Genomic DNA, 57,671 nt, shown 5'->3' on the forward strand with positions numbered 1-57,671 from the left:
GACTGCGTCTACGATGGCGTCGAGGCCGCCGGTGGTGCCGTCAGTTCCGGTGCCGGTGTTGCCGAGGTCGAGGTCGACCACTGCGTCTACGACGGCGCCGAGTCCGCCGGAGGTGAGGCCGTCAGTTCCGGTGCCGGTGTTGCCGAGGTCGAGGTCGACCACTGCGTCTACGACGGCGCCGAGTCCGCCGGTGGTGCCGTCGGTTCCGGTTCCGGTGCCGGTGTTGCCGAGGTTGAGGTCGACTACTGCGTTCACGACGGTGTCGAGTCCGCCGGAGGTGAGGCCGTCGGTGACGGTTCCGGTGTTGCCGAGGTTGAGGTCGACGACTGCGTCCACAGCGGTGTTGAGGCCGTCCGATGTGCCGGTGCCTCCCAGGTCCACGGCTACGTCGGCTGCGGCGGTCAGGTCGGCCGCTGCTGCGTCGGTGACGGTGTTGCCGAGGTTGAGGTCGACGACTGCGTCCACAGCGGTGTCGAGGCCGTCCGATGTGCCGGTGCCTCCCAGGTCCACGGCTACGTCTGCTGCGGCGGTCAGGTCGGCCGCTGCTGCGTCGGTGACGGTGTTGCCGAGGCCGAGGTCAACGACAGCTGCCGCGGCGAGGTCGGGGCTGGTGGTTTCGCCGGTCCCGGTGGTGGTGCCGAGGTTTACGGCTACGTCTGCTGCGGCGGTCAGGTCGGCCGCTGCTGCGTCGGTGACGGTGTTGCCGAGGCCAAGGTCGACGACGGCTGCCGCGGCGAGGTCGGGGCTGGTGGTTTCGCCGGTCCCGGTGGCAGTGCCGAGGTTAACCGCGGCATCCACTACGGCGGCGACGGCCGTTGAATCGGACGGCGTTGGGTCACCCAGCAGGCCCAACGACGCCGAGTCAGCGGACGCCGCCGCCGAGATGAGGGCAGATGCGGACAGGTCCGATCCGCTGGTGGTGTCCGCGGCGTTTGCCGCGGTGCAGCCGAGGGCTAGAAGGCCGCCGGCGAAGAGGGTGCCAAGCAGCCCCCTGCGAAGGTTGGAACTCATGGTGATGTCTCCTGAGAAAAGTTGAGTTAAGGGCTGCTTGTCAGCAACCCGAATGTCCGCGTGCTGCCGCAAAGGGGCAGGCGGGTCTCAACTAGTCAGGAGAAGAACCGGGGTCGAATGACACCGGCGCAGGGGCGTGCTCGGGGGTTTCACCGGCGCAGACAGCACCGGGAAGGGGAAGGTCAAAGTCGAAGGGGCTCAGGAATGCAGCCGAACCAGGGGAGCCGGCAGGCGCAGCTCCGCTGCCTGTACCGGAGCCTGGGGCAGCAGGTGCCTGGGCAGGGGCGGGCGAAGGGTCCGCCGTGCCCGACTGTTCATCGCTGGAGCCGGGTGCGCCAATAGCCGCCGAATGAGGCGAAGAAGTTCCCGCGAGCGCAGCGGCACCATGAGGGGAAGTGGCGGTGTCCGGTGCGTCAATAATGGATGATTCAGCAGGTACCATGGTCTCGGCCGGGGCCTGTTCCACGGCCGTGGAAGCTTCCGCGGGGATAACCGCCGCAGCCGCAGGAGGAACTTCCTCGTCAACCGTCAGGGTAGGGAGCTCAACTGGCAGTGGTTCTGTGCCAGTCACCAGCTCCGAAACGGGTTCCAGGACGGGTTCGAGCACCGGAAGGGTCTCGGTTACAGGTGGAACAACCACTTCCACAACTGCTGCGGTTGTCCCATCCGCGAGTTGAACGATTGGAGCGGCGACCGACGTGACGGTACCGCTGGGAACCACCTGGTTCACCACCGGGACCACCGAAACGATGTTATCCGCGAGGCCCGAAACCTGGCCGACCACCGGCTGCAGCAGGCCAGCATGCGGAGCAGCAGCAGGAGAAGATGGGGCAGGAGTAGTGGGTGCCGGGCCAGCCACCTTGTCGGTGACTGAGGACACCGAGCTGGTAACGCCGCCAAGCAGCGACGTTGTGTCCGAGAGTACGTCGGCCGAGGCGCCTGGAGATGAGAAAGTCAACCAAGTAAGGGTTGCAGCCCCGGCGAGGAGCACGGGGCGCAGGGCACGCCATGGAGAAACAGCGTTAGCCATGCGTACCACCCCCAGTACTGTTGCATTCGACGATGCCTACAGCCTAAGACTGGATGTTGCGGGAAGTCTAGGGTCTCCTAAAACAATTCGACAAAAGCGGAAACTTTTGTAGCAAGCCCAAGACAAGGCGTCCTGTGTAAGTCATCTGATTGACTGCGAGGGATTGAGGCCTCTAGTGGCTGTCGTTCGGGTAGGTGACGCCCAACTGGGCCCGCACGCCGTCGAAAAGTCGCATGGTGTTCAAGGAGTCCTCCAGCGGCATGACGGGGCTTTCCGTAAGGCCCTGGTGGATGCACCGTGTTACCTCGCGGAGCTCGTAGGTGTACCCGCGGCCCACGATGTCAAAGGATTCGACGCGCCGCTCTTCCCACCCTGACCCGATAATCAGTTCACGCGGGTTGTTGATCGAGCCGATGCTCTGAAGGAAGCCTTGGCTGCCGGCGACGCTGGCCGTACGCGGACCGTGGGCGAGCAATGACGATGTCAGCTGTGCCTGGGCACCATGGTTGTATCCAAGCGTTATGGCATTCTGGGCGTCGACGCCGTCGTCATTAAGGTAGCCCGTGGCGCTGACCGTTTGCGGGAATCCAAGGGTGCCCAGCGCCCACAGCAACGGGTACACCGAAAGGTCCAGCAATGCGCCGCCGCCGTCCTGCCTGGCCCAAAGCCTTGCGGTGGGCGAATATGGTGCAGGAAAACCCAGGTCGGCAGTGACCCAGTGGACGTCGCCGATCTCGCCGGACGCGGCAATCTCGAAGGCCCTTTGCATGCCGGGGAGGAAGCGGCTCCACACTGCTTCCATCAGGAACAGTTTCCGGCTCCGGGCGACGTCGATCAGTTCGGCCGCTTCCCGGGCATTGATCGTAAAGGCCTTTTCGCACAAGACATGCTTGCCCGCGTTGAGGGCGGCGAGCACGATCTCATAGTGCTGCGCGTGGGGGGTCGCCACGTACACAACATCCACCGCGTCATCGGCGAGCAGCCGCTGGTAGCCGGGCACACCGCCGTCGGCCCCGTAAGCTTTCGCGAAGTCATAAGCAACCGCAAAGGCGTCCGCGGTGTCCTGGCCCCGGGAACTGACGGCATAGAGCTCCGCGTCACTCAGCAGGGCAAGGTCCTGCGAGACTGAACGCGCTATCCCGCCGGTTGCGATGATGCCCCAACGGAGGGGCTTTCCTGTTGCGGACCGGGGGTCAGGGTCGGATTGGCTGGACAGCCAGGGCTTGGCGATAGGCGCGCTCATGGAGCAATCCTGTCACAGGCCCGCTGGAGCGTTGGGGGATGGGCGGCCACTTGTGAGCCCGGGTTGGGGGATGGGCGGCCATAAGTGAGCGGGCGTTGTAAAGGAGGTGCCGGCCGGGGCGGACGGAGCTCCCGGCCGGCGGTTTCGGGGCCTGCCGTCAGGCTGTGGCAGCTACAACCGGACTCCGCACGGGTTCCTCGGCCAGCTTGCCCTGCTGCAGGCGGAAGCGTCGGTCTGTTTTATTGGCCAGGGCGCGGTCGTGCGTGACCACGAGGATGGTGGTGTTGTGGTCCCGGCTGAGCGAGCTGAGGAGTTCGATGATGTGGTCGCCGGTCTGCTCGTCGAGGTTACCCGTTGGTTCGTCGGCCAGGATGAGTTTGGGCTCGTTCGCCAGTGCCCGGGCAATGGCCACCCGCTGCTGCTCACCGCCGGAGAGCCGGTTGATCCGCCGGTCGTGCTTCTCCGGATCCAGCTGGACCTGCACCAGCAGATCCTTGGCGCGCTGCAGCCGGGCGGCTTTACGCATGCCCGCGAACTCCATCGGCAGCATCACGTTGTCCACTGCCGAAAGGTTGGGGATCAGGTTGAACTGCTGGAACACAAATCCGATGTCCCGCCGGCGGTACTCGGTGAGTTTCGCGTCAGGCATGCTCGCGAGGCTGACGCCGTTGACGACGACGTCCCCGCTGGTGGGTTTGTCCAGGGCGCCGAGGAGGGACAACAGGGTGCTTTTGCCGCTGCCGCTCTTACCGACGATGGAGGCGAGAGTGCCTTGTTCCAGTTCGAAGCTGACGTCGTTGACCGGTTTGATGGTGCGGTCGCCGGAGTTGAAAGTGCGGACCAGGTTCTTGACTTCAATCATGGCTATTCTCCTCGCAGGACTTCGATGGGACGGATGCGTGCAGTGAGCAGCGCCGGGACCAGCGCGCCGATGATGGCGACGCCGAAGACGGCGCCAACGCCCGCCGCGATCACACCGGGCGACGCGCTGGCCGTGACGGACGTGACAAGCTGGGCTGCCCCGCCGAAGGGTCCTCCCTGGCCCCCGGGGAACCCGCCGCCCGGCATCCCGGCGCCTCCGGCAGCCCCGGCCATGGCGGCCCCGCGGCCCGTGGTGGGAGCCGCCGTCGTGCTGGTGCTGTTGGTGCTGATCAGGGCCGACGCGATCCCGCCGCTGGCGAAGGATGCGATGGCCGCGCCCACGGCGCTTCCCAGCGCGGCGAGGACCAAGGCTTCCAGGACGAACTGCAGGCCGATAGTGCGGTTGGGGGCGCCGATGGCTTTCAGGACGCCGATTTCCCGGCGGCGTTCGCGGACCAGCATCACCATGATCAGCAGGATGATCAGGCCGGCCGTGCCGAGGGCTGCGATAAAGGCGATAAATGAAATGTTTTTGACGCTGCCCAGCGAGCTCAGTGCGGTCTCGAGGTTTTGCCCCTGGGTGACGTCGGCCTTGTCTGTGCCGAGTGCCGTTTCGAGGGCAGCCTTGGCGGATGCAACGTTCTCCAGCGAGTCCACTGTCACTATCAGGCTGGCGAGCTCACCCGGAAGTCCGGCGAGGGTCTGGGCCGTGGGAAGCGTGAGGTAAACGGCGTTGTTGCCGAACGTGGTGCCGGCGTCGAACAGGCCGGACACCGTGTAGGCATGGTCGTTGATGGTGAACGTGGACCCCACCGTGAGGCTGTTCTTCGCTGCAAGCGTGGTTCCGACCAGGGCGCTGGCGGACTCCGCGGTGTAGTCACCGAGCCCGGTGCCCTCCGTGATGCTCAGTGCCTTGCCGGTGGTGTCCACCTCCGCGCCGATGCCGGTCGCGGTGATCGGCAGCGAGCGGACGGGTTGGGTCGCAGTGCCCGTTGCGCCGTTGGCGGCCTGGTTGCGCCCGCCGAGCGTTCCGGCGTCGACGGCGGCGGTGAGGCTGGTGGTGAGGGTCGCCGAGGCCTGTCCGCCGGGACCGCCCTGCCCGCCGCCCGCGCCGGGTCCGGTTCCTGAGGCGGCCTGTGCGGCAGCTTCGGTGGCGTTGCGGAGGCGGAGGGACTGGGTTCCGACGACGGCACTGACGTTGGGGACGGCGGCTGCAGTTGCGGCCTGCTCTGCCGTGAGGGGCTCGCCGCCGCCTTCAAAGCCCTGCCCTCCAGCAGGGTTGACGGTCAGTACGGTGCCGACGGAGGCATTGAGCTCCTGGACTTTGGCTGCGACGGCCTGGTTGGCCACCAGCATGGCCAAAGCCAGGCCGATCGCAACCGCCAGCACGGCAACAACCGCTGCCGTGCGGACTTTGTTTCTGAAGGCATTGCCTACACTGCGCGCAAGGACGCTCACGTTACTCCTATGGTCCGGTGCCGGCCCAGGAGGCCGGCTTCGGGTCCACTCTCGTGCGGCATCCTGTGCGGGCAACCGGCCAAAGCTGTGTTTGACCTGTGAAGAACTCTTGACAGCCTTGTCACGGGCGCAGTAAGAATAGATGACCATCGTAAGAAACCGCTTTCTCAGGGTTTTCCCGATTGGTAATCCTTTCCATCCCGACCCGCATTCACCAAGGCATGTGGTCTGTTTGGCATGCCGGAAATAAGGCCAATGACGTCCAAGACAAGAACTCGAACCTTCGTTTCCCGCTTCGGCAGTCTCCGCCGAGGGGCCGGAGTAGCTGCCTCCGCTTCCGCTCTGGCCCTCGCAGCAGGGCTGGCCGTGGCGGCGCCTGGGGCAGCCACTCCTGCTCCCACCGGCGGAGGTGTTATCAAAGCTGATGACGCGGCACCCACCGGCTGGGCCGCCGTCGGAAGCGGTACCAACGGCGGGGCGGGGGCACCGGCCGAGAGCCGCTATGAGGTGAGTACCCTGGCCGGCCTAAAGGCTGCGCTGGCTAATCATGGGGAGCCGAAAGCGCCGAAGATCATCTATATCAATGGCACCATTGACGGCAATCAGGCCGCTGACGGACGCATCCTGGGGGAGCAGGATTACGCTCCCGGGTACGACATCAACAAGTACATGTCCTGCTTCGGCCCCGAAGGGAAAGTCTGGAGCGACCAGACGTTCGACTACTGCAAGCAGCAGCGCCAGTTGCGGCAGGCCGGCAGCAACAATATGAAGCGGCAGATCGAGGTGAGCCTGCCCAGCAACACCACCTTGATCGGACTGGGTGCTGATTCGGGATTTGTGGGCACGAACATCGTGATCCTCAGCGCAACCAACGTGGTGATGCGGAACCTCAGCGTGGAGGCCCCGGTGGACTTCTTCAGCACCTGGTCACCGGACGACGGGGAGGGCGCCTGGAATGCCCGCTTTGACGCAGTTTCCTCAGTAACCTCCGACCACCTCTGGATCGACCACGTCCGTCTTACCGACGGCCGGTTCCCGGACAGTGAGGCTCCGATGGGCTTCCGCGGGAAGCGGGCCAACCGGCATGACGGCCTGCTGGACCTCAAGGACGGTACGGATTTCGTGACTATCTCCAACAGCAGGCTCTCCAACCATGACAAGACCATGCTGCTGGGTTCGGGCGACGAACACGTGGACAAGGACGGCGGCAAACTTCGGGTCAGCTATATAGGGAACTACTTCGAGAACATCCAGCAGCGGGGACCGAGGGTACGGTTCGGCCAGGTCCATGTCCTGAACAACTACTTCGTGGGCAGTACCGACCACCCGCAGTACCCGATGGTCAGTGAAGCCCAGGGCGGCAGCAGCTACTTCCTCGGCGCCGGCTTCGAGTCCCGCATCTTCTCCGAGCGCAATGCTTTCGAATACACCGGCCCCGGCGCTGACGGGTCCGTGATGGTCAGCAGCTACAACGGCCACCGGTTCAGTGACACCGGGTCCTGGTTCAACGGAGCCGAGGCCGACCTGAACCAGGTCGCCCGCTCGTCGTTTGAACAGAACCGGGCGGAAGCGCTCGCGGAGGCCGAGCTCAGTGGGGAACCCGCCCCGGACTGGACCGGCTGGGACTTCACCACCGACGTCGGCTGGGACCCCGCCGATGCCTACAGCTACAAGGCATTCACCACGGCGCAGGCGGTGAAGAACCACGCGCTCCAGTTCACCGGTCCCGGCGTACTGACTGTCAAGCAATAGGAGCGCAACCGGCAGGCAAGGAAAAGCCCGGTCCCCGTGAGGTGGGGGACCGGGCTTTTCCTGCTCAGGTTGCTTTACTTGGTGATCGGGCCGAGTACCGGATCGTCGGTGTAAGCGGTCTTCACGTTCGCGGCGGTAACGATGACCGGCTCCAGCAGGTAGGCCGGAACGGTCTTGACGCCGTTGTTGTAGGACTTGTCGTCGTTGACCTCAGGCGTCTTGCCGGCCTGGAGGTCCTTGACCATGGTGATGGCGTGCTCAACAAGCTTGCGGGTGTCCTTGTTGATGGTGGAGTACTGCTCGCCGGCCATGATGGACTTGACGGACTCAACCTCGGAGTCCTGCCCGGTGACCACGGGGAGCGGCTTGCCGGCGGCCTTGACGGAGGTCAGGACTGCGCGGGCCAGGGTGTCGTTCGGCGAGAGGACGCCGTCCAGGGACTCGCTGGTGTAGCTGCCGGTGAGCAGGGTGTCGGCGCGGCGCTGGGCGTTTTCAGCCTTCCAGCCCTGGGTAACGGCCTGTTCGAAGCTGGTCTGGCCGGACAGTACCTTCAGCGTGCCGTCGTCGATCTTCGGCTTCAGGACGCTCATCGCGCCGTCGAAGAAGACCTTGGCGTTGGCGTCATCCGGGGATCCGGCGAACAGTTCGACGTTGTACGGGCCGCTGGGCTTCTTGGCCTTGAGGCCTTCCAGCAGGGCCTGGCCCTGGAGTTCGCCCACCTTGAAGTTGTCGTAGGCCACGTAGTAGTCCACGTTATCGGTGTTCAGCAACAGTCGGTCGTAGGCGATGATGGTGGCGCCGGAATCCTTTGCCTGCTTGAGCTGGGTGCCAAGCTGCGAGCCGTCGATGGCGCCGACGATGATGACCTTGGCACCCTTAGTGACCATGGCGCTGATCTGGTTCTGCTGCTCGGACACGCCGCCGTTGGCGAACTGTACGTCAGCTTTGAAGCCGGCGCCGTTGAGTCCGTCGTTGAACAGCTTCTCTGCCAGGACCCAGTTTTCACTGGTCTTCTGCGGAAGTGCGACGCCGATGGAAGAGCTCTGTTCGAATCCTCCTGCGCCTCCGCTCGCTCCGCCCGATGGGGTTTCCGAGCGGCCACAGCCCGTCAGCGCCAGTGCTGCGATAGCAGCTACCGCTGCGGCCTTCCCTGCTTTACCAATCATTCGCATTGTTGGTTCTCTTTCTTTTTAGTGGTGTAACGCTATTCAGGCCGCAAAGCTCAGGCTTCCCTGGCGATCGCTTCCTTGGTGGAGGTGGTCTCGTCCGGCTGGAGCGGGTTGCTGGGGCCGCCTGCGGAGGGGCGGTTGAAGTTCTGGGTCAGCAGGCCGATGATGGATCTCTTGCCCTGGCTCTTGTTGTAGACGTCGAAAGCGACGGCGATCAGCAGCACGAGGCCCTTGATGATCTGGGTCAGGTCGGCGCCGACCCCAAGGAGCTGCAGGCCGTTGTTCAGTACTGCCATCACCAGGCCACCGATGATGGATCCGACAACCGTGCCCACACCGCCGGTAACCGCTGCGCCGCCGATGAAGACTGCCGCGATGGCGTCCAGTTCCCAGCCCACGCCGTCGAACGGGCCCGAGGCGGTGGAACGGCCCACGAAAATCATGCCGGCCAGGCCGGCAAGAATGGACATGTTCATCATGACCAGGAAGTTGACCTTCTTGGACTGGACACCGGAGAGTTCGGCTGCGTGGCGGTTGCCGCCGACGGCGTAGACGTGGCGGCCCAGGATGGTCCGGGAGGCGACGAAGCCGTAGATCAGGACCAGGACGGCCAGGATCAGGCCGGGGATGGGGAAGGAAGTGCCCGGACGGCCGGTGGCGAAAAGGTAGGTTGCGTAAAGAATGGCGCCGCAGACCAGGACCAGCTTCAGCGCTGTAACCCACATTTCAGGTACCTCGGCGCCGAGGGCCTTGGCGCGGGCACGGGAGCGCAGCTCACCCCACACCACGAACGCGGCGGCCGCGATGCCCAGCAGCAGGGTGAGGTTGTTGAAGCCGGTGTTGGGGCCTACCTCCGGGAGGTAGCCGGATCCGAGGTACTGGAAGTCGTTGGGGACCGGGATGGTGTTGGACTTGCCCACGAACTGGTTGAAGCCGCGGAACAGCAGCATGCCGGCCAGGGTGACGATGAAGGCGGGTATTCCTACGTACGCTGTCCACCAGCCCTGCCATGCCCCGATCACCGCGCCGAGCACCAGGCCCAGGAGCACGCCGGCGTACCAGGGGATACCCCAGTCGCGGATGGCCAGTGCCACGGTGACCCCGACGAACGCGGCCACGGAACCGACCGAGAGGTCGATGTGGCCGGCGATGATCACCAGCACCATGCCGATGGCCAGGATCAGGATGTAGGAGTTGCCGTTGAAGAGGTTGATGACGTTGCCGGGGGTGAGGGTCCGGCCGCTGGTGGCGATCTGGAAGAAGACGATCAGGGCCACCAGGGCGAAGATCATGCCGAATTGGCGGGTGTTGCCGCCAAATAGCTTCTTGAGGGCGTTCATTGTTTCAGTCCTTGTGTCCGGAAGGTTCTGGGTGATCCAGAGGGTCAGGCGGCTTTGCGGGCGGAGGTCATCAGTTTCATCAGGCTTTCCTGGCTGGCCTCGTCTTTGTTCAGGACACCGGTGATGGCGCCTTCGAAGATCGTGTAGATGCGGTCTGACAGGCCCAGGAGCTCGGGGAGCTCCGAGGAAATGACGATCACTCCCTTGCCCTGGTTGGCCAGCTGCTGGATGATGCCGTAGATCTCGTACTTGGCGCCGACGTCAATGCCTCGGGTGGGTTCGTCCAGGATCAGCAGATCCGGATCGGTGAACATCCACTTGGCGAGGACCACCTTCTGCTGGTTGCCGCCGGAGAGCTTGGCCACGCCTTCCTCCACGGACGGGGTCTTGGTGCGCAGCGACTTGCGGTACTGCTCCGCCACCGTGAATTCCTGGTTCGGGTCCACCACCGAGTTGCGGCTGATCTTGCGCAGGTTGGCCGCCACGGTGGTGGTTTTGATGTCGTCCAGCAGGTTCAGGCCCAGCGACTTGCGGTCCTCGGTGACGTAACCCAGCCCGGCGTCGATGGCCTGCCGGACGTTCTTGAGGACCAGTTCCTTGCCGTCCTTGTAGATGTGGCCGCTGATGAACCGCCCGTAGGACCGGCCGAACACGGACCTGGCAAGCTCGGTGCGGCCGGCGCCCATCAGCCCGGCGAAGCCAACGATCTCGCCGCGGCGGACGAAGAAGCTGGAGTTTTTGCACACGAGGCGGTCCTGGATCTGAGGGTGGCCCACGGTCCAGTTCTTGACCTCGAACAGGACTTCGCCGATTTTGGGCGTGTGGTCCGGGAACCGGGATTCCAGGGTCCGGCCCACCATGCCCTTGATGATGCGGTCCTCGTCCACGCCGTCGGCCTTGACGTCCAGGGTCTCAATGGATTTGCCGTCGCGGATGATGGTGATGGAGTCGGCGATCTGCTCGATCTCGTTGAGCTTGTGCGAAATGATGATGGACGTGATGCCTTTGGCTTTCAGGCCGAGCATCAGGTCCAGCAGGTGCTGGGAATCGGATTCGTTCAGTGCGGCGGTGGGTTCGTCCAGGATCAGGATCTTCACGGACTTGTTCAGTGCCTTCGCAATCTCCACCAGCTGCTGCTTGCCGACGCCGATTTCCTTGACGGGGGTGTCCGGGTCGTCGCGCAGGCCCACCCGGGCCAGGAGATCCAAGGAACGCAGCCGGGCTTCGGCCCAGTCGATGATGCCGCGCTTGGTGGGTTCGTTGCCCAGGAAGATGTTCTCCATGATGGAGAGCTCCGGGATCAATGCGAGTTCCTGGTGGATGATCACAATGCCGGCGTGTTCGCTGGCCCGGATATCCCTGAACTGCTGGACCTGGCTCTGGTAAACAATATCGCCGTCGTAGCTTCCGTACGGGTAAACGCCCGAGAGAACCTTCATCAGGGTGGACTTGCCGGCGCCGTTCTCGCCGCAGATGGCGTGGATCTCGCCGGCCTTGACCCGCAGGCTTACGTTATCCAACGCTTTAACGCCCGGGAATTCCTTGGTAATGGACCGCATCTCGAGGATGATCGGGTCCGTCTGCGTGGTCTGGGACGTCATATTGCCCTAACCCTCCAATGCAATGACTTCTTTGTCCGGCCGGCAAAGCGCAGGGCCGTCTGATGAAAAAGTAAACTGGATCACTCCGGTTGTCGTCAAGTCTTTAACGCATATCCCGGATAACGAAACGGTCTAGGTTTTGCGGATGCCGGCGTGCTGGAACACCAGGGCGGCCGCTCCCAGGGCTTCGGCCCGGTCTCCCAGGGAGGACATGGTGATGGTGGTGGTCTCCCCGATGACGGGGACTGCATGCCGCACCAGCCCCCTCTTGATGGGGTCCAGGAGCAGGTGGCCGAGGCCGGCGAGGGGCCCGCCCACCACGATGACTTCGGGATTGATGAGGTTGGCAACGTTGCCCAGCGCGCGGCCGACGGCGAGCCCGGCGTCGTCGAGGACCCGGAGCGTTGCCGAGTCCCTGGCCAGCGCCTTCCGGACGATGTCCGCAGGGGTCATGGGCCGGTCTTCGCCGCGGCTCAGGAGCTCGATCATGGTGGTGGTGGAAGCGATGGTTTCAAGGCAACCGCGGTTCCCGCAGCGGCACACCAGCCCTTGCTCGTGGATGGTGGCATGGCCGATCTCGCCGGTGATACCCACGTTGCCGTAGTAGGGTGCGCCGTTGAGGATGAGGCCTGCACCGATGCCGGATCCAATCTTCAAGAACAGCAGGTTGCTGACCCCGGTGTGCTGGCCCCAGGTCACCTCCGACCAGGCTCCGAGATTCGCGTCGTTGTCAATAAACACGGGGATTTTGAGCCGGTCCTCGAGGTGCTGGAGGATATTGATTCCCACCCACTCGGGCAGGATGGCGCCTTGTGCCACGGTGCCGCTGCGCCGGTCAATCGGACCGGGGATTCCGACGCCTGCACCCACCACTGCGCTGCGCGCGATACCGCTTTCCTGCAGGAGTTTCTCGAGCAGGACCACTGCGGCCTGGATGCCCTCCTCGGCCTGGTGGCCGAGCGGCAGCGCAACCGATTCCTCGGCGATGACGTGGTAACTGAGCGACGCCAGGACGACGCGCAGGTGCCTGCGGCCGAAGTCGATTCCTACCGCCACCGCCCCATTGCTGTTGAGCCTGACATTGAGCGCCCGCCGGCCCGAGCTGGTGATGGGCTCGGTGGACGCCAGGCCCGAATCCAGCATGATTTTGACGATGTTGGAGACCGTTGCGGTGGACAGCCCGGTCTGCCGGGCCAGCTCCGCCTGCGTGGACGGGCCGCCCATCAGCGTCTCGATAATCCGTTGCTGGTTAAGTTGCCTCAGGGCCGACTGGGAGCCGGGATTCTTAGGCTTGCTCCTCGTTGAGCGCGAAGTTGCGGGCATGCTTAGAAGATTGCCCCATCCGCACTCTTGTAGTCAAGAAGTTAACGCAAGGTGGCTCGGCGGCAAGAACAAATGGAACGGGATGATCTGCCCGCTGCGATGGGCGGAGAGGTGCAAATGGCCCTCGGTGCAGGCTGCGCGGCATGGCTACTCTGATGTCAGGCCTTCCTTATGCTGGCCGTTCCGACGACGGAAGGTGGCCGCGGTGTTGCTGGCGCTCCTGCAGGCAAATGCTGTTGTGATGGATCCCGATGCCAATTGCGCCGCCATCGACGAAGCGGCCGGTACCGCAGCTGCGGCCGGGGCGGCAGTCCTGGTGACGCCGGAACTTTTTCCCACCGGCTATGCGCCCCGCCGGGTCCGGGCGGAACTGGACCCCGCCGGCCTGCCGGAGCTTCGCAGCAGGCTGGCAGGGATAGCCCGGCGCCACAGGATCGGCCTCGTGTACAGCGTTCCCCGGCTCACCCCGGAGGGGGAGTGGCACATCAGCGCAACCTTGCTCGATGCAAAGGGAGCCAGCCTGCTCACCTATGACAAGGTGCACCTCTTCGGCCCCGAGGAGCGGGCGGCCTTCAGCCCGGCGGCCCAGCCTCCCGGCGTCGTACGTTTCAACGGGATCCCCACCTCCATGGTGATCTGCTACGACGTCGAATTCCCTGAGGCGGTCCGGGCTGCTGCCGTGGCCGGCGCCGAACTCCTCCTGGTTCCCACCGCGCTGGCCCACGGGTTCGACGACGTTCCCCAGGTCCTGCTGCGGGCCCGGGCGCTGGAAAGCCAGCTGACAGTGGCCTACGCCAACCACTCCGGCGCCGAAGAGGGGTGCCGGTTCCTCGGCGGCAGCGTGATTGCCGGCCCGGATGGTGCGTTGTTGGCGGCAGCGGGGGAAGAGTCCCAGCTCATCTACGCCGAGGTGGACGAAGGGTCTGCTGCCCGGGCCCGCAATGAAGTGCCTTACCTCGCCGAACGCCGGCCGGACCTCTACCGGTCCTGGGACTCCTGACCGTTCAGGCCGGGCAGGACGTCCTCGTACTGCAGGGCAATCCACAGCTCGGCACGGGACTGGGCCTGGCCAAGGTCCATGTCCAGCAGTTCGGCGATGGCATTGATCTGGCGGCGCACGCTGTTCCGGTGCATGCCCAGCTCCTTCGCCGTGGCGTCCCAGCTTCCGTTTGCGGCGAGCCACTGCCGGAGGATACGGAGCTGGGCGTCACGCCGTTCGGGCTCCAGCTCCAGCACCGGCGCCAGGAGCCGGGCTGCCAGCATGCCGCCGGCCTCCCTGCCGAGCAGGCCGGTCACGGACCATGTCACCTCTTCCACCCGGGCGCTTGTGCCGGTAGCGGCCACCCGGGGCCGCAGTGATGACGCGCGCCGGTAGGCCGCTTCCAAGCCTGGCAGTTCGGCGGGATCACCCACTACCAGGCGCCACCCCAGCTGCTCCACCTCGGCCAGCAGCTGCTCATCCACCTTCAACCGGGTCACGGCAGTGAAGCCGTAGTCGGTCAGCTCCACCATCTTGCTGTCGAACAGGCGCCGCCACTGCAGCAGTTCCCGGACCGGCCCGTCGTCGGCAGCCGGAGCATCTGCCGCCCGGATCCCCTGCACCACACGGACCTGGCCCGAACGGGTTCCGGCCACGCTTTGCGCCAACAGGTCCTTGAGTCCGTTCAGCTGGCGGGTGTTGCCCCCGGCCAACGTCTCGGGATGGAGCAGCAGGGCGGTGGCGAGCTGGCTGGGGGCAAGGGACCCGCTGGTGCGTTGGCGGACCAGCAGTTCCAGGAGTCCGACGACCGACGAGACCACGCTGTTCTGGGCCGGGGTCAGCGGCTTTTCCGCGCCGAGTACCAGGCTGCCCAGGGTGGCGTCCTTGCTGCTCCGCAGGGGATGGCCGAACACCAGCGCCGAGCCGGGGGCATCGGACGTTTCTGTTTCCACGCGGGGTCCGCTGCCGGTGAGGAGCTTCTTGAGGAGGGGTTGAAGTTGGGAAGGTTCGACGGCGGCACCCGCCCGGGCGCGCACGCGCCCGTCCGCGCCAAACAGGACTGCCCACACCGGCACGCGCTGTGTCAGCGCCGCCAGCAGTTCATGCTCGGGCCGGGCCGAGAGGACCGCGCGCATCAGGTGGCGGTTGGTTTCCGCGAGCTGCCGGAAGACCTGTGCATTGCCAGACTCCAGCAGTTTGGAGAACTCCAGTCCCAGTGCAGCGAACGGGACGCTGGCAGGAACCTCCACCAAGGTGAGCCCCTGCTGCCGGCACGCGGCCAGCACGTAGTCTGGGACGGCGTCGTAATAGGGCTCCAGACCGAAGCCCAGTGCGGCAACTCCTGCCTGGACGAGCCGGCGGACATACTCCCCGGCCCGCGAGGCAGCGCCGCTTGGGTCGGCGGCTCCGTCGCCGTTCCCGCCGCCGCGGAACGGCAGGCCCGCGGTGAGTACGAACTCCCCGTCAAGCAGGTAGGGAGTGGGATCCTCCAACTCGCTCGGCTCCACCCAGCGCAGGGGCACGTGGCGGTTGCCGGCATCGTGCACCACTGCCACCGCTGCCGGCAACGCGTCCAGGAACTGTCCCAGGGTGACAGCGTCCAACTGATCCGGGCTGGCGTCCACCGTTGGTGCATTACGTCTCATGGATGATCACTATAGGTCACTTTGCACTGGCTGAGATGCGGCTCACAGCCCTACTGTGAATGAGGGGAAACCAGTTTCAGCAGCCAACGAAAAGAACGGACGTCAACGATGACTGTGCCTACACTCTCCGGCCGGCCACCGGCCGGGCCGGCCGCCCGTCCCGCTCTGGGCGCCCAGCTCCTGCGCCGCAAGCCCATCGGGCAGATGGTCAGCGAGGCGGAAAGCGCCAACGGCGGCCCCCGCCTGCTCCGCAGCTTCGGCGTCCTCCAGCTGACCATGATCTCCGTGGGCGCCACCCTGGGCACAGGCATCCTGGTGATCCTGGGTGAATCCGTACCCCTGGCAGGGCCGGCCATCTGGATTTCCTTCGCCATTGCGGGCCTGGCCGCACTCCTGTCCGCAGTGTCCTACGCGGAGATGGCCGGGCTGGTGCCCGTGGCCGGTTCCAGCTACTCCTACACCTACGCCACCATGGGCGAAGGAATGGCCTGGATCTGCGGCTGGTGCCTGGTGCTGGAGTACGCGGTGTCCGTGGCTGCAGTTGCCGTGGGCGCAGGACAGTATGTCAACGAGGCCCTCGCGGTGTTCGGTGCCGTCCTTCCCGACGCCGTGTCCCAGCCGCCGGGCGATGGCGGCGTGGTGAACATTCCCGCCATGGTCATCGTGGTGCTTGCCACCATCCTCCTGGTCCGCGGTGCGAAGGAAAGTGCCTGGATCAACACGGCCATCGTGGTGGTGAAGGTGGGCATCCTGCTGTTCTTCTGCGCCGTGGCCTTCACCGCCTTCAACGCCGGCAACTTCGAACCGCTGCTGCCCATGGGCGCCGCCGGCGTCTCGGCCGCCGCCTCCCGGGTGTTCTTCTCCTACATCGGCTTCGACGCCGCCTCCACGGCCGGTGAAGAAGCCCGGAACCCGAAACGTGACCTGCCGCGGGCCATCATGCTGTCCATGCTGATCGTCACCACCATTTATGTCCTGGTTGCCGTCGCCGCGATCGGTGCCCGGCCCTGGGGCTGGTTCGACGGCACAGAGGCCGCCCTGGTGAAGATCCTCGAGGAGATTACCGGCAAGCCGTGGATCGCCCTGGTCTTCGCGGTGGGAGCCGTGCTGGCCATCGCCAGCATCGTCCTCACGGTCCTCTACGGGCAGACCCGCATCCTGCTCTCCATGGCCCGCGACGGACTCATTCCCCAGATCTTTGGCCGCGTCTCCCGCCGCACCGGCACCCCCGTGGCCGGCACACTCCTGGTGGGAACCGCCGTCGCACTCACCGCCGGGCTGGTCCCGCTCGGCGCCCTCGCGGATGCCACCAGCATCGGCACACTGTTTGCCTTCGCCCTGGTGAACCTTGCCGTGATCTACCTCCGCCGCACCCGGCCCGAACTGGAGCGCACCTTCCGCGTGCCGTTCTTCCCGCTGACACCCATCCTGGGCGCCGCAATGTGCGCCTATCTGATGGCCAACCTCGGCGCTGACACCTGGGTGGTCTTCGCCCTCTGGATGCTGGTGGGCGTGGCGGCGTACTTTGGCTATGGGCGCCGCAACTCCAAGGTGGCGGCACTGAGCAACGACGAATACCGCGAGCTGTCCGGACCGAAACTTTCACCTGAGCAAACCCCCGAACCGACGAAGGCAGAACTTCCATGACCATCGCCACCGAACTGCCGGCCTCCGACCCGTCCAGCACCTCAGCCGCCCCCGCCGCGGCTCCGGGTGCCGGCGGGGCCGCGGCCGGTCCCATCACCATGCTGAACCCGGACTTCCCGTTCAGCTATGACCACTACCTGGCGCACCCGGACGGGCTGGGGTCTGTGCCGCCCGAACTGCTGGGCGCTGAGGTTGCCGTGATTGGGGCGGGTCTGTCAGGCCTGGTCACCGCGTATGAGCTGATGAAGCTGGGGCTGCGGCCGGTGGTGTATGAAGCGGACCGGATCGGCGGGCGCCTGCGCACTGCCTCGTTCCCTGCCGCGCCTGGCGTGGTGGCCGACCTTGGCGGCATGCGGTTCCCGGAATCCGGCAAGGCGTTCTACCACTATGTGGACCTGCTGGGCCTGGAGACCGAGGAGTTCCCGAACCCGTTGTCCCCGGCAACGTCCAGCACCGTGATCGAGTTGGCAGGCCAGAAGCATTATGCGGAAAAGCCCGGCGACCTGCCCCCGTTCTTCCGTGAAGTGGCGGACGCCTGGAAAGCGGCCGTCAATGACGGGGCCAAGTTCGCCGAGATGCAGCAGGCCATCCGGGCCAGGGATACCGGCCGGATCAAAGAACTGTGGAACGAACTGCTGCCGCTGATGGACGAGCAGACGTTCTACGGCTTCATCGCCGCCAGCGACTCCTTCAAGAAGGCAGGGTTCGCGCACCGGGAGGCGTTTGGCCAGGTGGGCTTCGGCACCGGCGGCTGGGACACCGATTTCCCCAACTCCATCCTGGAAATCCTGCGCGTGGTGTACACGGACGCTGACGACCAGCACCGGCTCATCAGCGGGGGAGCGCAGCGCTTGCCCGAGGCACTCTGGCATCACGCGCCATCGGGCATGGCCCACTGGCCGGAAGGGACGTCGCTGTCGTCGCTCCATTCCGGTTCGCCCCGCGGCGCCGTGGGCAGGATCAGCCGGGACCCGGACGGAAACCTGCGGATCCGTGAACGCTGGGGCCGCGAGGCCAGCTACCCGGCAGTGGTGACCACCTGCCAGTCCTGGCTCCTGTCCACCCGGATCCATACGGAGGAGGCCCTGTTCCCGGCGGAACTTTGGACGGCCATCGAGCGCTCGCACTACATGCAGTCCTCCAAGACGTTTGTGATGGTGGACCGGCCGTTCTGGAAGGACATCGACCCGGACACCGGCAACGAGGTCCTCTCGATGACCCTCACAGACCGGCTGAACCGCGCCACCTACTTGCTGGACAACGGCCCGGACCAGCCCGCCGTCATCCTGCTCTCCTACACGTGGAACGACGACGCACTGAAGTGGCTGGCACTGGACGCGGACGAGCGGGTGGAACTGATGCTGCATTCGCTTGAGCAGATTTACCCCGGGGTGGACATCGCCAGCCACATCGTGGGCCAGCCCATCACTGTCTCCTGGGAGGCCGACCCCAACTTCATGGGCGCGTTCAAAGCCAACCTGCCTGGGCACTACCGCTACCAGCAGCGGCTGTTCACCCACTTCAAGCAGGACAGGCTGCCCGAATCCCAGCGCGGGATCTTCCTGGCCGGGGACGACGTTTCCTTCACGGCCGGCTGGGCCGAGGGCGCCGTGACCACGGGCCTGAACGCAGTGTGGGGAGTGCTGAGCCACCTCGGCGGCGCCTCGGCTCCTTCCAACCCCGGACCCGGCGAACTGCTGGACGAGATCGGCCCCATCAGCCTCGACTAGGTCCGGTGGTTGAGCCTGTGGGCCCACGCCCGCAGGGTTCCCTGGCCGAGCCTGCGAGGTTAGGGAGCGGGTGGGGACTAGGCGTGAAGTTCCCGGTGCTTCGCCGCTAACTCCACGTAGCGCGCCGCGTTGGCCCGGACGCCGTCGTACTCTTCATCGGTGAGTTCGCGGCGCACCTTGCCGGGGACGCCCGCCACGAGCGAGCGGGGCGGAACCACCGTGCCTTCGAGCACTACGGCGCCGGCCGCCACAAGCGAGCCGGCGCCGATCACCGCGCCGTTAAGTACTGTCGCGCCCATGCCGATCAGGCAGTCGTCCTCCACAGTGCAGCCGTGGACGACGGCGGCGTGCCCCACGCTGACCCGTTCGCCCACCGTGCAGGGGAAGCCGGGGTCCGCGTGCAGCACCACGTTGTCCTGCAGGTTGCTGCCGGCGCCCACCGAGATGGCCGCAGTATCAGCGCGGACGGAGACGCCATAGAAGGCGCTGGAGTCCGCGGCAAGGGTGGCGTTGCCGATGATCGACGCCGTGGGGGCAACGAAAGCTGAATCATGGACGGCCGGAGTGTTCCCGGCGAAGGGGTAGAGAGGAGCCATGGCCCAAGCCTAGGACATCGGCCCCCGCCCCCAACGGCTAGTTAAAGACGACAGTCCGGTTCCCATCAAGCAGCACCCGGTGCTCCGCGTGCCACTGCACCGCCTGGACCAGCGTGCGGCCTTCCACGTCCCTGCCCATCTGAACGAACTGCTCCGGGGTGCGGGCATGGTCCACACGGATCACTTCCTGTTCGATGATGGGACCTTCGTCCAGGGCGGCCGTCACGTAGTGGGCCGTGGCCCCGATCAGCTTCACGCCGCGGGCGTGGGCCTGGTGGTACGGCTTCGCACCTTTAAAGGACGGCAGGAACGAGTGGTGGATGTTGATGGCCTTGCCGGTGAGGTCGGTGCAGAGCTCGTCGGAGAGGATCTGCATGTACCGGGCCAGGACGGTCAGTTCAATGTCGTGCTCGGCGATGATGGCCCGGAGCTTGTCCTCCGCCTGGACCTTGGTGTCCTTGGTGACCGGAATGTGGTGGAACGGGATGCCGTAGAACTCGGCCAGCCCGGCGAGGTCCTGGTGGTTGGACACTATGGCGGGGATTTCAACGGGAAGGGTACCGGAGCGCTGCTGGAACAGCAGGTCGTTGAGGCAGTGGGCGGAGGTGCTGGCCATTACCAGCGTGCGGACTTTCTGGCCCACCGCGTTGAGGCTCCACTGCATTCCGAACGCCCCGGCCACCGGCTCCAGGGCGGCCCGAAGCTCGGAGGCGGGGGCCGGCGTGGTGACCTCCACGCGCATAAAGAAGTTGCCTGTGGCGGGGCTGCCGTACTGCTGCGAATCCGTAATATTGCACCCCGCCACCAGCAGGGCTCCGGTGACCGCGTGGACGATTCCCGGGCGGTCCGGGCAGGACAGGGTTACTACGTACGCTTGGTTCAGCTGCTCTTCACTCACGCGTACAAGCCTACCCGCGCAGCCGGGCCGGGATTTGGTACGCTGGGAAGGTCGCAACTGGCGTTGGGTGGCTAACCACCAGGGAGCGGCAATCACGAAGACCACGGATCGTACGCCTGGGCCGAGGGTCATGTCTTGCCGGAAATTGGGGCTGCACACGTCAGTATTGCAGCGCCATGCCCGCGCTTCCACGGACCGTCATAAGCGGTGTGGCAGCGTGCCAGCCGGTAGCCTGACCTTAGCAGTGCCCGTATCCCTAGCCAGGAGTTCTTCGTGACTACTACAGCCACCTCAACCACCGCCGTCAGCAACCAGCCGCTGGCTGAGCTTGACCCTGAAATCGCCGCAGTCCTGGACCAGGAGCTCGGCCGCCAGCGCGGCACCCTGGAAATGATTGCCTCCGAAAACTTCGCCCCCCGCGCCGTCATGGAGGCTCAGGGCTCAGTCCTCACCAACAAGTACGCTGAGGGTTACCCGGGCCGCCGCTACTACGGCGGCTGCGAATACGTTGACGTTGCCGAGCAGTTGGCCATCGACAGGGTCAAGGCACTCTTCGGCGCCGAGTACGCCAACGTCCAGCCGCACTCCGGTGCGCAGGCCAACGCCGCCGCGCTGTCGGCCATGATCACCCCCGGCGACAAGATCCTGGGCCTCTCCCTGGCTCACGGCGGCCACCTGACGCACGGAATGAAGCTGAACTTCTCCGGCAAGCTCTACAACGTGGCTGCCTACCAGGTGGAGGAAGACAACTTCCGCATCGACATGGACAAGCTGCGTGAGCAGGCCATCGCCGAAAAGCCGCAGGTCATCATCGCCGGCTGGTCCGCCTACCCGCGCCACCTGGACTTCGCCGCCTTCCGCTCCATCGCGGATGAGGTGGGCGCACTGCTCTGGACCGACATGGCGCACTTCGCCGGCCTGGTGGCTGCCGGCCTGCACCCCAGCCCGGTGCCGCACTCCGACGTCGTCACCTCCACCGTGCACAAGACCCTCGCCGGTCCGCGCTCCGGTGTGATCCTGGCCAAGCAGGAGTGGGCCAAGAAGCTGAACTCCAACGTCTTCCCGGGCCAGCAGGGCGGCCCGCTCATGCACGTCATCGCGGCCAAGGCCGTGGCCTTCAAGATTGCCGGAACCGAGGAATTCAAGGAGCGCCAGGAGCGCGTCCTGGAAGGCGCGAAAATCATCGCCGACCGCCTCAACCAGGCCGACGTCGCCGAAGCCGGCGTCTCCGTCCTGACCGGCGGCACCGATGTTCACCTGGTCCTGGTTGACCTGCGCAACTCCCAGCTGGACGGCCAGCAGGCGGAAGACCTCCTGCACTCCGTGGGCATCACCGTCAACCGTAACGCCGTTCCGTTCGACCCGCGCCCCCCGATGGTCACCTCCGGCCTGCGCATCGGCACCCCGGCCCTGGCCACCCGCGGCTTCGGTGCCGCCGAGTTCACCGAGGTGGCCGAGATCATCGCCACCGCGCTGAAGGCCGGCACCAGCGCCGACGTCGAGTCCCTGCAGGCCCGCGTCGACAAGCTCGCCGCCGACTTCCCGCTCTACCCCCAGCACGAGCAGTGGTGACCCCCATGACTGAAGCGACCAAGACTGCCCGGATCCTTGACGGACGCGCAGCAGCCGGGGCCATCAAAGCCGAACTGACCGAGCGTGTGGCTGCCCTGAAGGCCCAGGGCATCACCCCCGGCATCGCCACCGTGCTGGTGGGCGCGGACCCCGCCTCCCAGCTGTATGTGTCCATGAAGCACAAACAGTCGGTGGAGATCGGGATGAACTCCATGCAGCGCGAGCTTCCCGGCGATGCCACCCAGGAGCAGGTTGAGGCCCTCATTGACGAACTCAATGCTGACCCCGCCTGCCACGGCTACATTGTGCAGCTGCCGCTGCCCAAGCACCTGGACACCGACGCCATCCTTGAGCGGATCGACCCCGACAAGGACGCCGACGGCCTGCACCCCACCAACCTCGGCCGGCTGGTGCTCAACGTCAACGGCAAGATCACCTCGCCGCTGCCGTGCACACCCCGCGGTGTCATCGAGTTGCTCCTGCGCAACGGCTATGACCTCAAGGGCAAGCACGTGGTGGTGGTTGGCCGCGGTGTGACGATCGGCCGGTCCATCGGCCTGCTGCTGACCCGGCGCGAAATCAACGCTACGGTGACGCTGACCCACACCGGCACCACGAACATGTCCGAGCTGCTGCGCCAGGCGGACGTGATCGTGGGTGCGGCCGGCGCCAAGCACATCGTCAAGGCCTCAGACGTTAAGCCCGGCGCTGCCGTGCTGGACGTCGGTGTCACCCGGGAAACCGACCCCGAGACGGGTAAGAGCAAGGTACACGGCGACATCGATCCCGCCGCTGCCGAGGTGGCCGGCTGGATCTCGCCGAACCCCGGCGGCGTGGGCCCGATGACCGTTGCACTGCTGATGACCAACGTGGTGGAAGCCGCGGAGCGCAAGGCGGGCATCGCCTAGGCGAGTAAAGCAAGCAGCCCGACGGCGGCACGCACCCGGCAAGGTGTGTGCCGCCGTCGTATTTAACACAGGTGCGTTACCCCGGACGCTTCCGCAGAGCCAAAAGCCCCGCTAGTCTGCGGAGGTGCACAACGAAGCCATCTTTCCCTCCGCTGCCCGGGCGGGTGGCCGGGACGCGCCCCGCACTGTCGTCACGGCCGAGAACCTGACCAAGAAGTACGGCGATGTGGCCGCTGTGGACGGTATTTCCTTCAGCGTCCCGGCAGGGGAGTCCTTTGGCCTGCTGGGGCCCAACGGAGCCGGCAAATCCACCACCATGAAGATGATCGGCGGTGTCACCGGCCGCACCTCCGGCAGCCTGCACATCATGGGCCTTGACCCCGACTTGCACGGCCCGGAGGTGCGGGCCCATCTTGGCGTGGTGCCGCAGCAGGACAACCTGGACGAGGAGCTCCGGGTCCGCGACAACCTCCTGGTGTATGGCCGGTACTTCGGCCTGCCCATGAGCTATTTGAAGCCCAAGGCTGACGAACTGCTTGAGTTCGCGCAGCTGACCGACAAAGCGAAGTCCAAGGTGGACGCATTGTCCGGCGGCATGAAGCGGCGGCTGACCATTGCCCGCTCGCTGATCAACGAACCACGCATCCTGCTGCTGGACGAACCCACCACCGGCCTGGACCCTCAGGCCCGGCACATACTCTGGGACCGTCTGTTCCGGCTCAAGGAACAAGGGGTCACGCTGATCCTCACCACCCACTACATGGACGAAGCCGAACAGCTCTGCGACCGGCTGATCGTGGTGGACAAGGGCCGCATCATGGCCGAGGGGTCGCCGGCGCAGCTCATCCGCGACCACTCCACCCGTGAGGTGGTGGAGCTGCGCTTCGGTTCCGAGCGGAACACCACCATCGCCGCCGAGCTGGATGGCATCGGGGAGCGCCTGGAAGTCCTGCCGGACCGGGTGCTGATCTACACGCACGACGGCGAGTCGGCGCTTGAGCAGGTGGCGTCCCGCGGCCTGAGGCCGCTGACATCGCTGGTCCGCAGGTCCTCGCTGGAAGACGTGTTCCTTCGGCTGACAGGCAGGAGCCTGGTTGACTGACGACGCCGGCGCGCCTGTCCGGGCGCAGAGTCCCGCCGCTCACGGCCCTGCAGCAGCGGCGGCAAAGGCGCGCCGCTGGGGTGCCTTCTACTACATGGAGCATGTGCTCCGCGTGATGAAGGGGTACAGCTGGTCCCTCCTGATGTACAGCGTGGGCCACCCGGTGGCCTACCTGTTCGCGATGGGCGTGGGCCTGGCCACCCTCGTGGATGCGCAGGGTGCAGGAGCCTTCGGGGGAGTGGGGTATGTAACGTTCGTGGCGCCCGCCCTGCTGGTCTCCGCGGCGGTCATGACGGCCGCCAACGAATTCACCTTCCCGGTGATGGCCGGCTTCAAGTGGCGGCGGACGTACTACGGGCCGCACGCCTCGCCGCTGACGCCCCGGCAGATTGCTGCCGGGCACGTCATGGCGGTGACCCTGCGGTTCCTGCTGCAGTCGGCCGTGTATTTTGCTGCGGTGGCCCTTTTCGGCGCTGCTCCCGGCGGGTGGGGGTGGGTGACCATCCTGGTGGCCACGCTGGCGGCGCTTTCCTTCGGCTTGCCGCTGATGGCCTATTCAGCGTCGATCACCGAGGACAAGGGCCAGTTCGCGCTGGTGATGCGCTTTATTGTGATGCCGCTGTTCCTGTTCTCCGGGACGTTCTTTCCGCTGGACTCGCTACCGCTGGCGGTGCGGTGGATTGGTTGGATTTCCCCGATCTGGCACGGTACCGAGCTGGGACGGGTCTTCAGTTACGGCTATCAGGAGCCGCCGCTGCTGACTGTTCTGCATGTGGTGGTGCTGGCGGGCCTTGCGGTGGCGGGCTGGTTCCTCACGCGGCGGCAGTTTGCCGTGAGGATGGGCAGATGAGCACCGGACTGCCGGTGAAGAGCGCTGCGGACGCGGCCCGCACCAGGACATTCGGCCCGTTGTATTCGCGCAACGCCAAAGCGGTGATTGCGCGCGGGCTGCTGGCGACAAAGAGCACCAACTGGCTGGTGATGCTCTCCGGCTTCTTCGAACCGGTCCTGTTTCTGGTCTCCATGGGAGTGGGTCTGGGCACAATCGTGGGCCCGGTGGAGGGCCCGGGTGGCGGGGACATCAGCTACGCCGCGTACATCGCCCCGGCCCTGCTGGCCGTTTCGGCCATGAACGGAGCCGTGTACGACTCCACCTGGAACGTGTTCTTCAAAATGAACTTCGCCAAGCTCTACCAGGGCATGCTGTACACCTCGCTGGGGCCGCTGGATGTTGCGCTGGGCGAGATAGTCCTGGCCCTGCTGCGCGGGCTCCTGTACGCGCTTGGCTTCACCGCGGTGATGGGCGTGATGGGCCTGATCACTACGCCCTGGGCTCTCCGGGTGATCCCGGCGTCGGTGCTGATAGCCTTCGGCTTCGCCAGCATCGGGATGGGGATCACGAGCTTCCTGAAGACATTCCAGCAGATGGACTGGATCAACTTCATCATGCTGCCCATGTTCCTGTTCAGCGCCACCTTCTACCCGCTGGGCGTGTACCCGCAGCCCATCCAATGGCTGATCCAGGCCATGCCGCTGTGGCACGGCGTGGAATTGCTCCGACAGATCAGCGTGGGCACCTTCACCGCGGCCACGCCCATCCACATCGGCTACTACCTGGCCATGACCGCCGCCGGCATGCTGCTCACCACCATGCGGCTGCGCCAGCTGTTCCTCAAGTAGCCCGTTCGCCGGGGGTGGAAGGCGGCGGGAGCATGCCCGGGCGTTTGAGAGAATGGGTGTATGCGATCTCTGGGCAGCTCCAAGTCATCCTCCAAACCCGCCAGGGGCGGATTCTCGATGTTCCGCATCAGCGGGCCGGGACTGATGGTCCTCGTCACCGCGTTTGTTGTGGCTGTGATCTTCGCCGCCAACCAGAACGACGTCGTGGGCTGGGTAGTTGCCGTCATCGCCTTCTTCTGGCTCGCCCTTGCGTCCTTCGTGGTCTTCAGCATCCAGAAGGCGGCCAAGAAGGCCGGCGCGAAGCTCACCGAAGCCCAGAATGCCTTCACCACGGCCGCCGGGCGGGGCCCGTACGCCGGTGCGGACCAGGGCGGAACCCGGGTTGTTGCCGAGCGCAGCCAGGCGGACGAGGTCCGGGACCTCAAGCTGGACCACTCCTTCAAGATCGTCCAGGTGCAGATCCGGGTGGTGGAAGAAGAGCGGGCCAAGGGTGCCGCCGCCAACCAGGACACCATCAACCGGGCCCTGGAAACCATCGAGATCACCGCCACGAACGCCCGGGACATGATCAAGTCCTCCGGCAGCGGAGAGCCGGTCACCGGAACCATCATCGACTAGAGTGGAGCGGGTGAGCTCGGCATTGAAGAAGGACCACCTTCGCATCGCATCCGTCAACGTCAACGGCCTTCGGGCTGCCTTCAAGAACGGTATGGCGGCGTGGCTGGAGCCGCGCGAAGTGGACATCCTTTGCCTCCAGGAGGTCCGCGCCCCTGACGCGATCGTCCGGCAGCTGCTGGGTGAAGGCTGGCACATCCTGCACGCAGAGGCAGAAGCCAAAGGCCGTGCCGGCGTCGCCATCGCCTCCCGCGAGGAGCCGCTGGAAACCCGCAACGGCATCGGCGACGACTACTTCGCAACGGCGGGCCGCTGGGTCGAGGCCGATTTCCGCTTCGCCGACGCCGCCGGACGCCCGGTCCAGCTCACCGTGGCCAGCGCCTACGTCCACTCGGGCGAGGTGGGCACGCCGAAGCAGGACGACAAGTTCCGCTTCCTGGACGCGATGAGCACGCGCCTGCCGGAGCTGACCAAGCACAGTGACCATGCCCTGGTGGTGGGCGACCTCAACGTTGCCCATACGCCCCGGGACATCCGGAACTCAAGGGCCAACCTCAAGAAGGCGGGCCACCTGCCGGAAGAACGGGTGTACTTCGACCGCTTCTTCGGCGAGGAGATCGGCTGGCAGGACGTCCACCGAAACCTTGCCGGTGATATTGACGGGCCCTACACCTGGTGGTCCCAGCGCGGAAAGGCGTTCGACAACGACACCGGCTGGCGCATCGACTACCACCTGGCCACCCCGGAGCTGGCTTCCTCCGCCATCTCGGCCGTTGTTGACCGGGCGGCCTCGTGGGACACCCGCTTCTCCGACCATGCCCCGCTTGTAGTGGACTACCAGCTCTAAGCCCCGAAGGTTTCCTCCCCATGACTACCCAGACTTCCCCTGCCACCAAAAAGCGCATCCTCTCCGGCGCCAAGCCCACGGCCGATTCTCTGCACCTGGGCAACTACATCGGTGCCGTCCGCAACTGGGTGGACATGCAGGCCGAGTACGATGCTGTGTTCTTTATTCCGGACCTGCACGCCATCACCGTGGACTTCGACCCTGCGGAACTGGCCAAGCGCACCCGCATCGTGGCAGCGCAGTACATCGCGGCCGGCATCGACCCGGACAAGAGCATCTTCTTCGTCCAGTCCCACGTGCCCGAGCACGCGCAGCTGGCCTGGGCGCTGAACTGCATCACCGGCTTCGGTGAAGCGTCCCGGATGACCCAGTTCAAGGACAAGACCCAGAAGTCCGGCGCCGACGCCGCCACCCTGGGACTGTTCGCGTACCCCACCCTGATGGCCGCGGACATCCTGCTGTACCAGACCGACCTCGTGCCGGTGGGGGAGGACCAGCGCCAGCACCTGGAGCTGACCCGGAACCTTGCGCAGCGGTTCAACACGAAGTTCGGGGCCACCTTCACGGTCCCGGAGGCCACCATCGTGAAGGAACGCGCCAAGATCTACGACCTCCAGAACCCCAGCGCCAAGATGTCCAAAACCGGGGAGTCACCAAACGGAGCCATCCAGCTGCTTGAGGACCCCAAGATCGCCGCCAAGCGCATCAAGTCCGCCGTCACGGATGCCGGCACGGAGATCCGTTTTGACCAGGAGGAAAAGCCGGGCGTCTCGAACCTGCTCACCATCTACTCCTCCCTCACCGGCAAGTCCGTCGCCGAGCTCGAAGCCGAGTACCAGGGCAAGATGTACGGCCATCTGAAGGTTGACCTGGCCGAGGTGGTGGTGGAGTTCGTCACGCCGCTGCGCGACCGCACCAACGAGCTCATGGCGGACCCGGCTGAACTGGACCGGCTGCTGGCCCACGGCGCCGAGCGCGCCCGGGAAATCGCCTCCGTGACCCTCGGCCAGGTGTATGAGCGCATGGGCTTCCTCCCGTCCTTCTCCCTCGCTGGAGTCCGCTAGCGCCATGCCGTCCAGCAAAGTCACCGCAAGGGAAGGCTCCCGCTCCTCTCAGGCAGCGGGAAGGACCGGTAACCCCCAAGGCGACCCAGCGGAGGACACCGGCGCGGCCGGGCATGGGCCGTCCCGCACAGAAGACATCAGCGTAGGAGTCATCCTGGGCTTCCCGCCGGAGGTGGCTGAGGAGCTGCAGCGCTGGCGGGCTTCCTTCGGGGATCCCCTCGCGGACGTGGTGCCGGCCCACATCACCCTGGTGACCACCACGCCCACCCAGGACTGGGAGGCCACCCGCGAGCACGTCCGGGACGTGGCCCGCCGCCAAAGCCCCTTTATGGTCACCATCGCCGGCACCGGAACGTTCCGCCCGGTTTCCCCCGTGGTCTTCATTAATGTCGAGGAGGGCTTTGAGGCCTGCGTGGACCTGCACGAAAAGCTACAGCAGGGCCCCCTCCAGCGGGAACTGCCCTTCGCCTACCACCCGCACGTCACCATCGCCCACGATGTCGCGCCGGAAAGCCTCGATGAAGCCGAAACGGTCCTGAAAAACTACAGAGCCACCTTCCCCGTGGTTAGCATGGGACTCTACGAGCACGATGCGGACGGCATCTGGCAGCTACGGGAAGAGCTGGACTTTGGGACCGAAACTGACAGCGACGCCGGCGCCGGATTCCCGGACGCCGCCGCGGACACAGCAACCGAAACAGGCTGACCAACAGCCCCTTCCCACTGAGCGGGCGCAGCTCAAGCTTGCCGTCATCCAGAAGCGGATGGAGCTCGGGAAGGCGCGCCGGTCCGGGGGAAGCTTTTTCGCCACCGTGACAGCCACATCCCAGTGGCTGCTGGCGCGGCTTAACGCGCTGCGCCCCATGCGGGCATTCCGGCACTACAACCTGCAGCGCGGTCCACTGATGAGCGCCGGCATCGGCTTCAATATGTTTTTCTCCATCACCGGCCTTCTCACGACCGGTTTCTCCATCGCAGGACTTGTGCTGCGGGGGCAGCCGGACCTGCTGGACACGATCATCAGCAGCGTGGCGTCGAGCGCGCCCGGGCTGTTGAAGCTGAACGGCAGTGCGGGGCTGGTGGATCCAAAGGACCTGCTGAATCCGGACGGGCTGGGCTGGACGGCAGTCATCGGCTCTTTGGTGACGGTGGTCACCTCCCTGCGATGGATTTCCGGTATCCGCGAAGGGCTGCGCGGTGTGCTGCAATTGCCGCCGCTGCTGGTCAATCCCATCCTCCTGAAGCTGCGGGATGCCGGAACGCTGCTGCTCCTGGGTGTGGCGCTGGTGATCAGCGCCGGCGCGTCCCTGGTGTTCGGAACCGCGGCGGGTTGGGTCTCTGACTTCCTGCGGCTCGACGACGTCGTGGCGGGGCCCCTGGCCACCTCCGTCAAAATCTCCGTTCCGCTGGTCCTCAGCTGGGCAACCGCGTTCATTATGTACAGGTTCGCGGCCAGCCTGAAGCTGTCCCGGCGGGCGCTGCTCGAAGGGACCATCCTGGCGGCAGTGGGAACCGGGGTGCTGCAGATTTTCAGTACCGAGCTGCTGGCGGGCGCCGGCCGCAACCCCATCCTGGCGCCCTTCGCCATCATCATCGGCCTGCTGATCTGGTTCAACCTGGTGAGCCAGGTTTACCTGATCTCGGCCGGCTGGGCCGCCGTCCGTGAAGCCGACCTGAAGGCACAATCCAGCGGGCATGAGAAGGGCACGTGGGGAGCGCGCCAGGTCCAGCCGGGAAAAGTGCCCGTCCATCCGGATGGCGGCCCTGCGGCGACTGCCCGGCGCCGAGGTGCTGGCCGGCCCCGGCAGGGATGAAACAGACCTAGGGGGCCTGCACCAGTCCTTCCCACTCCACGGTCCAGCCGGAAGGAAAACCGGGGGCGCGCCGGTCCGGTCCGTTGTCCCAGCCGGCGGCCATCAGGGCGACGGCGGCGAGCAGCCCGCCGTTGCCCGGCAGGTACAGCGGCAGTGAGTCCGTCTGGCGGTTGTGCCCGCTGGGCAGGACGGTGTTCTTCCCCGCGTCCATCAGGAGTGCGTTGACGGCAGCCTCCGGGTCGCCGAGGCGCGCCGCGGTCATGGCCAGCACGGGATAGTCCCAGCCCCAGGTGCTGCCCCAATCCCAGTCGGCAAGCACGTCTGCCAGTGTTGCCCTCATAATGTCCGCGTCGATCAGGTCAGTCTCCGGCAGCACGCCGAGCGCACAAAGCATCGAGGGGTGGTCCGTCCGGATGGTGAAGGGCTCAACGTCAATGGCAGCGTACACGCCACTGACCACCCGCGGCTTCACCAGCCCGTCGGCCACCTCCCGCCAGGCCGGGACGGGCTCGAGTCCCAACCGTTCCCGCCAGGCGGCCGCGGTCCGAAGGCCCCACTGCCAATAGGCGAGCTCGAACGTGGGGTTGGTCACGGACCCCCGGATGCTGCCGTAGCTCTCCTGCGCCGGAATCAGGGGCGGCCCCAGCTCAAACCCACGCGCGGTGGGGTGGGCGAAGCTGGCCATAAACGCTGCGGTTTCGAACACGATCTCCGCGAATTCCTCCAGCACCTCAAGGCCGGGGCTGGCCCGGTACACGAGTTCGGCCAGGTGGATGGGGTGCGGCTGCTGCCAGATAAGGAACGTCCCGATGGGGCTGGGGCTTTCCCTGCCGTCCGGGCCTACCTGCTTTGGCCAGCGGACGCCGTCGAAACCCTGCGTCCTTGCTGTTTCCCGCGACGTATCCAGCACTGTGGAGTACCACCGCAATGAGGGCAGCAGGAGCTCGGGACGGTTCCAGTGGGCAAAGTGGGCGGCATGCCACCAGTGCATTTCAAGGTGGAAGCGGCCCCGCCAGGAATTGCAGACCAGCCCTGTTTCCTGAGGGGGCAACGAGCCCGAGCAGTTGATGGCGGTCAAGTACTGCGAGAGGACAATCCGGCGCTCCAGTTCCTTCGCCCGGGGATCATCCGTCGCCTCCAGCTCGATGGCGCCACCCGAGGACCAGAACCGGGGCCAGGAGACGGCGGAGGCCGCGGCAACGGCATTGCCCGCAGAAAGGTTTTCTGAAAGCCCGACGGCGGTTCCTGCCCCTGTGCCCCTGCATGGCTTTGCCGCCAGGTGGGACTGCCTGTTGTCACCCCGCGGGATGCAGTCGCCGGTTCCGACGGAGACAAAAGCAATGGCAAGGTCCAGGACATCAACGCTGTCCTGGCCCTGGGCAGCGCTGGTGGGAGTGATGCGAAGACGGTGCTTCCCGGTCTGTTCCACCGCAAGTGTTGTGCCTGTGACCACCACCCGGTAGCGGGAGTTGTCCAGCCCGCGCTCCGCAATCCAGCTGGTGGCGCCGGCGTGGACCTCTGAAGGCGCAGGCTCGTTCAGCCTGGTGCTGTGGGCTTCGGGGCTGTCCCAAGCGGCGGCATTGTGCCAGGCCTCGGAGCCGTAGGGAAAGTCGATGGCAATGACCAGGCCCTCACTCAGCGCGGGTGACTCCACGCGCAGACCGATTTCGTCGCGGTCCGGGTGGCATGCCGTGGTGACGGTGACCGGGTGGCCGGCCAGGGTGAAGGAGCTGTTTACCACTCCCGTCCACAGGTCGAGCGTCTGCAGGGGCCCGGAAATGTCGGCAGCTGTGAGCCCACGCTCCACGCCGTCCTCCACCAGCCGGAAGCCGATGCGTCCCAGGTCCAGGCGGTGGGGATTGGCCCGGAGCCACGTTTCGGCCTGCGACGCGTCGGTCTCGCGGTCATTGATGATGTCGCCCACCATGTCAACGTACGGAACGGGCCCTCGCGGCGAATCGTAGAGGACGGTGGAACCTGCGAGCTCATATGGCTGGGCGGGGGGTATGGCGTGCCAGCCCCACTGTGCCTGGGTGCCAAGCAGCGTTCCCGGCGGGAGTTCATCCCGTGCGCCCACCGGGTAGGCGCCGGGGAGGGACTGCAGTCCCGTGAGGTCCATGGTGAAGGCGAACTCGCCGTTGCCCACGGAGACGGGGCTTCGGGGATCGAGGCTCTCCTGGCACACGTTGTGGCGCCGGACGAGAGCCTCCCTGTTGATGCTGGCGCCGGCAGATCCGGCTGAAGGAATTCCTGGCCTGGTGATGCTCTGGCTGTGCACGCTGCACGCCCTCCCGCTGCTGGTGCTGGGCTGTGGAAGGAAACAGTTTAGAAACCGGTTTCCGGACGCAGTCCATCCTTGTGGCCGCCCGGGACGCTGTCAACCCCCGGCGGCCAAAGCCTTCCTGCCAACCCCTTGACCCTCGGCAAGGCTCCTTGATACGTTTCACGAAACCGCTTTCTGACCCGGAAGAAGCTTGCCCAATGACGCGTAAAGTTCTTGGAAGAATCCGTAAATCAGTCGCAATGCTCACTGCACTGGGCCTTTTGGGCGTCACCGCGGGATGCTCCGGCGCGTCGTCCAACCAGCCCGGGGACGGCCCTGTGGAGATCCGTTTCTCCTGGTGGGGCAACGCCGGGCGGGCGGAGCTGACCAATAAGGCGATCGCCGAATTCGAGGCTGCCAATCCCAACATCAAGGTCAAACCCGAATACGGCGACATCGGCGGGTACTTCGACAAGCTGGCCACGCAGGTGGCGGCCAACGATGCTCCTGACGTGATCACCATGGGCGGGGCATACCCGGCCGAATACGCCAACCGCGGCGCACTGCTGGACCTGTCCACGGTCAGCGGTTCCCTGGATCTGGCAAAGATGGACGAGGGCGCGCTGGAAAACGGGCAGGTCCAGGGCAAGCAATATGGCGTCTCCACCGGTGCGAATGCACTCTCAATCGTCGTCAATCCTGCGGTTTTCCAAGCAGCCGGTGTTGCCCTTCCGGATGACAGCACCTGGAGTTGGGAGGATTTCGCGAGGACCGCCGCAGAGGTCACGTCAAAGAGTCCCGAAGGTACCTATGGAACGGCCACAGTGCTCACCCATGATTCCCTGGACGCTTTTGCGCGCCAGCACGGCGAATCGTTGTACACGCAGGACGGGCAGCTCGGGCTGGACCAGGACACGGTCCGGGACTACTTCGCCTACTCGTTGAAGCTCAGCGAAACGGGAGCGGCGCCGAGTGCGTCCGAGACTGTGGAGAAGCTCGACGTGAGTACCGAGCAAACGCTGATGGGCATGGGCAAAGCAGCCATGATGCTCACCTGGAGCAACTCACTGTCCGCGCTCAGCAAGGCCTCGGGTGCTGACCTGCAGCTGCTCAAGCTCCCCGGCGAAACACCCACTCCCGGTATCTGGCTGCAGTCATCGCAGTTCTACACCATCTCCGCGCGGAGCAAGCAAGCAGATGCCGCCGCGAAGCTGATCAGCTTCCTGGTGAACAACGAGGCGGCCGCCAAGATCATCCAGAGCGACCGCGGGGTCCCCAGCAATTCCGAAATGCGCGACACCATCAAGGACCTGCTGACGCCGCAGGGCAAAGTGGAGGCGGCATATATCGACCAGATCGGAAAGATGGACTTCGCCCCCACCTTCATTGGTCCCACCGGATCAACAGCTGTCTCCGAGATCACCGCCCGCATCAACACCGAGGTCCTGTTCAAGCGGCTCACCCCGGATAAGGCAGCCGAACAGTGGATCAGCGAAAGCCAGGCCGCCATCGGCAAATAGCCGCGTCCGCGGTCCCGCAGCCTGGGCCGCCCGACCGGCTTACTGCCCGGCGTCGAGGTACTGGTCGGCCCAGGCAGCGATAATCCGGGCAGCGCGTGCCGCCTGCCCCTTCCCGGTCAGCAGGTGGTCGCTGCCTTCAAGCGACACGAAGTTCCGCGGATGCCGTGCGGTCTGGAAAATCGTGCTGGCATTTTCGATCCCCACAGTGTTGTCGGTGGGGGAGTGCAGCACCATCAGCGGCTTGTGCAGCTGCTTGATGCAGTCTGTCAGGTCGGCGTTTTCCAGGTCTTCCACAAAGTGCTTGCGGATCTCCACCCGCTTCCCGCCCAGGTCCACCTCGGCGCTGCCTTCGCTGAGGATTTTGTCCAGGGCGGCGTCGAACACGTGGGCGACGTGCTTGGGTGAGAAAGGAGCCCCCACGGTCGCGACGGCGTCGAGCTCGGGGATCTCACGCGCTGCAGCAAGCACGGCTGCGCCGCCGAAGGAGTGACCCACCAGCAGGGAAATCTCTTTCCCTTCACTGCGCATGAACTCGGCGGCCTTGACGGTATCGGCCACCTTGTGGCTAAAGGAGCCCGCGGACCACTCACCGGCGGATCCGCCCAGGCCCAGGTTGTCGAACCGCAGCATGCCCACGCCGCTGTCCGCCAGCGCCTTGCACATCCTCGACGCGGACGGCGCATCCTTGCCCAGCGTGAACCCGTGGGAGAAGACCCCCCAGCCCTTGACCGGGCCGTCGGGAATATCAATGATGCCGGAGAGCATTTCGCCGGTGGAACCGGCAAAGGAGACTTTTTCGGAGCGGGACACGTCGTCCCCTTTCGTTTGGTACGAATGGCTGTGGGCCCACGCCCGCCGGGTTCCCTGGCCGAGTTTGCGGGGTCAGGGGGGCGGAGGGGGAGAAACAACGACGGCGCCGATCCCCTTATGAGGGGACGGCGCCGTCGTTCGCTGGATCCTCGTGTCAGATCTTGCGGGAGAGGATGGCCTGCTTGACCTCTTGGATAGCCTGGGTCACCTGGATGCCGCGGGGGCATGCTTCGGAGCAGTTGAAGGTGGTGCGGCAGCGCCACACGCCTTCCTTGTCGTTGAGGATCTCCAGGCGCATGTCGCCGGCGTCATCACGGGAATCGAAGATGAAGCGGTGCGCGTTGACGATCGCCGCCGGGCCGAAGTACTGGCCATCGGTCCAGAACACCGGGCAGGAGGACGTGCAGGCAGCGCAGAGGATGCACTTGGTGGTGTCATCAAAGCGCTCACGGTCCTCGGCGGACTGCAGGCGTTCCCGGGTGGGCTCGTGGCCCTTGTTGATGAGGAAAGGCATCACTTCGCGGTAGGACTGGAAGAACGGTTCCATGTCCACGATGAGGTCCTTCTCCACCGGCAGGCCCTTGATGGGTTCCACCGTGATGGGCTTGGACGTGTCCAGGTCCTTCAGGAGGGTCTTGCAGGCGAGGCGGTTGCGGCCGTTGATGCGCATGGCATCGGAGCCGCAGACGCCGTGGGCGCAGGAGCGGCGGAACGAAAGGCTGCCGTCGATTTCCCACTTGACCTTGTGCAGGGCATCCAGGACACGGTCCGTGCCGTACATGGTGAGGTGGTAGTCATCCCAGGTGGCCTCGCCGGAAACCTCCGGGTTGTACCGCCGCACGCGCATGTGCACATCGAACGTGGGGATTTCGCCGCCACCGCCTACGCCGGCAGGCAGTTCAATCTTTGAGGCTGGCTCAGCGATTTCAGCGGTCATCTTAGTACTTCCTCACCATCGGCTCGTAGCGGGTAAAGACAACCGGCTTGGTGGCCAGGCGGATGCCGGCAATTGATTCTGCCGATCCGTCCGCCGGGGCGTGGTCGTCCTTGTACGCCATGGAGTGCTTCATGAATTTCTCGTCGTCACGCTCCGGGAAGTCCTCGCGGAAGTGTCCGCCGCGGGATTCCTCACGGTGCAGGGCAGCCACGGTCATCACCTTGGCCAGCTCCAGCAGGAAGCCGAGTTCAACGGCCTCGAGCAGGTCAAGGTTGAAGCGCTTCCCCTTGTCCTGGACGTTGATGCGCTTGTACCGCTCCTCGAAGGAGGCGATGTCGCGCAGGACCTGGTTCAGGGTATCCGCGGTGCGGAACACCTGCATGTTGGCGTCCATGGTGTCCTGCAGTTCCTTGCGGATCTGGGCCACCTTTTCGTCGCCGGTGCCGTTGCGGGCAATGTCCAGCAGCTCGGTGGTGTACGCCAGCGGGTTCTCCGGCAGCTCGACGTAATCGGCTGTCTTGGCGTACTCCGCCGCGGCGATGCCGGCACGCTTGCCGAACACGTTGATGTCCAGCAGGGAGTTGGTGCCCAGACGGTTGGAGCCGTGGACGGAGACGCAGGCAACCTCGCCGGCCGCGTAGAGGCCGGGGACCACGGTGTCGTTGTCCTGCAGGACCTCAGTGGTGATGTTGGTGGGGATGCCGCCCATGGCGTAGTGCGCGGTGGGGAACACGGGAACGGGTTCCGTGTAGGGCTCCACACCCAGGTACGTGCGTGCGAATTCGGTGATGTCCGGGAGCTTGGCGTCGATGTGCGCCGGCTCCAGGTGCGTGAGGTCCAGGAGGACGTAGTCCTTGTTCGGGCCGCAGCCGCGGCCTTCACGGACCTCGTTGGCCATGGAACGGGCCACGATGTCACGGGGAGCCAGGTCCTTGATGGTGGGGGCGTAGCGCTCCATGAAGCGCTCACCCTCCGAGTTGCGGAGGATGGCGCCTTCACCGCGGGCGGCCTCGGAGAGGAGGATGCCCAGGCCGGCGAGGCCGGTCGGGTGGAACTGGAAGAACTCCATGTCCTCCAGCGGGATGCCGCGGCGGAAGGCGATGCCCATGCCGTCACCGGTCAGGGTGTGGGCGTTGGAGGTGGTCTTGAAGACCTTGCCGGCACCGCCGGAGGCGAACACCACGGACTTGGCCTGGAAGACGTGCAGCTCACCCGAGGCGAGGTCGTAGGAGACCACGCCGGCAACGCGCTTCTGCTTGTACGGCGTGCCGTCTTCGCGCACTGCGTCCTCTTCGACCGTCAGCAGGTCCAGGACGTAGTACTCGTTGTAGAACTCAACGTTGTGCTTGACGCAGTTTTGGTAGAGCGTCTGCAGGATCATATGGCCGGTACGGTCTGCGGCGTAGCAGGCGCGGCGTACCGGGGCCTTGCCGTGGTCGCGGGTGTGGCCGCCGAACCGGCGCTGGTCAATCCGGCCTTCGGGCGTGCGGTTGAACGGCAGGCCCATCTTTTCCAGGTCGAGCACGGCGTCGATGGCTTCCTTCGCCATGACCTCGGCGGCATCCTGGTCAACGAGGTAGTCACCGCCCTTGACGGTGTCGAACGTGTGCCACTCCCAGTTGTCTTCCTCGACATTGGCCAGGGCTGCACACATGCCACCCTGCGCCGCACCCGTGTGCGAGCGGGTGGGGTAGAGCTTGGTCAGTACTGCTGTGCGGGCGCGTTGACCGGATTCGATCGCCGCGCGCATGCCAGCGCCACCGGCACCGACGATGACGACGTCGTACTTATGGACCTGCATACCAGACGCTCTTTCTCTCAAAATTCGCAATAAAACAACGGGCGGGCGTTGCCTGCTCCGCAAAACAAGGCCCGCGGTTGTACCCGCGGGCCCGGGATGTTGCCGGTGCTAGGCAGGGCAGAAGCCGCCAGGCAGGGGCACGCCGTCGACGACGGGGCAAGGGTTGAAGGTGAAGATCACCAGGGTGCCCAGGACGATGATGACGACGGTGGCCGAATAGAGGACCGTCTTCAGCCAGCGGCGGGCTGAGTCCTTCTCGGCGTAGTCGTTGATGATGGTGCGCACGCCGTTGGTGCCGTGCAGCATGGCCAGCCACAGCATGGCGAGGTCCCAGAACTGCCAGAAAGGATCGGCCCACTTGCCGGCCACGAAACCGAAGTCGATGGCGTGGATGCCTTCGCCCACCATGAGGTTCACAAAGAGGTGGCCGAAGATCAGGACCACGAGCACCACACCGGAGAGCCGCATGAACAGCCAGGCGATCATCTCGAAGTTGCCCCGGCTGCCGCCGCTGCGGCGGTACTGGGGCGCGATCCGCCCGCTGCGCGGGCTCTCAATCGTTGCTGACATGGCTAGTGACCTCCGAGCGCGAGGGACAGGTGGCGGATGGAGAAGGCGACCATGGTGACGACCCAGAGGGCCAGGACGGCCCAGAGCATCTGGCGCTGGTACTTGGCACCCTTCTTCCAGAAGTCCACTGCAATAATGCGCAGGCCGTTAAAGGCGTGGAAGACGATGGCCGCAACAAGGCCGGTCTCGCCCAGGGCCATGAGGGGGTTCTTGTAAGCACCGATCACCGCGGTGTAGGCCTCGGGAGACACACGCACCAAGGAGGTGTCCAAAACGTGGACCAACAAGAAGAAAAAGATCACTACACCGGTAATACGGTGTCCTACCCAGGACCACATGCCTTCACGGCCGCGGTACAAGGTGCCAGCTGGTTTTGTCGGCACTGATAAACCTCCCTGCAACACAGCGGCGCTGGCATGAGATCCACGCGGGGGGAACGCCTGCTGCGAGAGCACTCGTAGCTCAGGCCTAAATCTAGGCTCCGCTAACAGCTTATTCAATTTAGGAACTCCTTGGTGCCCAGCAGTAGCAAGGATTTTGCTGAATAATGAGACAAACGCCACAATCGCTGCCGGTTATGAAGTCCGGGCGGCTCCGCACGGGGGCTGTCAGGGGCCGCAGCAGGCGGTCGGCTAAAGTAGGCCTTGATGAGTACAGACAAAGTGACAAGCCCGGTTTCACCCCTTGACCGCTTCATTGCGGTGATTCCGGCCGGCGGCGTGGGGACCCGCCTTTGGCCCCTGTCGCGAGCCGCAGCTCCCAAGTTCCTACACGATCTCACCGGCTCGGGCAGTACATTGCTGCGCGCCACCTATGACCGGCTGCACCCGCTCGCTGGTACCAAGGTGCTGGTGGTTACCGGGCAGGCCCACCGCGAAGCGGTATGCAGGCAGCTTCCGGAAGTCCAGGACGCAGACCTCGTCCTCGAATCCGAGCCCAAAGACTCCGCTGCGGCCATCGGACTTGCCGCGGCCATCCTGCACGAACGCGATCCGGACACCATCATGGGTTCCTTCGCCGCGGACCAGGTGATCAGCCCGGACGACCTCTTCCAGCAGGCGGTCCGCGAAGCCATCCACACCGCCGCCGCCGGAAAGATCGTCACGATCGGCATCAAGCCCACCCATCCGTCCACGGGATTCGGGTACATCCGTTCCGGCCAGGACCTGCACATCGACGGCGCTCCCAGCGCCCAGGATGTGGTGGAGTTCGTCGAAAAGCCGAACGAGGAAGTGGCGCAGCAGTACGTGGACAGCGGCAACTACGTATGGAACGCCGGCATGTTCGTGGCCCCCGTTGCCCTTCTGCTGAAGCACCTCGAGGCCAACCAGCCCGAGCTGTTCCAGGGGCTGCAGGAAATCGCCCGCGCCTGGGACACCCCGGCCCGCGACGAGGTCACGGCCCGCGTCTGGCCCACCCTGCCCAAGATAGCCATCGATTACGCAGTGGCCGAACCTGCCGCGGAAGCCGGGGACGTCGCCGTCGTGCCCGGCTCCTTCCGCTGGGACGACGTCGGTGACTTCGCTTCCGTGGGCCGGCTCAACAGTGCCAAGGAAGTTGACGACGTCACCGTACTCGGCGAGGGCGCACGCGTGTTCACCGAGAACTCCAGCGGCGTAGTGGTGACCGACACCAAGCGCGTGATCGCGCTGATCGGGATCGAGGACGTTGTCATCGTGGACACCCCCGATGCCCTGCTGGTGACCACCATGGCCAACTCGCAGCGGGTCAAGGCCGCTGTCGACGCACTGAAGGCCAGCGGGGATACGGACGTCCTCTAGGCCGGCGCGCCCTGCGGATGTAACGCGGGGACCGCAATGGCCCCTAATCCGGCGACCCTCGCTAGAGTGAAGCAGTGCGCAATTACACTACGGAAGCCGAGCCCACCGCGCTGGTGGCACCCTGGCTTGAGCCGCTCCTGCCGGAACTGATCGATTTCCGCCGGGACCTGCATGCGCACCCGGAACTGTCCTTCAAGGAATTCCGAACCACGGACAAGCTCGCCGAGCGGCTCGAGGCCGCGGGACTCAGCCCCCGCCGGCTGGACGGCACGGGCCTCACCGTGGATGTGGGGGAGGGGCCCATCGCCACCGCCCTGCGCGGCGACATCGATGCGCTGCCCATCATCGAGGAGACGGGCCTGCCCTTCGCCTCGAAGAACCACGGTGTGACGCACGCCTGCGGCCACGACGTCCACACCACCACCATGCTGGGCATCGCCCTGGTGCTGCACCGCATGCACCAGGAGGAACCGCTCGGCGCCACCGTCCGCATCATCTTCCAGCCCGCCGAGGAAACCATGCCCGGCGGCGCGCACTCGTGCATCGAGCAGGGCGTCCTGGACGGGGTGCCCCGCATCCTGGCCCTGCACTGTGATCCGCGCATCGAAGTGGGCAAGATCGGCACGCGCATCGGCGCCATCACCTCAGCCTCGGACACTATCCGGATCGAACTTTCCGGCCGCGGCGGCCACACCTCGCGTCCGCACCTGACCGAGGACCTGGTGTTCGCGCTGGCCCAGATTGCCGTGAACGTGCCGGCCGTGCTGTCCCGCCGCGTGGACGTCCGGAGCGGAGTGTCCGTGGTGTGGGGGCAGATCTCCGCCGGCTCGGCTCCGAATGCGATTCCCGGCACCGGCTACATGGCCGGAACCATGCGCTGCCTGGACCGCGAGGCCTGGCACGCAGCAGGCGAACTGCTGGACGAGGTGGTGCACCAGGTGGCGGCTCCCTATGGCGTGGACGTGCGCCTGGAGCACACCAGGGGGGTGCCGCCGGTAGTGAATTCCGAGCACGAGACAGCCATCATTGAGGCATCGGCCCGGGCGGAAATCGGCGAAAGCGCCGTGGTGCTGACCCCGCAGTCAATGGGTGGGGAGGACTTCGCCTGGTTCCTCGCCGAGCTCCCGGGGGCCATGATGCGGCTCGGCACCAAAACGCCCGGCGGCGAAGAATACGATCTCCACCGCGGCGACTACATCCTGGACGAACGGGCCCTGGGCCTGGGCATCCGGGTGCTCACGGCTGCGGCGCTGCGCACCATCCGCGACCTTTAGCGACGGCGGGGCGCGCCGCCGTCGTACTTTCCAATACCACGACCGAGCTTCCCCAGCCAGGCTCTAAGTTGTGCACAATCTAGTTGCGCGCTATGGTTTTGGCATGACTGATGTTCCCCGGCTGAACCGCCAGGTGTGTTTTGCGCTTTACTCTGCATCCCGTGCCGCCACTGCCGTCTACCGGCCTGTCCTCGAAGAGCTGGGCCTCACGTATCCGCAGTACCTGGTGATGCTGGTGCTGTGGGAAAGCGAGCCGCGCGGCGTGAAGGAACTGGGCGAAGAGCTCGGACTGGACTCGGGCACCCTGTCACCCCTGCTCAAGCGCCTGGAAGCGCTGGGGCTTGTGGAGCGCCGGCGGTCCGGAGAGGACGAACGCCGGGTCGCCATCCACCTGACGCCGGCCGGCCGGGAGCTGAGCGGAAAGGCCGGCGCCATCCCGCAGCGGCTGGCGGACGCCGCCGGGCTGACAGCCAACGAACTGGATCAGCTGCGCGACACCCTGGGCCGGCTGACGGCCGCCCTGCACAACGCGCTCTGACATGGAAGATTTCAACCCACAACAGGACGGAAACACCGTGAAACCCCTTTACACTGCAGAGGCGCTTGCCTCCGGCGAAGGCCGCGACGGCAACGCACGTACCAACGACGGCAAACTGGACGTCACCCTTTCAAGCCCCGTGGAGCTTGGCGGAACCGGCGAGGGCACCAACCCCGAACAGCTCTTCGCTGCCGGCTACGCCGCCTGCTTCCACTCCGCGCTCCGGCTGGTGGGCCGCAAGGAGCGCGCGGACCTGACCGATTCGGCAGTGGCCGCCAAGGTCCACCTCGGACAGCTGGACACCGCGGGTTTCGGGCTGGCGGCGGAACTGGAGATCGCCCTGCCGGCACTGGACCTGGCCACCGCTGAGGCGCTGGTGGCCAAAGCCCATGAAATCTGCCCTTACTATAACGCCACCCGCGGAAACATCACCGTGGACCTCAAGATCCTGGAGTACGCCGCATGAGCGTTGCAACGCTTCCCGCCACCACCCGTGAAATCCAGCTGGCCTCCCGGCCCGCGGGCCGGCCGGTTCCGGAGAACTTCCGGCTTACCGAGTCACCGTTGCCGGAACTCCAGGACGGCCAGGTCCTGGTCCGCAACCTCTTTATGTCCGTCGATCCCTACATGCGCGGGCGCATGAATGACGTCAAGTCCTATTCCGCGCCCTTCGCGCTGGACAAGACGCTCGACGGCGGCGCCGTGGGGGAGGTGATTGCCTCCCGTTCGGAGCGCCATCACGAAGGTGACGTGGTGGTGCATTCCCTGGGCTGGCGCGAATACGCAGTAGTAGACGCTGCCGCAGCCACGCCCGCACGCACCGACCTCGCCCCCGCGTCCGCTTTCCTCGGTGCACTGGGCATGACGGGGCTGACGGCATACGCCGGCCTGCTCAAGGTCGCAGAGTTCAAAGCCGGCGATGCCGTGTTCGTCTCGGGCGCGGCCGGTGCCGTGGGCTCACTGGTGGGCCAGATTGCCAAGGCCATGGGTGCATCCCGCGTGATTGGTTCCGCGGGCACTCCCACCAAGGTGGCCAGGTTGCTGGAACTCGGTTTTGACGCTGCCTTCGACTACCATGACGGGCCGGTCCTGGAGCAGCTGCAGAAGGCAGCCGGTCCAGCGGGCATCGATGTCTACTTCGACAATGTGGGCGGCGAACACCTTGAGGCCGCCCTGGCCACCCTCAACGTCGGCGGCCGCGTGGCGATGTGCGGCGCCATTGCCCAGTACAACTCCACCGGGCCCATGCCTGCCCCGCATAACCTGATGCTGGCCATCGGCAAGCAGCTCACCCTCAAGGGCTTCCTGGTGGGAGGGCAGCGGCAGCACGCCGCGGAGTTCGCCGAAAAGATGGCAGGCTGGCTCGCCGACGGCACGATCCGCTACGACGAGACCATCGTGGACGGGCTCGAGAATGCCCCGCAGGCGTTCATGGACCTGCTCGACGGCGCCAACACCGGCAAGATGCTGGTCCGTCTCTGACGGCTGTCCGGCAGCTAAACGCAGTAAGGGGCTGCACCCACCGTGCGGCCCCTACTCGTTGGTAACAACTTGTAAACAATCTCCTCAATGCTGCCCGGGTGTGCTACGGAGACGTGTCGCAGGCCACTAAAGTGGGTGCCATCAGTGCGCTCCGGCGCAGTGCTGCGAGCCCTCAGTGAAAACAGAATTTCAGTGCAGAAACGGACACTCATTGAATTCGAGCCGTAGCGCCACTCTCTTCATCCTGGAGGAAAATTGAAGAAATCACTGCGTGCACACGTCAAGCGTGGTTCACTGGCCGGCCTGGCTACCGTCAGCGCTTCGGCCCTTCTGTTGACGGCCTGCGGCGCAGCCCCCGAAGCCGGAAGCACTTCGTCCGCCGGTGCCACCGACTACACCGGCTGCATCGTCTCGGACTCGGGCGGATTCGACGACCAGTCCTTCAACCAGTCCTCCTACGAGGGCCTGAAGAAGGCCGAGTCCGATCTCGGTATCAAGGTCAACCAGGTCGAATCCAAGACCAACAACGACTTCGAGCCCAACCTCCGCGCCATGGTCACGGCCGGCTGCGACCTGACCGTCACCGTCGGCTTCCTGCTGGGCGACGCCACCAAGGCACAGGCAACGGCCAACCCGGAAAGCCACTTCGCCATCATCGACTTCGGCTACGAGACGCCCGTCAGCAACGTCAAGCCGATCATCTACGACACCGCGCAGGCAGCATTCCTTGCCGGTTACCTCGCCGCCGGTACCACCAAGACCGGCACGGTGGCCACCTTCGGCGGCATCAAGATCCCGACCGTCACCATCTTTATGGACGGCTACGCGGACGGCGTGAAGTACTTCAACGAGCAGAAGGGCAAGGACGTCAAGCTCCTTGGCTGGAACAAGGACGCCCAGGACGGCAGCTTCACTGGCGACTTCGAGAAGCAGGATGTGGGCAAGCAGCTCACCCAGAACTTCCTGGACCAGGGTGCCGATATCGTGATGCCCGTGGCAGGCCCGGTAGGCAAGGGCGCAGGTGCGGCGCTGAAGGAAGCCAAGGCAGCGGGCAAGGACGTCAAGTTGATCTGGGTTGACTCCGACGGCTACCTCACCGCCCCGGACTACAAGGACATTATGCTCTCCTCGGTCATCAAGAAGATGGATGAAGCAGTGGAAAACGTGGTGAAGGAGGACAAGGACGGCAAGTTCAGCAACGCCCCGTACGTCGGCACCCTGGCCAACGACGGCGTTCAGCTGGCACCGTTCCACGACCTTGAGTCCCAGGTCCCCGCGGACCTGAAGTCCGAACTGGAGCAGATTGAGAAAGACATCGTGGACGGCAAGCTGAAGGTCGAATCGGCAGCCAGCCCCAAGTCCTGACCCGTGCATGGAGCGCCGCCGCCCGGCTGGTCGATGACCGGCCGGGCGGCGGCGCTTTTTGCTGCTGCCTGCCTCTTTTGGGCTACCGCCCGCTCATCCCAAGACTGCAACCACTAGGCTGGTGCTGCAGCCACATATCCCGTCCGGTCGATCACTGGACGCTTCGAGATTGGTCAGAGTTTTGAAACTTGAACTCAGAGGGATCACCAAACGCTTCGGGACTTTGCTCGCCAACGATCACATCGACGTGGTGGTTGAACCCGGGCAGATCCACTGCCTTCTGGGCGAGAACGGGGCCGGAAAATCCACCCTGATGAATGTGCTGTACGGCCTGTACGAGCCGTCCGAGGGTGAAATCCTCGTCGATGACAAGGCCGTTTCCTTCCGCGGCCCCGGCGACGCGATGGCGGCCGGCATCGGTATGGTGCACCAGCACTTTATGCTCGTCCCGGTGTTCACGGTGGCCGAGAATGTGGCACTCGGCGCCGAACCCACCAAGGCCGCCGGCTTCCTGAACCTGGACGAGACACGCCGCCGGATCAAGGAGATCTCGGAGCAGTACGGGTTCGACGTCGATCCGGACGCCCTGGTGGAGGACCTGCCCGTGGGCGTCCAGCAGCGCGTCGAAATCATCAAGGCGCTGGTTCGGAACGCCAAGGTCCTGATCCTGGATGAGCCCACTGCGGTGCTGACACCCCAGGAAACCGACGAGCTGCTGGACATTATGCGCCAGCTCAAGTCCGGCGGCACCTCCATCGTCTTCATCTCCCACAAACTGCGGGAAGTGAAGGAAGTCTCCGACACCATCACCGTGATCAGGCGCGGAAAGGTGGTGGGCGAGGCCAGCCCGTCAGCCCCCACGGCGGAGCTGGCCTCCATGATGGTGGGACGTGCCGTGAGCCTGAACCTGGACAAGGCGCCCGCGCAGCCGAAGGACAAGACCTTCGAGGTCCGGGACCTCACCGTCATCGCCCCCAACGGCCAGCACGTAGTGGACGGACTCAGCTTCGATATCGCCCGCGGCGAGATCCTGGCAGTGGCCGGTGTGCAGGGCAACGGCCAGACCGAACTCACCGAAGCCATCCTCGGACTGCAGGACCGCGTTTCCGGTTCCATCAAACTGGACGGCAAGGAGCTGCTGGGCAGGTCGGTCAAGGAAGTCCTGAGGGCCGGCGTCGGATTCGTTCCGGAAGACCGCAAGGTGGACGGCCTGGTGGGCACCTTCTCCGTGGCCGAGAACCTGGTCCTGGACCTCTACGACAAACCACCCTTCGCGAAGGGCATCAGCATGAGCCCGGCGAAGATCCTGGAGAACGCCAAGGCGCGCATCGGCGAGTTCGACGTGCGCACGCCGTCGGCCGTTGCCGCCGCCGGAACACTCTCCGGCGGCAACCAGCAGAAAGTAGTGATGGCCCGCGAGCTTTCCCGCCCGCTGCGCCTGTTCATCGCCTCCCAGCCAACCCGCGGCGTGGATGTGGGTTCCATTGAGTTCCTGCACCGCCGGATTGTGGCCGAGCGGGACCAGGGCACACCGGTGATGATCATCTCCACGGAGCTGGACGAGGTTATGGAACTGGCAGACCGCATCGCAGTGCTCTACAAAGGCAGGCTGGTGGGCATTGTGCCGGCCGGCACCGGACGCGACGTCCTGGGCCTGATGATGGCGGGAATTCCGCCGGAGGAACACTCCCAGCCGCCAGTGCCGGGAACAGGACACTCGTCAGCCGCAGCCGCCACGGCCTCCACTTCCGACGCCGAAGGAGGCGACCATGTCTGACAAGCATCCCCCCAAGCATGCGGCCGACGAACCCGGCCCCGGGGCCCGGGAAACACCGGCCGCGGAAAACCAGACGGCCGCCGTCGTCAGCGTTGATACCGCCGGCGGTGCCATGGAACCCTCAGCCGTCCCCGCCACTGCCCAAAGCGGGCAGCTGCCGGGCGGCCCGGACACTTTGCTCCGCAGGATCTTTACCGGCAGCGGCATGGTTTCGGTCCTCGCCGTACTGCTGGCGCTCATCATCGGCGGGCTCCTGATCGCCAGCACCGACAAGCAGGTGGCCACCACCTCCACGTACTTCTTCGCCCGTCCCACCGACTTCCTGGCGGCCGTCTGGAACGCCGCCACCCGCTCCTATATAGCCCTGTTCCAGGGCTCGGTCTTCAACCCGCGGGGCAACAGCGTTGCCGCCCAGTTCGCGCCGTTTATGGAGACACTCACCATCGCCACACCGCTCATCACGGCCGGTCTCGGCGTCGCACTGGCCTTCCGCGCGGGCCTGTTCAACATCGGCGCCCAGGGCCAGATCATCGTGGCCGGCATCCTGGCAGCCTGGGTGGGCTTCGCCCTCCACCTGCCCCTGGGCCTGCACCTGCTGCTGGTCCTGCTGGCCGGCATCATCGGCGGCGCGTTCTGGGGCGGACTCGTAGGCGTCCTCAAGGCACGGACGGGCGCCCACGAGGTCATCCTGACCATCATGTTCAACTACATCGCGCTGTACTTCCTGCGGTACCTGCTGAACACGCCGGCCTTCCAGCGGCCTGGGGAGTCCAACCCCATTTCGCCCATCCTGGACCCCAGCGCCGTGTACCCGCAGATTTTTGGCAGCCAGTACCGCCTGCACCTCGGCTTCCTCCTGGCCATCGCAGCCACCGTCCTGGTGTGGTGGCTGCTGAACCGTTCCACCGTGGGCTTCGAGTTCCGGGCTGTGGGCGCCAACCCCAAGGCCGCGCAGACCGCAGGCATTAACGTCTCCCGCTCCACCATCCTGGTGATGGCCATCGCCGGCGGGCTGGCCGGCATGTCCGGCGTGGCCCAGGTGGCCGGCACCGAGAAAGTCCTCACCGACGGCGTGGCCGCCACCTACGGGTTCGACGCCATCACCGTTGCCCTCCTGGGACGTTCGACGCCGTGGGGCACCTTCGCCGCGGGCCTCCTGTTCGGCGCCTTCCGCGCCGGAGCGGTCCAGATGCAGATCCAGACCGGAACCCCCATCGACATCGTCCTGGTGGTCCAGTCCCTGATTGTGCTCTTCATCGCGGCGCCGCCGCTGGTCCGGGCCGTCTTCGGCCTGAACCCGCGCCGCAAGAAGCAGGCCCGCACCGCCAAGTCCCGCAAGGCAGCAACCACCGGAGGTGCAGTATGAGCACAACAGTTTCGTCGCCCCGGCCGGGAAAGCCGCAGCCGGGCAACACCGTCCCCGATGCCGGTTCCGCCGCCGTCTCCACCAAACCCGTGACCTGGCGGACCCCGGTCCTGCTCACCATTTTCGGTCTCATCGCCCTGGTCTTCTTCGGCCTGATGGCGCCCAACCAGACCGCCAGCTTTGGGATCTCCACCAGCGAAGACTTTTTCCAGCTGCCGGCCCTGCAGGTGAACGCCTTTGCCGGCGGCATCGTCCTCGCCGTCCTCCTGCTAGGGCTTGCCGCCTATGCCGTCTACCTCAAGACCAGGGGCAGGCCGGCTCCGGGCTGGCTGACCGTCACCTTCATCGTCCTGTTCGTGGCCGCATTCCTCATCTGGGTGGTGGGCGGCGCCCGTACCCCGAACATTTCCCTGGCCGGCCTGATTGCAGGGTCCGTCACCCTTGCGGTACCGCTGGTGTTCGGTTCGCTGTCCGGTGTCCTGTGTGAGCGCGTGGGCGTGGTGAACATCGCCATCGAGGGCCAACTCCTGGGCGGCGCCTTCACCGCCGCCATCGTGGCCAGCATGACGCAGAACCCGTTCGTCGGGCTGGCGGCGGCCGCCGTGGCCGGAGCGGTGGTGTCCATGGTGCTGGCGCTTTTCAGCATCAAGTACCTCGTCAACCAGATCATCGTGGGTGTGGTGCTGAACGTCCTGGTTTCCGGCGTCACGGGATTCCTCTTCAGTACCGTGATGCAGGCCAACAAGGCCCAGTTCAATTCGCCTCCCGGGCTGGACATCATCGAGATTCCCGTCCTGTCCAGCATCCCCATCATCGGGCCCATCCTGTTCCGCCAGTCCCTGGTGGGGTACCTGATGTACATCGCGGTCCTGGTGGTCTGGGTGGGCCTGTTCAAGACCCGCTGGGGCCTCCGCGTCCGGGCCGTCGGTGAGCACCCGCAGGCGGCCGACACGCTGGGCATCAACGTCAACGCCACGCGTTTCTGGAACGTCACCCTGGGCGGGGCAGTGGCAGGCATCGGCGGCTCCTTCTTCACCCTGGTGGCGATCGACAGCTTCACCAAGGAGATCTCCGGCGGGCGCGGCTTCATTGCGCTGGCCGCCCTGATCTTCGGCCGGTGGAACCCGATCGGTGCCTTCTTCGCCGCGCTGCTGTTCGGGTTCGCGGACAACCTGCAGAGCATCGTGACCATCATCGGAACCCCGGTCCCCAGCCAGTTCATGGCCATGCTGCCCTACCTGGTGACAGTCCTGGCCGTGGCCGGGCTGGTGGGGAAATCAAGGGGCCCGGCGGCCAGCGGCATTCCCTATGTCAAGGGTTGACCCGGTGGCGGGCTCGAAGGACCCGGACTGGTCAGCCCTGGAGGCTGCCGCCGTTGCTGCCATGAGGAACGCCTACGTTCCCTACTCGAAGTTCCCGGTGGGGGCGGCGGCGTTGACCCAGGACGGCCGGATTGTCAGCGGCTGCAATGTTGAAAATGCCAGTTACGGGCTGACCCTGTGCGCCGAGTGCGCGCTGGTGGGCAACCTGCACATGACCGGCGGCGGGCTGCTCCGGGCGTTCTACTGCGTGGACGGCAGCGGCAACGTCCTGATGCCCTGTGGGCGCTGCCGCCAGCTGCTCTACGAATTCCGGGCGCCCGGCATGGAGCTCATGACCACCCAAGGCATCAAAACCATGGACCAGGTGCTGCCCGACGCCTTCGGTCCCGAACACCTGGAGGAAACCCGGTGACAGCCACCCGCGCCCAGAAGAACAACACCGCCGAAGCGTTCGACGCCGTCGACATCATCCGCATCAAGCGGGACAAAGGCACCCTCAGCCCGGACCAGATCGACTGGACCATCGATGCCTACACCCGCGGCGTGATCGCGGATGAGCAGATGGCCGCGCTGAACATGGCCATCCTGCTCAACGGCATGGACCGCAGCGAGATTGCCCGCTGGACTGCCGCGATGATCGCTTCGGGCGAGCGGATGGACTTCTCCAGCCTCCGCCGGCCCGACGGCGGCCTGAAGTACACCTCGGACAAACACTCCACCGGAGGCGTGGGGGACAAGATCACCCTGCCGCTGGCGCCGCTTGTGGCCGTCTTCGGCGTCGCCGTTCCGCAGCTCTCCGGCAGGGGACTGGGCCACACCGGCGGCACCCTGGACAAGCTGGAATCCATCCCTGGCTGGCGCGCATCGCTCAGCAACGAGGAGATGCTGGCCCAGCTGCAGGACGTGGGCGCCGTCATTTGCGCCGCCGGCGCCGGCCTGGCTCCCGCGGACAAAAAGCTCTACGCGCTCCGCGACGTCACCGGCACCGTGGAGGCGATCCCACTCATCGCGTCCTCGATCATGAGCAAAAAAATCGCCGAAGGGACCGGCTCGCTGGTCCTGGACGTCAAGGTGGGCAGCGGCGCCTTTATGAAGGATGAGGCCAAGGCCCGCGAACTCGCCGAGACTATGGTGGCCCTGGGCAAGGACGCCGGCGTCAACACGGTGGCCCTCCTCACGAACATGAGCACTCCGCTCGGCCTCACCGCCGGCAACGCCATCGAGGTCGAGGAATCCGTGGAGGTGCTCGCCGGCGGCGGGCCGGACGACGTGGTGGAGTTGACCGTCCGGCTCGCAGAGGAAATGCTCGCGGCCGCTGGCGTCCACGACGCCGATCCCGCCGCCGCACTTAAGGACGGCCGCGCCATGGACGTCTGGAACCGCATGATCGAGGCGCAGGGCGGCGACCCGCGGGCCAAGCTGCCGAAGGCCCGGGAATCCGAGGTGGTGTACGCCCCGGCGGATGGTGTGCTGGTGGAATTGGATGCCTTGGCTGTGGGAGTGGCCGCCTGGCGGCTCGGCGCCGGACGCGCGCGCAAGGAGGATGCTGTCCAGGCGGGTGCGGGCGTGCGGATGCACGCCAAGCCCGGTGCCGGGGTCCGGGCGGGTGAGCCGCTGATGACCCTGCTGACCGATACCCCCGAGCGCTTCGCAAGGGCAAAGGAAGCGCTCGAGCAGGCAGTGGTCATCGCGCCGGAGGGATCGCGGCCGGCGCAGCGCCTGATCATCGACCGCATAGCATAGGGTCCCATGCAAGCCATCAATGACTTCATCCTCGCCGCGGCGGGGCAGCCGTGGGTGCTGTTCCTGGTCCTGGCATGCTGCGTCATTGACGGTTTCTTTCCGCCCATCCCCAGCGAATCCGTGGTGGTGGGCCTCTCGGCCGTGGCCGCCACCGCAGACGTTCCCAACCCCTGGCTCCTGATGCTGGTGGCAGCCCTGGGCGCTTTCTCGGGGGACAACATCGCGTACCTGATCGGGCGCCGGGTGGGTACCCGGCGCTGGTCATGGATGCGGGGAGCCCGTATGCAGAGCGCGTTCCGGTGGGCGGGCCGGGAACTGCGCAAGCGTCCGGCGTCGCTCATCCTGGTGGCGCGGTTCGTTCCGATCGGCCGGGTAGCGGTCAACCTCACAGCCGGCGTCACGCACTATCCCCACCTGCGCTTCGTGGGCCTGACCGTGCTGTCGGCGTCCTTGTGGGCAGCCTATTCCGTGGGGATCGGACTGTTTTTCGGCCAGTGGTTTGAAGACAACCACCTCCTCGGCGCCGCCATCGCCATCCTGTGTGCCGTGGCGCTGGGGATCGTGGTTGACCTCGTTATCAACCGCATCCGGCGCAGGCCTCCGATGGTGGAGCGGATGAAGGAACCGGAAGCGTAGTTCAAGCGTTGTTCCGGCAGGCCAGGGCGTAGCGAATTGCGTTGTGGCCATGGGACACTTAGGAACGATTTCCGCTTTGGCTGCGCCACTTAGGCCCGTGCCATTTTGCATAGGAGCAAGACCCGCGTGGAGTTTATTAATGAGGCCGTGCTCCATGCAGCGGGCCAGTGGTGGATCTACCCCGTCCTGCTGTTGTTTTTCTTTGTGGACGGCTTCGCCATGGTGGTCCCCAGCGAGACCCTGATCGTGGCCCTTGCGGCGTTCTCCCGGCACGGTGGAGAACCCAACCTGTGGATCCTCGGCCTCACCGCGCTGGTCGGCGCCATCGCCGGGGACAACATGGCCTTTATGCTCGGACGCCGGATCGGGCTGAACCGCTGGAAGTGGATGCGCCGGCCCAAAGTCCAGAAGGCTTTCGGCTGGGCACGCTACGAGCTGGACAAGCGCGGTGCAGTGCTGATTTTCACTGCCCGCTACATTCCCTGGGGCCGGGTGGCCGTCAACTACGTGGCCGGCAGCACCGGATTCTCCCACCGCCGCTTCTTCCTGCTGGACGCCTTCGCCTGCGTCACCTGGGTGGGGTACTCCATCGGCATCGGCCTGCTGGCCAGCTCCTTCCCGTGGCTCCACCACAACCCGCTGCTCAGCGCAGCCATCGCCGTGGTGTTCGCCATCGTGCTCGGCGTCCTCATCGACCACCTGCTCCGGTTGTGGCACAAGCATCTTGCCCGCAATGACGCCCAAGAGGTGGATGAGTGGCTCGACGGCGGCAGGTCCGGAGCGACCACCCTGAATCCGGGCAGCACTGACGTGCCTGCTCCCGGGGCCGGGGACGGCGATCACGCCGTCACGAAGCGGCTGGCATAGAACCCCCGCCCACCCTAAGGTGGGAACGTGACTGAGCCTATTGTTGACGCTGCCCCTGCCATCGATTTTGACCTGAAGAGCCTGCCCAAGGTGTCCCTTCACGACCACCTGGACGGGGGACTCCGTCCGGCAACCATCATCGAACTGGCCGGGGCCGTTGGCCACACCCTCCCGTCCACCGATCCGGTGGCGCTGGGCCAGTGGTTCCGTGAGTCCGCCGATTCCGGCTCCCTGGTCCGCTACCTGGAGACGTTCGACCACACCGTCGCCGTGATGCAGACCGCCGAAGGCCTCTTCCGCGTTGCCAAGGAATTCGTTGAGGACCTCGCTGACGACGGCGTGGTGTACGGCGAGGTGCGCTGGGCCCCGGAACAGCATCTGCAGAAGGGCCTCACGCTCGACGAAGCAGTGGAAGCCGTGCAGGACGGCCTGGAAGCCGGCGTTGAAGCCGTGGGGGAGACCGGACGCGAAATCCAGGTAGGCCAGCTCATCACCGCAATGCGCCACGCGGACCGCGGCCAGGAGATCGCCGAACTCGCCGTGCGCCACCGGAACAAAGGCGCAGTGGGCTTCGACATTGCCGGCGCCGAAGACGGCTTCCTGCCGTCCCGCTTCCGCGACGCCTTCACCTACCTGGCCCAGCACAACTTCCCCGCCACAGTGCACGCGGGCGAGGCAGCGGGCCTGGACAGCATCCAGTCCGCCCTGGTGGACGGCCGCGCCCTGCGCCTGGGACACGGCGTCCGGATCGCCGAGGACATCATGGTGGAGTTCGACGACGATGAGGACACCGAGGACACCATCGGCCTGGTGACACTGGGCGACCTCTCCAGCTGGGTCCGCGACCGCGGCATCGCCCTGGAAATCTGCCCGTCCTCGAACCTCCAGACCGGCGCCATCGCCGGGTTCGGCGAGGGCATCGAAAGCCACCCGCTGGACATGCTGTACCAGCTGGGCTTCAACGTCACCATCAACACCGACAACCGGCTGATGAGCGGCGTGACCCTGACCGACGAGTTCGAACTGCTGGTGGAAACCTTCGACTACGACCTCGACGACCTCCTGGAACTGACGCTGAACGCCGCAGAGGCATCCTTCCTGCCGCTGGAGGAAAAGGAGGCGCTGGTGGAGTACATCAACGACGCCTACGCCAACCTTGGCTGACGAACAGGTGGCCGGCAGCTCCCCGGTAGGGGAGCTGCAGTGGGTGCTTGCGTCCTTGCGTGAGCACTGCCCCTGGATGGGTGCCCTGACGCACGAATCCCTGGTGGAGTACCTCCTCGAGGAGGCGTACGAGGTAGCCGAAACCATCGAGGCACGCGCTTCCGGCGGAGCCGCGGGGGAGGAACACTTCGACGCCGAACTGCGGGGGGAGCTGGGCGACGTCCTGCTCCAGGTGGTGCTGCATGCCCGCCTCGCCGAGGAGCGCGGCGCCTTCACGTTCGACGACGTGGCCCGCGGCCTCAGTGCCAAGATGGTGCGGCGCAACCCCCACGTGTTCCGTCCGGACGGCTCGCTGCAGGACAGCTTTCCGGCCACGGTTGAGGAGATCGTGCAGAAGTGGGATGCGGTGAAGCGGGCGGAACGGCCGGAGCGGCAGGATCCGTTTGCAGGGATCCCGCTGGCCCTGCCGGCACTCGCGAGGGCGCAGAAGTCCATCGACCGCGCGGCAAGGGCCGGCGTCGAACTGCCTGCACAGGCTCCCATCCCGGAAACGGAAGAAGAGCTCGGCGAGCTGCTGCTCGCCGTCGTACGTTCCGCACATGCCAGCGGATTCGACGCCGAGCGCGCCCTCCGCGGCGCCGTGCGGAACTACCAGCAGCACGTCCCGCAGCAGCACCAACAGAGTTAGCCGCACCATCATGACGTCCGGGGGCTGGATAGGTTTCCGTAACCCGGACCACTCTCGACTACGCTGGTCCCTGACGAGTACGTCGAGTTTTCAGCTGTATTTCCCCCGTTAATCGCCCATAAGGAGCAAATTCATGGCGCTTATCGATGCCATCCACGCCCGCGAAATCCTTGATTCCCGCGGCAACCCGACTGTAGAAGTTGAAGTTCTGCTCTCCGACGGCCAGATCGGCCGCGCTGCAGTTCCCTCCGGCGCTTCCACCGGTGAGCACGAGGCCGTTGAGCTCCGTGACGGCGACAAGGGCCGCTACCTCGGCAAGGGCGTCCAGAAGGCCGTTGACGCGATCATCGACCAGATCGCCCCGGCCCTGACCGGCTTCGACGCCACGGACCAGCGCAGCATCGACCAGGCCATGCTGGACCTGGACGGCACCCCGAACAAGGGCAAGCTGGGCGCCAACGCCATCCTGGGTGTTTCGCTGGCCGTGGCCAACGCCGCCGCCGCTTCCGCCGACCTGCCGCTGTACAAGTACCTGGGCGGCCCGAACGCCCACGTCCTGCCGGTCCCGCTGATGAACATTCTCAACGGCGGCTCGCACGCCGACTCGGACGTTGACATCCAGGAATTCATGATCGCCCCGATCGGTGCCGAGACCTTCTCCGAAGGCCTGCGCTGGGGCGTTGAGGTCTACCACAACCTCAAGTCCGTGCTCAAGGAAAAGGGCCTCTCCACCGGCCTCGGCGACGAGGGCGGCTTCGCCCCGAACCTGCCGTCCAACCGTGCAGCCCTGGACCTGATCCAGGAAGCCATCAAGAACGCCGGCTACACCCCGGGCAAGGACATCGCCCTGGCCCTGGACGTTGCCTCCTCCGAGTTCTTCACCGACGGTGCCTACCAGTTCGAAGGCAAGTCGCTGACCTCCGCCGAGATGAGCGCCTACTACGCCGAGCTCGTGGCCGACTACCCGCTGGTTTCCATCGAAGACCCGCTGGACGAGAACGACTGGGAAGGCTGGAAGACCCTCACCGATGCCATCGGCGACAAGGTCCAGCTGGTGGGTGACGACCTGTTCGTGACCAACCCCTCCATCCTGCAGCGCGGTATTGACACCAAGACCGCCAACTCCCTGCTGGTCAAGGTCAACCAGATCGGCTCCCTCACCGAGACGCTGGACGCCGTCAGCCTGGCCCAGCGCGCCGGTTACACCACCATCACCTCGCACCGCTCCGGCGAAACCGAGGACACCACCATCGCCGACATCTCGGTGGCCACCAACGCCGGCCAGATCAAGACCGGCGCGCCGGCCCGCTCCGAGCGTGTTGCCAAGTACAACCAGCTGCTGCGCATCGAAGAGGAACTCGACGACGCCGCACGCTACGCGGGCCGCAGTGCCTTCCCGCGTTTCAAGGGCTAGTAGCCGCGTAAACCAATAACCGGTGGCTATGGTTGAAAGACCATAGCCACCGTTGTTGTTTCCGGCATTGTTCCAGCCCAAAAAAGTGGCGGCCCCAGGCAGGCTGCGCGTTTCAGGAGTGTCATGGCTACCCGCCGTCCCAAAGTTCCCAAGGTTGCCTCATCCCGCCCGGGCAGCACCCAGGCAACGCATGACGCAGCTGACGGCGCTGACGTCATCCGCGCCGATTTCGGCTCGGGTAAGGGAAAGCCGGGCTCGGCTGCCAGCCATGGTTCAGCGGGGACCTCCGGGGACCACCACCACGCAGCGGCTGCAGGCAAGGCCCCGCGGTCACAACCGGCAAAAGGGCACTCCGCACAAGGGTCCGACGGCGGGAAGGGGACAGGTGCCCGCGGCGCCTCCCGGGCACCCGGCAAGGACACCGATGAGGATCAGCAGCCCGTACCGGCCAAGGCGTTTTCCGGCAGGATGCTCGCCCTGGCCGTGGTGATGATTGCCATCACCATCATGCTCGCGCCCACGGTGAAGATCTTCTTCGACAAGCGGGCTGAAATAGCGGCCCTGAACGCCGATATCGCTGCACGTGAGGCCGAAGGCAACAGCCTGCGGCAGCAGGTCTCCCGCTGGCAGGACCCCAACTACGTGAAACAGCAGGCCCGGGACCGCATTAACATGGTTATGCCGGGTGAAACCGGCTACTGGGTCTTCGGCAGCGATCTGCCGGCCGGAGAAAGCAGTAGCCAGACCGGTGCAGCAGCACAAGACCCCGCCGATCTGCCGTGGGTGGATTCCCTGTGGGAGTCCATCACGCGCGCGGCCACAGACTGAACCGCAACAGGAAGGACGGCCAGCGACAGTGGAACCTTACACGGCAGCCGCCCGGGACGAATCCCGCAAACCATCACCGCACGATCTGGAAGTACTGAGCCGCCAATTGGGACGGCCGGTGCGTGACGTGGTGGAAATTCCTGCCCGCTGCATCTGCGGCAACCCGCTGGTGGCCGCCACCGCTCCGCGCCTGGGCAACGGAACGCCGTTCCCCACCACCTTCTACCTGACACACCCTGTCATCACCTCTGCCGTCTCCAGGCTGGAAGCGGCAGGCGTGATGAACGAGATGAATCAGCAGCTTGCCGGCGACCAGGACCTGGCCGCAGCGTACCGCTCCGCGCATGAGGCCTACCTGGCGGCCCGCGCCGCCATCGGCGAGCGGTCGGGCATCGGTGCCGTTCCCGAGATCGACGGGATCTCCGCCGGCGGGATGCCCACCCGCGTCAAATGCCTGCACGTCCTGGTGGGCCACTCGTTGGCCGCGGGCCCCGGCGTCAACCCCCTCGGGGACCAGGCGATCACTGCCATCAGCGAGTGGTGGACCGTCGACAGGTGCTACTGCGAAGGCGCCTGGGACACCTCCGGCGAAGCGCCCTCCAAGGACCTGAGCCGGCACGGCCCGCAGGGGCTGCCGGACATCGTGGGCAGGCCTGCGCCCGTCCGAAAGACAACCGGCACCACCGGGGCGGCGACATGACCCGCGTTGCCGCCATAGACTGCGGCACCAATTCCATCCGCCTCCTCATCGCAGACATCCAGCGAAACAACGGGACCACCACCCTCACTGATGTTGTGCGGGAAATGCGGGTGGTCCGGCTGGGCCAGGGAGTGGACGCCACCGGTGAACTCGCTCCGGAAGCACTGGAGCGCACGTTCGCCGCCACCGCCGATTACGCCCGGCTCATCAAGGAGCACGAAGCAGCCAGGGTGCGCTTCGTGGCCACATCCGCCAGCCGCGACGCCCGGAACCGGGACGCCTTCGTGGACGGAATCCGCGACCTGCTGGGCGTGGAACCTGAAGTCATCTCCGGCGATGAGGAAGCCGCCCTGTCCTTTGCCGGGGCCAGCAGCGTCCTGCCCATCCTGGACGGCCAGGAGGTGCTCGTGGTGGACCTGGGCGGCGGCAGCACCGAGTTCGTCCTCGGCACTGCGGTCGGAGTGACGGCCGCCAAGTCCGTTGACATCGGCTGTGTCCGCCTCACCGAGCGGCACCTGCGCCAGGACCCGCCCACTGCGGAACAGATCGCGGCTGCCCAGGCCGACGTGGACAACGCCATCGCCCGCGCTCACCAGGACGTTCCGCTGGAACGCGCCACCGCCGTCGTGGGTGTTGCCGGATCCATTACCACCATCACCGCGCACGCCCTCCGGCTGCCCGAATATGCGCCTGACGCGATCCACGGCACCGAACTGCCCCTGCACACTGTCCGTGCAGCGGCCGGCGACCTGCTGGCCATGGAGCGCGCCGACCGCGCCGCGCTGCCGTACATGCACCCGGGCCGGGTGGACGTCATCGGCGCAGGCGGGCTGGTGTGGGGCCGGATCCTCGAGCGGCTGCACGAGCTGACCGGTGGGCGCATCGCCACGGCCACGGCCAGCGAACACGACATCCTCGACGGCATCGCGCTGAGCATCG

52 protein-coding genes and 1 riboswitch (1 of these 53 cut by a window edge) are annotated in these 57,671 nt (G+C 65.7%); of the genes, 34 read left to right on the forward strand and 18 right to left on the reverse strand.

Annotation, left to right across the window (positions count from 1 at the left end; translation table 11 throughout):
* The 5 genes from AC3A4Z_RS09105 to AC3A4Z_RS09125 all read right to left on the reverse strand — a co-directional run.
* Positions 1-1,011: hypothetical protein (locus tag AC3A4Z_RS09105; protein ID WP_498711302.1), on the reverse strand; the 1,011-nt coding region annotated here is incomplete at its 3' end.
* 91 nt (positions 1,012-1,102) lie between these two features.
* Positions 1,103-2,041, reverse strand: a complete 939-nt coding sequence (locus tag AC3A4Z_RS09110) for a hypothetical protein (RefSeq protein WP_498711303.1) — start codon at positions 2,039-2,041, stop codon at positions 1,103-1,105.
* A gap of 172 nt (positions 2,042-2,213) precedes the next feature.
* Positions 2,214-3,284, reverse strand: a complete 1,071-nt coding sequence (locus AC3A4Z_RS09115; protein ID WP_498711304.1) for a Gfo/Idh/MocA family protein — start codon at positions 3,282-3,284, stop codon at positions 2,214-2,216.
* Between the two features lie 157 nt (positions 3,285-3,441).
* Positions 3,442-4,146, reverse strand: coding sequence for an ABC transporter ATP-binding protein (locus AC3A4Z_RS09120; protein ID WP_498711305.1), 705 nt, complete (start codon positions 4,144-4,146; stop codon positions 3,442-3,444).
* 2 nt (positions 4,147-4,148) lie between these two features.
* Entirely contained in the window at positions 4,149-5,603 is a 1,455-nt protein-coding gene (locus AC3A4Z_RS09125; RefSeq protein ID WP_498711306.1) for an ABC transporter permease, read from the reverse strand.
* A 255-nt stretch (positions 5,604-5,858) separates the two neighbouring features.
* Here AC3A4Z_RS09125 and AC3A4Z_RS09130 point away from each other — a divergent pair, with 255 nt between their 5' ends.
* Positions 5,859-7,355, forward strand: a complete 1,497-nt coding sequence (locus AC3A4Z_RS09130) for a pectate lyase family protein (RefSeq protein WP_498711307.1) — start codon at positions 5,859-5,861, stop codon at positions 7,353-7,355.
* A 74-nt stretch (positions 7,356-7,429) separates the two neighbouring features.
* Here AC3A4Z_RS09130 and AC3A4Z_RS09135 read toward each other — a convergent pair whose 3' ends face one another.
* The 4 genes from AC3A4Z_RS09135 to AC3A4Z_RS09150 form a co-directional block, all read right to left on the reverse strand.
* Positions 7,430-8,527, reverse strand: coding sequence for a substrate-binding domain-containing protein (locus AC3A4Z_RS09135; RefSeq protein ID WP_498711308.1), 1,098 nt, complete (start codon positions 8,525-8,527; stop codon positions 7,430-7,432).
* A gap of 50 nt (positions 8,528-8,577) precedes the next feature.
* Positions 8,578-9,864: a multiple monosaccharide ABC transporter permease gene (gene mmsB, locus AC3A4Z_RS09140; protein ID WP_498711309.1), complete on the reverse strand. Its 1,287-nt coding sequence runs from the start codon at positions 9,862-9,864 to the stop codon at positions 8,578-8,580.
* A gap of 44 nt (positions 9,865-9,908) precedes the next feature.
* The gene (mmsA, locus tag AC3A4Z_RS09145) at positions 9,909-11,465 is read right to left on the reverse strand and encodes a multiple monosaccharide ABC transporter ATP-binding protein (RefSeq protein ID WP_493970310.1); all 1,557 of its coding nucleotides are present in this window, start codon (positions 11,463-11,465) and stop codon (positions 9,909-9,911) included.
* A 132-nt stretch (positions 11,466-11,597) separates the two neighbouring features.
* Positions 11,598-12,788, reverse strand: coding sequence for an ROK family protein (locus AC3A4Z_RS09150; RefSeq protein ID WP_493970311.1), 1,191 nt, complete (start codon positions 12,786-12,788; stop codon positions 11,598-11,600).
* 205 nt (positions 12,789-12,993) lie between these two features.
* Between AC3A4Z_RS09150 and AC3A4Z_RS09155 the strand changes: the two genes are divergently transcribed.
* Positions 12,994-13,788, forward strand: coding sequence for a nitrilase-related carbon-nitrogen hydrolase (locus AC3A4Z_RS09155; protein WP_498711310.1), 795 nt, complete (start codon positions 12,994-12,996; stop codon positions 13,786-13,788).
* Here AC3A4Z_RS09155 and AC3A4Z_RS09160 read toward each other — a convergent pair.
* Entirely contained in the window at positions 13,767-15,413 is a 1,647-nt protein-coding gene (locus AC3A4Z_RS09160; RefSeq protein WP_498711311.1) for a PucR family transcriptional regulator, read from the reverse strand. The two genes, AC3A4Z_RS09155 and AC3A4Z_RS09160, sit on opposite strands and share 22 nt — an antisense overlap.
* Positions 15,414-15,521: 108 nt before the next feature.
* Here AC3A4Z_RS09160 and AC3A4Z_RS09165 point away from each other — a divergent pair, with 108 nt between their 5' ends.
* Entirely contained in the window at positions 15,522-17,060 is a 1,539-nt protein-coding gene (locus AC3A4Z_RS09165; protein WP_498711312.1) for an amino acid permease, read from the forward strand.
* Positions 17,057-18,790 (forward strand): flavin monoamine oxidase family protein, encoded by a 1,734-nt coding sequence (locus tag AC3A4Z_RS09170; RefSeq protein ID WP_498711313.1) that lies wholly within the window; start codon positions 17,057-17,059, stop codon positions 18,788-18,790. Before AC3A4Z_RS09165 ends, AC3A4Z_RS09170 begins: the two co-directional genes overlap by 4 nt.
* Positions 18,791-18,867: 77 nt before the next feature.
* On the opposite strand, the gene AC3A4Z_RS09175 is transcribed toward AC3A4Z_RS09170, so the two are convergent.
* The gene (locus AC3A4Z_RS09175) at positions 18,868-19,386 is read right to left on the reverse strand and encodes a gamma carbonic anhydrase family protein (protein WP_498711314.1); all 519 of its coding nucleotides are present in this window, start codon (positions 19,384-19,386) and stop codon (positions 18,868-18,870) included.
* 37 nt (positions 19,387-19,423) lie between these two features.
* Complete coding sequence (purU, locus tag AC3A4Z_RS09180) at positions 19,424-20,284, reverse strand: formyltetrahydrofolate deformylase (protein ID WP_498711315.1); 861 nt, start codon at positions 20,282-20,284, stop codon at positions 19,424-19,426.
* A 43-nt stretch (positions 20,285-20,327) separates the two neighbouring features.
* A riboswitch (ZMP/ZTP riboswitch) is annotated at positions 20,328-20,413 on the forward strand.
* Between the two features lie 144 nt (positions 20,414-20,557).
* Between purU and glyA the strand changes: the two genes are divergently transcribed.
* The 10 genes from glyA (at position 20,558) to AC3A4Z_RS09230 (ending at position 29,886) form a co-directional block, all read left to right on the forward strand.
* Positions 20,558-21,856 (forward strand): serine hydroxymethyltransferase, encoded by a 1,299-nt coding sequence (gene glyA / locus AC3A4Z_RS09185; RefSeq protein WP_498711316.1) that lies wholly within the window; start codon positions 20,558-20,560, stop codon positions 21,854-21,856.
* A gap of 5 nt (positions 21,857-21,861) precedes the next feature.
* Positions 21,862-22,764: a bifunctional methylenetetrahydrofolate dehydrogenase/methenyltetrahydrofolate cyclohydrolase gene (locus AC3A4Z_RS09190; RefSeq protein ID WP_493970319.1), complete on the forward strand. Its 903-nt coding sequence runs from the start codon at positions 21,862-21,864 to the stop codon at positions 22,762-22,764.
* Positions 22,765-22,888: 124 nt separating this feature from the next.
* Positions 22,889-23,866 carry an ABC transporter ATP-binding protein gene (locus tag AC3A4Z_RS09195; RefSeq protein ID WP_498711317.1) on the forward strand — a complete coding sequence of 326 codons (978 nt, stop codon included), beginning with the start codon at positions 22,889-22,891 and terminating at the stop codon, positions 23,864-23,866.
* Positions 23,859-24,716, forward strand: coding sequence for an ABC transporter permease (locus AC3A4Z_RS09200; protein WP_498711318.1), 858 nt, complete (start codon positions 23,859-23,861; stop codon positions 24,714-24,716). The genes AC3A4Z_RS09195 and AC3A4Z_RS09200 overlap by 8 nt, the downstream gene beginning before the upstream one ends.
* The gene (locus AC3A4Z_RS09205) at positions 24,713-25,546 is read left to right on the forward strand and encodes an ABC transporter permease (RefSeq protein WP_498711319.1); all 834 of its coding nucleotides are present in this window, start codon (positions 24,713-24,715) and stop codon (positions 25,544-25,546) included. The genes AC3A4Z_RS09200 and AC3A4Z_RS09205 overlap by 4 nt, the downstream gene beginning before the upstream one ends.
* A gap of 60 nt (positions 25,547-25,606) precedes the next feature.
* The gene (locus AC3A4Z_RS09210) at positions 25,607-26,164 is read left to right on the forward strand and encodes a hypothetical protein (RefSeq protein ID WP_498711320.1); all 558 of its coding nucleotides are present in this window, start codon (positions 25,607-25,609) and stop codon (positions 26,162-26,164) included.
* A 10-nt stretch (positions 26,165-26,174) separates the two neighbouring features.
* Positions 26,175-27,008: an exodeoxyribonuclease III gene (locus AC3A4Z_RS09215; protein ID WP_498711321.1), complete on the forward strand. Its 834-nt coding sequence runs from the start codon at positions 26,175-26,177 to the stop codon at positions 27,006-27,008.
* Positions 27,009-27,028: 20 nt separating this feature from the next.
* Entirely contained in the window at positions 27,029-28,072 is a 1,044-nt protein-coding gene (gene trpS, locus AC3A4Z_RS09220; protein WP_498711322.1) for a tryptophan--tRNA ligase, read from the forward strand.
* 4 nt (positions 28,073-28,076) lie between these two features.
* Positions 28,077-28,778 (forward strand): 2'-5' RNA ligase family protein, encoded by a 702-nt coding sequence (locus AC3A4Z_RS09225; RefSeq protein ID WP_498711323.1) that lies wholly within the window; start codon positions 28,077-28,079, stop codon positions 28,776-28,778.
* 58 nt (positions 28,779-28,836) lie between these two features.
* Positions 28,837-29,886, forward strand: coding sequence for a YihY/virulence factor BrkB family protein (locus AC3A4Z_RS09230; RefSeq protein WP_498711324.1), 1,050 nt, complete (start codon positions 28,837-28,839; stop codon positions 29,884-29,886).
* A gap of 7 nt (positions 29,887-29,893) precedes the next feature.
* On the opposite strand, the gene AC3A4Z_RS09235 is transcribed toward AC3A4Z_RS09230, so the two are convergent.
* The gene (locus tag AC3A4Z_RS09235) at positions 29,894-32,164 is read right to left on the reverse strand and encodes a hypothetical protein (RefSeq protein ID WP_498711325.1); all 2,271 of its coding nucleotides are present in this window, start codon (positions 32,162-32,164) and stop codon (positions 29,894-29,896) included.
* Between the two features lie 203 nt (positions 32,165-32,367).
* Here AC3A4Z_RS09235 and AC3A4Z_RS09240 point away from each other — a divergent pair, with 203 nt between their 5' ends.
* Positions 32,368-33,669, forward strand: coding sequence for an ABC transporter substrate-binding protein (locus tag AC3A4Z_RS09240; RefSeq protein ID WP_498711326.1), 1,302 nt, complete (start codon positions 32,368-32,370; stop codon positions 33,667-33,669).
* 39 nt (positions 33,670-33,708) lie between these two features.
* Here the strand turns inward: AC3A4Z_RS09240 and AC3A4Z_RS09245 are convergent, their stop codons facing one another.
* The 5 genes from AC3A4Z_RS09245 to sdhC all read right to left on the reverse strand — a co-directional run bounded on the left by AC3A4Z_RS09245 (position 33,709) and on the right by sdhC (position 38,170).
* On the reverse strand, positions 33,709-34,479 hold the full coding sequence (locus AC3A4Z_RS09245; protein ID WP_050055922.1) for an alpha/beta hydrolase family protein: 771 nt from the start codon (positions 34,477-34,479) through the stop codon (positions 33,709-33,711).
* A 154-nt stretch (positions 34,480-34,633) separates the two neighbouring features.
* A complete protein-coding gene (locus tag AC3A4Z_RS09250) occupies positions 34,634-35,416 on the reverse strand; it encodes a succinate dehydrogenase iron-sulfur subunit (RefSeq protein ID WP_050055921.1) in 783 nt (260 codons plus the stop codon).
* Between the two features lies 1 nt (position 35,417).
* Positions 35,418-37,217: a succinate dehydrogenase flavoprotein subunit gene (gene sdhA / locus AC3A4Z_RS09255; RefSeq protein WP_091423156.1), complete on the reverse strand. Its 1,800-nt coding sequence runs from the start codon at positions 37,215-37,217 to the stop codon at positions 35,418-35,420.
* Between the two features lie 108 nt (positions 37,218-37,325).
* The gene (locus AC3A4Z_RS09260; RefSeq protein ID WP_498711327.1) at positions 37,326-37,787 is read right to left on the reverse strand and encodes a succinate dehydrogenase hydrophobic membrane anchor subunit; all 462 of its coding nucleotides are present in this window, start codon (positions 37,785-37,787) and stop codon (positions 37,326-37,328) included.
* Positions 37,788-37,789: 2 nt separating this feature from the next.
* Entirely contained in the window at positions 37,790-38,170 is a 381-nt protein-coding gene (gene sdhC, locus AC3A4Z_RS09265) for a succinate dehydrogenase, cytochrome b556 subunit (protein ID WP_081620212.1), read from the reverse strand.
* 264 nt (positions 38,171-38,434) lie between these two features.
* On the opposite strand from sdhC, the gene AC3A4Z_RS09270 reads away from it, so the two are divergent.
* The 19 genes from AC3A4Z_RS09270 to AC3A4Z_RS09360 all read left to right on the forward strand — a co-directional run.
* Complete coding sequence (locus AC3A4Z_RS09270; RefSeq protein WP_498711328.1) at positions 38,435-39,568, forward strand: mannose-1-phosphate guanylyltransferase; 1,134 nt, start codon at positions 38,435-38,437, stop codon at positions 39,566-39,568.
* Positions 39,569-39,642: 74 nt separating this feature from the next.
* Positions 39,643-40,842, forward strand: coding sequence for an amidohydrolase (locus tag AC3A4Z_RS09275; RefSeq protein WP_493970333.1), 1,200 nt, complete (start codon positions 39,643-39,645; stop codon positions 40,840-40,842).
* Positions 40,843-40,945: 103 nt separating this feature from the next.
* Entirely contained in the window at positions 40,946-41,380 is a 435-nt protein-coding gene (locus tag AC3A4Z_RS09280; protein ID WP_498711329.1) for a MarR family winged helix-turn-helix transcriptional regulator, read from the forward strand.
* Between the two features lie 37 nt (positions 41,381-41,417).
* Entirely contained in the window at positions 41,418-41,846 is a 429-nt protein-coding gene (locus AC3A4Z_RS09285; protein WP_498711330.1) for an organic hydroperoxide resistance protein, read from the forward strand.
* Positions 41,843-42,862 carry an NADP-dependent oxidoreductase gene (locus AC3A4Z_RS09290; protein ID WP_498711331.1) on the forward strand — a complete coding sequence of 340 codons (1,020 nt, stop codon included), beginning with the start codon at positions 41,843-41,845 and terminating at the stop codon, positions 42,860-42,862. Before AC3A4Z_RS09285 ends, AC3A4Z_RS09290 begins: the two co-directional genes overlap by 4 nt.
* 255 nt (positions 42,863-43,117) lie before the next feature.
* Positions 43,118-44,227 carry a BMP family lipoprotein gene (locus AC3A4Z_RS09295; protein WP_498711332.1) on the forward strand — a complete coding sequence of 370 codons (1,110 nt, stop codon included), beginning with the start codon at positions 43,118-43,120 and terminating at the stop codon, positions 44,225-44,227.
* A gap of 181 nt (positions 44,228-44,408) precedes the next feature.
* Complete coding sequence (locus AC3A4Z_RS09300; RefSeq protein ID WP_498711333.1) at positions 44,409-46,004, forward strand: ABC transporter ATP-binding protein; 1,596 nt, start codon at positions 44,409-44,411, stop codon at positions 46,002-46,004.
* Positions 45,997-47,370 (forward strand): ABC transporter permease, encoded by a 1,374-nt coding sequence (locus AC3A4Z_RS09305; protein WP_498711334.1) that lies wholly within the window; start codon positions 45,997-45,999, stop codon positions 47,368-47,370. The genes AC3A4Z_RS09300 and AC3A4Z_RS09305 overlap by 8 nt, the downstream gene beginning before the upstream one ends.
* On the forward strand, positions 47,367-48,692 hold the full coding sequence (locus AC3A4Z_RS09310; protein ID WP_498711335.1) for an ABC transporter permease: 1,326 nt from the start codon (positions 47,367-47,369) through the stop codon (positions 48,690-48,692). The genes AC3A4Z_RS09305 and AC3A4Z_RS09310 overlap by 4 nt, the downstream gene beginning before the upstream one ends.
* Positions 48,679-49,104: a cytidine deaminase gene (locus AC3A4Z_RS09315; protein ID WP_498711336.1), complete on the forward strand. Its 426-nt coding sequence runs from the start codon at positions 48,679-48,681 to the stop codon at positions 49,102-49,104. The genes AC3A4Z_RS09310 and AC3A4Z_RS09315 overlap by 14 nt, the downstream gene beginning before the upstream one ends.
* A complete protein-coding gene (locus tag AC3A4Z_RS09320) occupies positions 49,101-50,435 on the forward strand; it encodes a thymidine phosphorylase (protein ID WP_498711337.1) in 1,335 nt (444 codons plus the stop codon). The genes AC3A4Z_RS09315 and AC3A4Z_RS09320 overlap by 4 nt, the downstream gene beginning before the upstream one ends.
* A 6-nt stretch (positions 50,436-50,441) precedes the next feature.
* Positions 50,442-51,071 (forward strand): DedA family protein, encoded by a 630-nt coding sequence (locus AC3A4Z_RS09325; RefSeq protein WP_498711338.1) that lies wholly within the window; start codon positions 50,442-50,444, stop codon positions 51,069-51,071.
* A 126-nt stretch (positions 51,072-51,197) separates the two neighbouring features.
* Entirely contained in the window at positions 51,198-51,938 is a 741-nt protein-coding gene (locus AC3A4Z_RS09330; protein WP_493970343.1) for a VTT domain-containing protein, read from the forward strand.
* A 27-nt stretch (positions 51,939-51,965) separates the two neighbouring features.
* Positions 51,966-53,102 (forward strand): adenosine deaminase, encoded by a 1,137-nt coding sequence (locus tag AC3A4Z_RS09335; protein ID WP_050055905.1) that lies wholly within the window; start codon positions 51,966-51,968, stop codon positions 53,100-53,102.
* Positions 53,103-53,178: 76 nt separating this feature from the next.
* Positions 53,179-53,790, forward strand: coding sequence for a MazG nucleotide pyrophosphohydrolase domain-containing protein (locus AC3A4Z_RS09340; RefSeq protein ID WP_498711430.1), 612 nt, complete (start codon positions 53,179-53,181; stop codon positions 53,788-53,790).
* A gap of 133 nt (positions 53,791-53,923) precedes the next feature.
* Positions 53,924-55,204, forward strand: coding sequence for a phosphopyruvate hydratase (eno, locus tag AC3A4Z_RS09345; protein WP_493970344.1), 1,281 nt, complete (start codon positions 53,924-53,926; stop codon positions 55,202-55,204).
* Positions 55,205-55,327: 123 nt separating this feature from the next.
* The gene (locus AC3A4Z_RS09350; protein WP_498711339.1) at positions 55,328-56,032 is read left to right on the forward strand and encodes an FtsB family cell division protein; all 705 of its coding nucleotides are present in this window, start codon (positions 55,328-55,330) and stop codon (positions 56,030-56,032) included.
* A 28-nt stretch (positions 56,033-56,060) separates the two neighbouring features.
* Positions 56,061-56,732 (forward strand): DUF501 domain-containing protein, encoded by a 672-nt coding sequence (locus tag AC3A4Z_RS09355; RefSeq protein WP_498711340.1) that lies wholly within the window; start codon positions 56,061-56,063, stop codon positions 56,730-56,732.
* Positions 56,729-57,671, forward strand: the 5' portion of a protein-coding gene (locus tag AC3A4Z_RS09360; RefSeq protein ID WP_498711341.1) for a Ppx/GppA phosphatase family protein. 5 nt of this gene lie beyond the right edge of the window; only the first 943 of its 948 coding nucleotides appear in the window; its start codon is at positions 56,729-56,731; its stop codon lies off the right edge, out of view. The genes AC3A4Z_RS09355 and AC3A4Z_RS09360 overlap by 4 nt, the downstream gene beginning before the upstream one ends.

The sequence above is a fragment of the Arthrobacter sp. Soil_C_49 genome, assembly GCF_057656635.1.

What these genes read in the sequence shown, in the direction of transcription:
- AC3A4Z_RS09325 (WP_498711338.1), top strand. Translation starts at nt 50,442, where the DNA reads ATGCAAGCCATCAATGACTTCATCCTCGCCGCGGCGGGGCAGCCGTGG.
- sdhA (WP_091423156.1), bottom strand. Translation starts at nt 37,217, where the DNA reads ATGCAGGTCCATAAGTACGACGTCGTCATCGTCGGTGCCGGTGGCGCT.
- AC3A4Z_RS09160 (WP_498711311.1), bottom strand. Translation starts at nt 15,413, where the DNA reads ATGAGACGTAATGCACCAACGGTGGACGCCAGCCCGGATCAGTTGGAC.
- AC3A4Z_RS09170 (WP_498711313.1), top strand. Translation starts at nt 17,057, where the DNA reads ATGACCATCGCCACCGAACTGCCGGCCTCCGACCCGTCCAGCACCTCA.
- AC3A4Z_RS09190 (WP_493970319.1), top strand. Translation starts at nt 21,862, where the DNA reads ATGACTGAAGCGACCAAGACTGCCCGGATCCTTGACGGACGCGCAGCA.
- trpS (WP_498711322.1), top strand. Translation starts at nt 27,029, where the DNA reads ATGACTACCCAGACTTCCCCTGCCACCAAAAAGCGCATCCTCTCCGGC.
- AC3A4Z_RS09210 (WP_498711320.1), top strand. Translation starts at nt 25,607, where the DNA reads ATGCGATCTCTGGGCAGCTCCAAGTCATCCTCCAAACCCGCCAGGGGC.
- AC3A4Z_RS09150 (WP_493970311.1), bottom strand. Translation starts at nt 12,788, where the DNA reads ATGCCCGCAACTTCGCGCTCAACGAGGAGCAAGCCTAAGAATCCCGGC.
- AC3A4Z_RS09175 (WP_498711314.1), bottom strand. Translation starts at nt 19,386, where the DNA reads ATGGCTCCTCTCTACCCCTTCGCCGGGAACACTCCGGCCGTCCATGAT.
- AC3A4Z_RS09350 (WP_498711339.1), top strand. Translation starts at nt 55,328, where the DNA reads ATGGCTACCCGCCGTCCCAAAGTTCCCAAGGTTGCCTCATCCCGCCCG.
- AC3A4Z_RS09110 (WP_498711303.1), bottom strand. Translation starts at nt 2,041, where the DNA reads ATGGCTAACGCTGTTTCTCCATGGCGTGCCCTGCGCCCCGTGCTCCTC.
- AC3A4Z_RS09270 (WP_498711328.1), top strand. Translation starts at nt 38,435, where the DNA reads ATGAGTACAGACAAAGTGACAAGCCCGGTTTCACCCCTTGACCGCTTC.
- AC3A4Z_RS09115 (WP_498711304.1), bottom strand. Translation starts at nt 3,284, where the DNA reads ATGAGCGCGCCTATCGCCAAGCCCTGGCTGTCCAGCCAATCCGACCCT.
- AC3A4Z_RS09340 (WP_498711430.1), top strand. Translation starts at nt 53,179, where the DNA reads ATGGGTGCCCTGACGCACGAATCCCTGGTGGAGTACCTCCTCGAGGAG.
- mmsA (WP_493970310.1), bottom strand. Translation starts at nt 11,465, where the DNA reads ATGACGTCCCAGACCACGCAGACGGACCCGATCATCCTCGAGATGCGG.
- AC3A4Z_RS09250 (WP_050055921.1), bottom strand. Translation starts at nt 35,416, where the DNA reads ATGACCGCTGAAATCGCTGAGCCAGCCTCAAAGATTGAACTGCCTGCC.
- AC3A4Z_RS09225 (WP_498711323.1), top strand. Translation starts at nt 28,077, where the DNA reads ATGCCGTCCAGCAAAGTCACCGCAAGGGAAGGCTCCCGCTCCTCTCAG.
- AC3A4Z_RS09315 (WP_498711336.1), top strand. Translation starts at nt 48,679, where the DNA reads ATGTCAAGGGTTGACCCGGTGGCGGGCTCGAAGGACCCGGACTGGTCA.
- AC3A4Z_RS09305 (WP_498711334.1), top strand. Translation starts at nt 45,997, where the DNA reads ATGTCTGACAAGCATCCCCCCAAGCATGCGGCCGACGAACCCGGCCCC.
- AC3A4Z_RS09280 (WP_498711329.1), top strand. Translation starts at nt 40,946, where the DNA reads ATGACTGATGTTCCCCGGCTGAACCGCCAGGTGTGTTTTGCGCTTTAC.
- AC3A4Z_RS09310 (WP_498711335.1), top strand. Translation starts at nt 47,367, where the DNA reads ATGAGCACAACAGTTTCGTCGCCCCGGCCGGGAAAGCCGCAGCCGGGC.
- AC3A4Z_RS09260 (WP_498711327.1), bottom strand. Translation starts at nt 37,787, where the DNA reads ATGTCAGCAACGATTGAGAGCCCGCGCAGCGGGCGGATCGCGCCCCAG.
- AC3A4Z_RS09240 (WP_498711326.1), top strand. Translation starts at nt 32,368, where the DNA reads ATGACGCGTAAAGTTCTTGGAAGAATCCGTAAATCAGTCGCAATGCTC.
- AC3A4Z_RS09130 (WP_498711307.1), top strand. Translation starts at nt 5,859, where the DNA reads ATGACGTCCAAGACAAGAACTCGAACCTTCGTTTCCCGCTTCGGCAGT.
- mmsB (WP_498711309.1), bottom strand. Translation starts at nt 9,864, where the DNA reads ATGAACGCCCTCAAGAAGCTATTTGGCGGCAACACCCGCCAATTCGGC.
- AC3A4Z_RS09120 (WP_498711305.1), bottom strand. Translation starts at nt 4,146, where the DNA reads ATGATTGAAGTCAAGAACCTGGTCCGCACTTTCAACTCCGGCGACCGC.
- AC3A4Z_RS09135 (WP_498711308.1), bottom strand. Translation starts at nt 8,527, where the DNA reads ATGCGAATGATTGGTAAAGCAGGGAAGGCCGCAGCGGTAGCTGCTATC.
- AC3A4Z_RS09205 (WP_498711319.1), top strand. Translation starts at nt 24,713, where the DNA reads ATGAGCACCGGACTGCCGGTGAAGAGCGCTGCGGACGCGGCCCGCACC.
- AC3A4Z_RS09230 (WP_498711324.1), top strand. Translation starts at nt 28,837, where the DNA reads ATGGAGCTCGGGAAGGCGCGCCGGTCCGGGGGAAGCTTTTTCGCCACC.
- eno (WP_493970344.1), top strand. Translation starts at nt 53,924, where the DNA reads ATGGCGCTTATCGATGCCATCCACGCCCGCGAAATCCTTGATTCCCGC.
- AC3A4Z_RS09165 (WP_498711312.1), top strand. Translation starts at nt 15,522, where the DNA reads ATGACTGTGCCTACACTCTCCGGCCGGCCACCGGCCGGGCCGGCCGCC.
- AC3A4Z_RS09290 (WP_498711331.1), top strand. Translation starts at nt 41,843, where the DNA reads ATGAGCGTTGCAACGCTTCCCGCCACCACCCGTGAAATCCAGCTGGCC.